The sequence below is a fragment of the Brucella anthropi ATCC 49188 genome (genome assembly GCF_000017405.1).
Lineage (GTDB): Bacteria > Pseudomonadota > Alphaproteobacteria > Rhizobiales > Rhizobiaceae > Brucella > Brucella anthropi.
In genome coordinates, this window is sequence record NC_009668.1 from 684,302 (window position 1) to 740,561 (window position 56,260).

The following is a 56,260-nucleotide window of genomic DNA, read 5'->3' on the forward strand; positions in this document are numbered from 1 at the left end:
AGGACAGCCCGATAGCCGACAAGATACTTGCGGACCAGCTCAGGGAGATTTGCGACGGCGCGCGCTTCTCGATGCCCATCAGCACGATTCTGTCCGTGCTCATTTTGCTGGTCCAGATTGCTGCCGGGCATTTCTGGATGCCCATCATCTGGTTCGCGCTGGTCAATATCATCAATGCGCTGCGCCTCATCGATGCGATAGCCTATTATAGAAGCCCGGCTGCGCCAGTTGAGAATATCGCGGTTCTGCAGCGCCAGCTCGCCCGCTTTCAACTGTTTGGCGCACTGGCCGGTTTCGTCTGGGCCGGTGTCGCCATTCTTTCCCATGGGTTCTCTGATCCGCAATCGTCGGTCTATCTGGTCATTCTGGCCGGTATCTGCGCGGGCGCCGTCACCTACGGCTCGTCCTATGCCGCGGTTGCAATCAATTTCATAACGCCGCCGCTTGTCGTGACGGTGGTGTGTCTGGTCCTGCAAGCCGACCTGCAATATGGCGTGATTGCCGTTGCTGTTGTTCTGTTCTGGCTCGGGCTTACGCGTGGCGCACTCTTGGGGCAGAACCGCTTCATCCAGACCAGCAGGTTGAAACACGAAGCCAAGCAGTTGGCTGACGAAATGGCACTCAAGTCGCAGGAGGACCCGTTGACGGGGCTCTTCAACCGGCGTGGCCTTGAAACCTCCATTCGCCTCTATCCTGTGAAAGACGGCCCGTTCATCGTCATGCTGATCGATCTCGACGGGTTCAAGTCCGTCAACGACACCTATGGTCACAAGGTGGGTGACGACCTCCTTGTCGCCATTGCGCAGCGTATCCGTCAGGTCTCGCCGGAGCGTTCCGTTCTGGCGCGTATTGGCGGTGATGAATTCGTACTCGCTTATCCCGAGCCTTCAGCCAAGATCGAGGCCGGATTGGTGGCCGCACGCATCATCGGCAGTCTGACCGCCCATTATGAGGGGATTCTGTCGGTGGAGATCGGCGCCTGTGTCGGCATTTGCCGGCTGGAGCGTCTCGATCCGGTCGAAATGTTGCTGCGCGCCGACTTCGCGCTTTATGCGGCCAAGAAACGCGGACGCAACGAATATTATTTTTTCGAGAAGCGTCTGCAGCACGAGTGGGAGCGCAAGCAAAGCATCGAGCGAGACCTGCGCATTGCAATCGAAACCGGGCAGGTGCAAACCTACTTTCAGCCGGTGGTGCAACTCTCCAGTGGGCGCATGGTTGGTTTTGAGGCATTGCTGCGCTGGGATCATCCGCAGCACGGCACAATTCCCCCGCCGGAAATCATCGATGTTGCGTGCGAAGTGGGTGTGGTGCGTCAGCTGACGAATAATGTGCTCTTCAATTGCTGCGAGATGATCGACAAGCTCACCGAAGGCGGGCGCAGCGATCTGACAGTTGCCATGAATCTTTCCCCTCGCGAACTGGCGGGGGGGCGTATTCCACACGAAATCCTGTCCCAAATGGAAAAACGCGAACTTCCGATGTCCATGCTTGAAATCGAGATAACGGAGGAAGCTCCCTTCGATCAGCGCGGGATGAGTGACAGCCTCGGAGTGCTGTCGAGCGCTGGTGTCTCTATCGCACTTGACGATTTTGGCACCGGCTTTGCTACTTTCGCCTCCTTGAAGAAGGGCCTCATCACCAAGATCAAGATCGACAAGGTTTTCGTGCGTGGCATTGCCGAATCCGAAGGCGATCAGCATATCGTGCGCGCCATGGTCGAGCTGGGCGATGCTCTTGGCATCAAGGTCACTGCCGAAGGGATCGAGACCGAGGAAGATCGCGACATGCTTTGTAAACTGGGTTGCAATGCCGGGCAGGGCTTCCTGTTTTCACCGGCTCTGCCGGCGAGCATGGCTCTTGATGCCCTTGCCAAAGCGAGTGCCAGCTCACGGTTCGATCAGGCTGTCCGGTAGTTTGGGTGGATAATCCATCTCGATTTCGTCCTGACCGTAAATGGGGCTCTTCAGGTTGGGGCCGGTCAGGATGGGGCGGATCTTGTATTTTCCTGTAGTCAGCCCTTCGGGAAAGAACGGCGAATAGGCGTCGTCGTCGCCGACCGGGTGATAGATCACAAATTGCCCGCCGCGCTTCTGTACGGGATTATCGTCGAGCGTTTCGCTCTTTCCCGGCTCTAGGGTCTTGTTGAAGAGATCATAGAGCTTATGCGTGGTCTGCTGGCCGTCGGCAGATGTGAAAATCAGGTGCAATTCACCATAGCCGAGTTCCACGGCTTCGCGGCTTTCATTGGCCAGCGTCAGCGTGAACAGGTGCTTGTAATAATCCTGATCCTTGTCGACATCGCTGTAATCCGCGAGACCGAGCTGCAAGGATTGCGGTTTTTGCCCGTTTTCCGCCTGCCAGGTCGCAAGGTCATAGGCTTCTTTCAGGGATATCCAGCCCTCCAGCGGCCCGGTTTTACCCTGATAGGCAATTTTCATCCAGCCATCGCCGGCAAAGACAAGCTTGCGTGCCTTGTCGCCCTTGGCCAGAGAGGATTTTGTGGTGCTTTGCCGGTCAGGATTGCTGTATAGGGTCAACTTTTCCAGCGGGACTTCCCAGCCTTGTTCGGTTTCATCCGGTGCCAAAGGCATTTCAAGAACGCTGTTTCCCTGTGCGTCATAGGTGACCATGCGCATGGGTTTCATCAGGTAGGGCCAGCCAGACATCTGCTCTTCCGGGCGCGATTGTTCCACAAGCCGCACCGTCTGGCCGCGATCAATCGACAGGATGTCGACGCGGTTATAATGCCCATCCAGACTACAGCTGCTTTTGATCAGCTTTCGTTCCGGGATGCGCTCGACATTCCACAGCTCGCCGCAATTCAGTTTTCCGCCAAGTTCGTCCTCAATAATCAGTGGGGAAAAGGCTTTGGCTTTTGGATCATAGAGATAAAGCGCGGCGCCAACGTCGAGACTTCCCGCTTCGCGGGCACCCAAAGAAAAATCGGTGTAGCCATCGAAGTCATAGTCGCCGGTTTCGAAGCTGACAGGCCCGTCCAGTCCGTTGAGCCAATCGGAATCCAGCAAAATGAGTTTCGATCCATCGGGCTGGGTCAGAACATAACCCTCTTTGCGTCTTTCGATATGCGCGCTCACGCCCGGTTCTGGCAGAAGGCGAGGAAGATTTTCTTCCGCGAAAGCAAGGTTCATCAGGCCTGGCGATAGAAATGCCAGAGAAATTCCGCGTGCCGCGAGGTGGAAAAATCGTCTCATTGCCATCTGCTTGTTTGATGTGGTCAGCTTTGCTTACACGAGACATGGCTGAAACGGGAGTTGTTCTTTCCCGTCATCCAAAGCTTGGTCGCAAACCGGATGAGATGTATGGTCCCAGCAACGAAGAACCGGCGGGAGACGCGATCAGTGGAGGAAACGTAATGACCGATAAAAAACCTGACGGTCCGGTACTTTTGTCGGGCGGCAATCCCCAGATTGCAAAAGGGGAAGGGGATGCGCCGGTTCAGGCTTATATCGCCGCCATGCCGGGATGGAAAAGCGAAGCAGGTCGCCGCCTGGATGCGCTCATCGTGCGTACCGTTCCCGATGTGCATAAAGCGGTCAAATGGAATTCCCCCTTCTACGGAATGAAGGGAGAGGGGTGGTTCCTCAGCTATCACTGTTTCGACAAATATATAAAGGTTGCATTCTTTCGCGGCGCAAAGCTGAAGCCGATGCCGCCGGTTGAATCCAAGAGCCAGGATACGCGCTATTTCCACATTCATGAGCACGACGATGTGGATGAAGCCCAACTGACGGACTGGATCAGACAGGCAAGCCAACTGCCGGGTGAGAAAATGTAGGTTGGAGCGCAGATCGAAAGACGCTCTGGGAGGGGTTTCATGACAGATGATAATGACGCTTCAAAGCTTATTGACGGGCGGATTGTCGAGCTCGATGACTGGCGCGGCGAGACGCTCGCCCGAATGCGGGCGCTCATAAAGAAGGCCGATCCCGACGTGATTGAGGAATGGAAATGGCGTGGCGTGCCGGTATGGTCGCATGACGGCATCATCTGCACCGGCGAGACTTACAAGAAGGTTGTGAAGCTGACTTTTGCCAATGGCTCAGCGCTGAACGATCCCGCCCGCATCTTTAATTCCAGTCTTGAAGGCAATACGCGCCGCGCGCTGGACATAAGCGAAGGTGAAGAGGTCAACGAAGATGCCTTCATCGCACTCGTTCAAGCTGCCATAGCGCATAATACAGCCAAGCGGGCGCAGCGAAAAACCAAACGCAGCTGATTGCCCCCCTAATTTGCGAGAATTTTTGTGAAATCCGTCGGTTTGCGGCGGATTTTTTTAATGCGCATTTCGATGCTCGGGTGCGTGTCTGTCGCGCAAAAGGCAGTCTCAAAGTTACGAGCACACGAAATCGCGAAGACAAAACATGTATCTATGTCTATCTTTATTTCTTATAATTGATCATCTTGTAGAGTGTTTATTTTAGTAAATACTAATGAAAGTAACAATAATATCTATTTAATAAATTGTAATATTGTATAAGTATCGTCTCGATACAAAAATAATTGCCACTTGATCTAGGGCTTTTTTGTTGTGGCGGTAAAGAGGATATTCAGATGTGTATAGCCTGTAATCCGGGTATGGTGGCGTTTCTGCGGTCCACGGCCTCAAGGCGCGATTTTCTCAAATATCTCGGCGCTGCCGCCGCGACTTCGGCCTTTGCCTGTTCTTCGCCGGGCATGGCGTTCGCGCAGCAGGCTGCAGCACCCGCGGGTGATATCGTCTTCAAGGGCGGGACAATCCTGACCATGAATGACAAGGCGCCGCGTGCCGAAGCGATTGCCATTCGCGGCAACAAGATATTGGCCGTCGGCAAGCTGGATGACGTGCAATCCGCCATCGGTTCCGGAGCGCAGGTGGTGGATCTTCAGGGCCGCACCCTGATGCCGGGCCTGATCGATCCGCATATGCATTTCGTGTTCACGGCATTCGAGGACTGGATCGATGTCAGCCCGATCACGACACCGGATTACGCGACCGTCTGGTCGAAGTTGCAGAAAGGCGTGGCGGATGCCAAGCCGGGGGAATGGGTGCGCGCACAGCAGTTCGATGCCAGCATCACCCGTGACGCCAAAATTCCGACGATTGCCGAACTGGATGCGCTTGCGCCCAACAATCCTTTCTTCATGCAGGAAAGCAACGGCCATATCGCCTATGCCAACAGTGCCGCCTTCAAGGCCGCCGGGATCACCCGCGAGACGCCTGATCCGTCCGGCGCGCGCTTTGTGAAGGATGCCAATGGCAACCTGACCGGACGTCTGGAGGAGATGGCGGCGCAACAGGAATTCCTTGGTGTCATGCCGTCTCCGACGGCGGCGGATATGATCGGTCGCGTCCAGCGTTTTCTGGATCATGCAAGCTCCGTTGGTTGCACCATGCTGCACGATTGCGGCATCGGTATCATGGCCGGTGCGCAGGATCTCAAAATCCTCGATGCGGTTCTGGGCGAAGGCAAGGCCCCAGTGCGCTATCGTGGTATGCTCGTGTCAACGATCATGGATGAATGGGAAAAGGAGGGGATCAAGCCCGGTCGCGGCAACGATCTTTTCCGCGTCGATGGCATCAAGGCGTGGGCGGATGGCTCCAATCAGGCGCAGACCGGTTATCAGCGCGAGAATTATCTGGGCACCGATGAACGTGGCGCGCTGAACTACAGCCTAGAACAGGTCACGGAAGTTATCCGCCGGGCGCATGAAGGCGGCTGGCAGGTTGGCGTTCACGCCAATGGCGACGCGGCAATCGACATGGTGCTGGATGCTTACGAGGCCGTTCTCGGAAAGTCCTCGAACAGCGATCTTCGCCATCGCATCGAACATTGCAGCGTTTTCCACCCGGAACAGATGGTACGTATGAAGGATATGGGGCTTTCGCCGTCCTTCCTGATCGGCCATGTGCGCTGGTGGGGTAAGGCGTTCCGCGACCGTCTTCTGGGGCCTGAGCGCGCCCGCTTCTATGATCCGTGTGCTTCCGCGCTGGCTGCGGGCCTCAAGATATCGCTTCATTCTGACTGGAACGTGACGCCGATCGAACCGCTGCGTTATGTCGAGGATGCCGTCACCCGCGTGATGAACGAAGGTGGCGACGTGTTCTTCCCCGAAGAACGTATTCCGGTGGATGCAGCGCTGCGCGCCGTTACCATCGATGCGGCCTGGCAGTGTCATATGGAAGACCAGATCGGTTCGCTGGAAACCGGAAAGTTCGCAGACTTCGCCATTCTGGAAGAAGACCCGACTGCGCCCGATGTGAAGATCGGCAAGATCAAGGTCAGCGAAACCTGGATGGATGGCACCAAACGTTATGCGGCCTGACCGGAAAATCCGGCGACAGTGTGAAGACTGTCGCCGGATTGGTTCGGCTTCATAGAATATCGGCGGCGCGGTGATCTTTATCGACGCCGTCGATCAGAAACACCTCTCCCTCCGATCCCTGCCGGCGCCATTCGATAATCGCCTGTTAGGCAGGCGAGGCATACCAGTTGCGTGCTGTTGCCAGATCGGGAAAAGCGATGACGATCAGATCGTCCGGTGACAAACCTTCCAGTTCGTCCTTCGGTCCGCCGTGGATGATGAAGTGTCCGTCGAACGGTGCGAGAGTTCCATCGATGGCTTTCAGATAATCGACAATTCCCTGATTGACCCGGACATTGCGAAGCTGCGCGATTGCATAAGCTGTCATTTGAGGTCTCCGTTCGATCAGAATGCGGTTTGAGGGATGCGGGCGGCACGAACTTCGAGCCAGGTAAGCACAGTCACAGCCGCGGCCTGTCCAACGAGAAAAACCCAGCCGAACAGATTGGGTGCAATCATTCCTGCAACAGGCAGGAAAAGGCTGGCAGCAACCCATGCGCCATTGCCAAGAATGACGAGGTTTACCGCCCATGCGGGAGGATTTGTGCTCCGCGACACCCAGGCCATAAAGGCCGCCACTGGCAGCAGCAGTACGCCTGCCCAGTAAAGCAACGGTGCTGGAATTCCGGTCAGTTCGCCCACCGGTGCTGAGGCAGTGACAAGCGCGGCACCCATCGCTGCGCAGGTGATGGCATCGATTGCGACGATTGGCTTGAGGGCAAATATTGGGTGTGTGGTTTTCATCCTATCGACCTTTCAATTTGGCGTCCCGTTCTTCGGGCTGGCTGCATATTTGCCCTGTTGCGTTATGGGGTCGATTACGTGAGAGGTAATTGTTGCTATGAATTTTGCGACGCATTCCAGAATGCATCTGCCAGCCATGATGGGCAGTCAAATCGTTGAAGGGATCGGACAAGCCTATGACCGAAGCACAACAGACAGTCGGCTCGCTTCTCCGGGAATGGCGGCAGCGCCGCCGCTTCAGCCAGCTATCCTTGGCGGTCGAGGCCGAGATTTCGCAGCGTCATCTGAGTTTTCTTGAATCGGGGCGCTCGGTGCCGAGCCGCGACATGGTTCTGCGTCTGGTCGAACATCTGGACGTGCCGCTGCGGGCGCGCAACCGGATACTGGTTGCCGCCGGATATGCGCCCGTTCACGGCGAGCGAGGGTTGGAAGCGCCGGAATTTGCCGCCGCGCGAAGCGTGATTGAAGCCCTGCTGCACGGACACAACCCGCATCCGGCCCTTGCAATCGACAGGCATTGGACCCTGCTTCTGGCGAACAAGGCGGTAGGTGTTCTGACCGAGGGTGTGGCGGAACATCTTCTGCAGGGGGAGGTGAATGTGCTTCGCCTCAGCCTGCACCCGGAAGGACTGGCCCCGCGCATCCAGAATTTTCGGCAGTGGCGCAGCCATATTCTTGCGCGCCTTGCCCGCGATGCGGACAATTCAGCCGATCCGCGTCTGGCAGCGCTTCTCGATGAACTGAAATCCTATCCGGTCCCCGCGCGCGCGGTGTCTTCGGGTGGGGGGACTGTCACTGATAATCCGGTGGCCATTCCGCTCAGGATCGACAGCCTTGAAGGCCCGCTGGAGTTTTTGAGCGCGACGACGGTATTCGGCACCGCCGTCGATATCACGCTGTCGGAAGTGGTCATCGAGACCTTCTTCCCCGCCAATGAAGAAACGGCAGCCGCCATGCGGCGGCTCACCGTCGAGTCGTAGTTTAAACAGCCCGCGTCAACCCGCCATCCACGCGCAGATTCTGGCCGGTGATATAAGCGGCGCCATCCGATGCGAGGAAGGCGATCGTCGCCGCGATTTCCTCGCTCTTGCCATAGCGCTGCAATGGGACGCTTGCCCGGCGCTCTTCCGTCTTCGGCAGGCTGTCGATCCAGCCCGGAAGAACATTGTTCATGCGAATATTGTCGGCAGCATAGGTGTCGGCGAAAATCTTGGTGAAAGAGGCGAGCCCTGCGCGGAACACCGCCGAGGTTGGGAACATGGCGCTCGGCTCGAATGCCCATGCGGTCGAGATATTGATGATGACACCAGACTTCTGCTTCTGCATCGTCGGCACGACGAGACGCGACGGGCGAACTGCATTCAGGAAATAAGTGTCCATTCCCTTGTGCCAGTCTTCATCGGTAATTTCGAGGATCGGCGCACGCGGGCCATGACCTGCGCTGTTTACCAGCACGTCGATACGGCCCCATTTTTCCAGAACAAGGTCTACGAGGCGCTTCAGATCATCATTCGACTGGTTTGACCCGGTGACGCCGAGGCCACCCAGCTCCTGTGCCAGCGCTTCGCCCTTGCCGGAGGATGAGAGGATTGCAACCTTGAAACCGTCCTGCGCAAGCCTGCGCGCGGCGGCTGCACCCATGCCGCTTCCGCCAGCCGTTACAATCGCTACTTTTTCTACTGTCATGATGCGTTCCTTTTTCCGAAATGTTGCACGAGGTCGCAACTGTCGATAAGTATTCTTTGACGTTATAGCGGAGAGCCGTTATCGTGACGAACGAAAACGCGTAACGTCAATCAATAGAAAATCTATCGAGTTCAACTCATGAAAAGGCTTCCCTCGCTCAATGGTCTGCGTGTGTTTGAAGTCGTCACGCGACATCTGAATTTCCGGCTGGCAGCGGAAGAACTTGGCGTGACACAGGCAGCAGTGGCCCAGCAGATACGCGGGCTTGAGGCAGAGCTTGGACTGAAACTCTTTGAACGCCAACCCCGCACGCTGGTCATGACCGAACCGGCCCGTGCATACATTGCCAATGTGCGACGGGCTTTCGACCTGCTTTCGGAGGCGACCGAAATGCTGCGACCCGAGCCGCAGCACCTGACCATCAGCGTGACGCCGACCTTCGCATCGAAGTGGCTGATCCCGCGATTGGCGGAATTTACGCACGCACATCCCGATATAGAATTGCGCATTGTCGCCAGCGACAAGGTCGCCAATTTCCAGACCGATGCCGTCGATCTGGCGGTACGCTACGGCGAGCCGCCTTTCGGTCCGGGACTGAACGCGGAGCTGCTTTTCGAGCACGTGATTGTCGCCGTGGCAAGCCCGGTGCTGGTCGAAAGGCTTGGTGATCCGGGGCTGCCGGAAAACCTGGAACGCTATCCGCTGCTGCACGACGCACATAATTTCTGGCCGCAATATCTGGAAAAGGCTTTTCCGGGCGGCGTGTCGACATCGCCGAAGAATATCCGCTTTAACCAGACGTCACTTGCCATCGATGCGGCGATTGCCGGGCAGGGGCTGGCGCTGGCAAGCCGTTTCTTCGTGGAGAAGGAAGTTGCAGCGGGCAGCCTCGTCCAGCCAATGGCCACCGAGCTGCGGGTGGGCGCGGATTTCTATGCGGTTTCCCTGCGAAAGCCGCGTCATCCGGAATCGGTCGACGCAGTCAAAGCCTGGTTAAAAAGCGCATCCCGAAAAGTGTGAAGCGGTTTTCGGACTAAGATGCGCGTTGAAACAAACTGCATCCCGAAAAGTGTGAAACGGTTTTCGGATGAGATGCGCGTTGAAACAAACTGCATCCCGAAAAGTGTGAAACGGTTTTCAGGATGAGATGCGCGTCAGGTTGATGGCTCGGGCACTTCCAGCGGGGCTTTCTGGCTGCGGGTCGGTATGGTGATGCAGACAAGGCAGATGACAACCAGAAGAACACCAAACCAGCCGAGGGCGGAAAGGCGTTCGCCGACAATCACCACTGCGAAGAACGCGGCGACAACCGGTTCAAAAAGTGTGATCGTCGTCGCTACGCTGGTTTCAACGCGGCTCAACCCGTAGCCGAAGCAGACATAGCCGAGGAACATCGGCACGAAGGCCATGTATAGGCCGACAGCTGCATTGTTCCACGAGGCTAGGAACGGTCCGCCGGTTGCGAGCAGAACCGGCATCAACAAAAGACCGCCTATACCGAAAGTCGCGCCCATGGCGGTTGTCGATGATATGCCGCCCTGCATCAGCTGGCGCGCGCATGAGGAATAAAGCGCATAGGTGAAGCCCGCCACCAATCCGACCAAGGCTCCCATGAGTGTGGAGCCTTCTGCAGACGAGGCATGGCCGCCGCTGTCCTCCGACATGCTGAGCAGGACCATGCCGACAATGCCGATGATCGCACCTGCCAGCCAGCGCAGCGAAGGGCGAAAGCCGCTTTGCCGATACTCAATCCCTGCCGAAAGAAGCGGGGCGGAACCGAGCGAAATGACCGTTCCGATGGTCACGCCAGCCATCCGCATGGAGCCATAGAAAGCGAGGGGATAGATCGCGACGCAGACGGCTCCCACCAACAGGACGCGCCATTGATCGGCCAGCGCCTTTCGTGAAGCGATCAGCCCGCGCCAGGCGATTGCCGCCTGTGCCAGTCCGCCAAGTCCCATGGCAGCGGCGCCGATCGCCGCCGCGCCAACCTCGGGCGCAAAGGTTGCTGCGGTGCCTGTCGTGCCCCAGATGGTGGAAGCGACGATGATGGCGGTCACTCCCAGAAGATAGTTTTTTGATGATTGCATTTTACACTGGTTTCAAAATTGTCGTGACCATGGCCTTGGCCTCGCCAAGACGCGCACTATTGCCTTCAAGGCCAGCCCGCATGATTGCTCCTTCGAGAATGAAGGAGAGCTGCACGGCAAGCTGGCGGACCCGAGGCGGGTCGTCGGGGATCAAGCCGGTGAGATGTGTCACAAGCAGGCCCTCGACTTCTTCCTTGTGTTTTCTCACCGCCTTGCGGCCCGGATCGCCAGCGGGCAGTTCTGCTGCCGCATTCAGCAGCCCGCAGCCGCGAAACCCGTGTTCGTAGGCAAATTCCGCATGGTCGCGATAAGCGTCGAATATGGCCAGTATCCCATCCATCGGGCTTGCTGCCTTTTCCAGGCGCTTGTCATAGAGGCCCAACCATTCGGCATGGCGATGCTCCAGATAGGTGGCCACCAGCTCCGCCTTGGACGTGAAGTTGTTGTAGAGGCTCTGCTTTGCCACGCCCGCACGCTGGATGATTGCGTCGATCCCGGTCGCCGAAATGCCCGCATCGTAAAACAATTCCGCTGCCGCTTGCAGAAGCCGCTCGCGTGCCGGTTTTGAACTAGGTGTCGCGGGATCGCTTATCATATTTCATCCGAATGATTAGGTAGACCAGTCTACCTAATTGCAAGGTGGAGTCAATCGGGGGAGAAAAACCGTTTGGAAGTCTCACTGGAGGAGAAGTTCTGCACCGGTTTTGGTTTTAACCCCTTGTCCCTTGGGAGAGATTCACGTATCCGCTCTATTAGGCAGATGGAACGGGAGGTCGTCCGGTGCCGCAGAGAATTTCCCCCCTGGCGCCTTTCCAATACAAAACATTTCGGGCGCTCTGGTCAGCTACATTGGTTTCCAACCTCGGCGGTCTGGTGCAGACGGTCGGTGCTGGCTGGATGATGGCAACCATCGCCCATTCGGACGATATGGTTGCACTGGTGCAGGCTTCGACAACTCTGCCCGTGATGATCTTTTCAGTTGCTGCAGGCGCCTTGGCCGACAATTTCGACCGCCGCCGCATCATGCTCACCGCGCAGGTTTTACTACTGATTGTTTCGGTTGCGCTGGCGGTTTTTGCCTACCTTGGCATTCTCACACCATGGATGCTGCTCAGCTTCACATTCCTGATCGGCTGCGGCGGGGCCTTGCACAACCCGTCATGGCAGGCGTCGATGGGGGACATCGTGCCCCGCACCAATCTGCCCGCAGCTGTAGCGCTCAACAGCATGAGCTTCAATCTCATGCGAAGCATTGGTCCTGCCATCGGCGGTATCATCGTTGCGGCGGCGGGTGCGGCTTTTGCCTTCATTTTCAATGCGTTCAGCTATTGTGCGCTTATTCTGGCGCTATGGCAGTGGAAGCCGGAAACGGTCAAATCCACCCTGCCGCGCGAAACGCTGGGACCGGCCATGGTGGCGGGACTGCGTTATGTCGCCATGTCGCCGAACCTGCTCAAAGTGATGTTCCGGGGGTTTCTGTTCGGCCTGTCCGCGATTGTCATTCTGGCGCTTTTGCCGCTCGTCGCGCGCGATCTCGTCCACGGAACAGCGCTCACCTACGGTATCATGCTGGGCTTTTTCGGGCTTGGCGCCATTGGCGGCGCCTTGCTCAGTGCCCGGCTTCGCGAACTTCTCGGCAATGAATGGTTGGTGCGCGGTGCTTTCGTGGCCTTTGCGATCAGTTGTGCCTTGCTGTCGATCAGCCGGAATATGTGGCTGAGCTGCATTTTCCTGCTGCCTGCCGGTGTTTCGTGGGTTCTGGCGCTGTCGCTGTTCAACGTCACCGTGCAGCTTTCCACGCCGCGCTGGGTGGTGGGGCGTGCTCTGGCGCTCTATCAGACGGCGACTTTCGGCGGGATGGCGGCAGGCAGTTGGCTCTGGGGCTCTGTCGCAGATGAATACGGCGTGCCAGGCGCGCTTCTGGCTGCTGCCGTGGTACTGATGTTCGGCGCGCTGATCGGTCTGCTCCTGCCGCAGCCTGAATTTGAAGACCTCAATCTCGATCCGCTCAACCGTTTCAGCGAGCCGCAGCTTCGGCTGGATCTGCGTTCACGCAGCGGTCCGATCATGATCATGGTCGACTACAAGATTGCGCAGGGAGATGTTCCGGCGTTCCTTTCCGCCATGGCCTTGCGCCGCCGTATGCGCATCCGCGATGGTGCCCGGCAGTGGGTGCTGCTGCGTGATCTGGAGAACCCGGAAACCTGGACGGAAAGCTATCACGTGCCAACCTGGGTCGAATATGTCCGCCATAACCAGCGTCGCACCCAGGCCGATGCCGAAGTGTCGGAACGGCTCCTTTCTTTGCACAAGGGGGACAAGCCGCCGCTCGTCCATCGCATGATCGAAAGGCAGACTGTTCCGGTTCATGACGACATGCCACTCAAGGCACATCTGGACCTGTCTTAGAGCACCGATCTGATTCAATCAGATCGGTGCTCTAAACTTTTCTTCCCAAAGCATAATCTTACCGATCCTCGTTTTGCTCCGGTCGGATTATGCTCCAAGCGCCGATTTCAAATTAAGGCAAGTTCGGGATTTGTGTCCGTTCGGCGCTGAAGCGGCATTTCTTGGAGCAAAACCTGCTTATTTCGCATCAAATTTTGTGGCGACGAACGGGTGAAAATAAGGCGAAACAAAGGCTAGAAGCCCAGGCGCTCCCGCAACGCTTTTCGATAGGATCGTGAGACCGGCCATGACTGATCGATGCCGCGCATCCTGACCAGCCATTTGTCGATGGTACTTCTGTCCAAGTCCGATACATGCAGCACGTTTATGAACGTCGTGCGGTGAATGCGAAAAAAGACGCTAGCGGGGAGAATGCCTGCCCATATGCCAAGCGGTCTGGAATCAAGAACGGAGGAACCATCGCCAAGCCATATCTCGCTGTAATTGCCAGCCGAGCGCACCCCGATGATTTCCTCCGGGGACACTCCGCGCATTACCCCGCGTTTGCTGACATAGATTACTGATGTCGGGTCGGGCTCTTCGTCTGACACCGCTTCCTCATCGGAGGTCGAATATTTCGCCTGTGCGATCAGGCACGCACATTGGAACATGGCTTTGATTTCTGCGCGCGACCAGTGTCTGGCTTCCACGGTCGTATCGAAACCGACGATCCCTCGCAGCCGACACTGATGAAAAACCGGTATGCTGAGTATGCTTTGATTGCCCTGACGCAGGAATTCAGCCTGGATGGCGCGCGCGGTGCGCGGCAGCCCCCTGACATCGTGGACGGCGACGGCCTGTCCCTCGGTCAGATAGCGGTGCAGCCAGCCAATCAGCGTGGTTGGGGTTTCCTGAAGTTCGGAAATATAGGCGGTTGTATCGCCTTTGCACCATTCATGCGTGTTACAAAACCGCAGCAGATCAGGCGAATATTCAATCATCCAGGCGCGATCAGCCCGCGATGCATTGCCCACGAAGGCGAGAAACTCCGAAATCGCGTTCTCGAAAGGCTCTCGGAGCAGGTGCAGTGCGCAAACATAGGGCCAGTCGAGTGCAGGTGCGTCCGAGCACTCCTTTTCAGAATAAATTCGGTAGGCCCCAACTGCGCTGTCCAAGCTGCCTCCCAAAATGTTGCGTTATCGAAATCGATCGTCCTTTAATAGTAAGACAGTATATTGAATATAGTTTTTCGCTATTTGCAATGGAAATCATGCCGTGGCTGCAACCATTGTACCGGTTGATTTACCTATCAGAGCGAAGAATTATCTGGAATGGGGCGGCGTAGTGGACATGAAACGGCCAAAAGCCCCGGAAAGCCTCGGTATGTGTGGTGATAGCATAATCATACCGAGGCTGCGCATTTGCCTGATTCCGCCGAAGCGGTGCGCTGGATCAGATTAGTGATCATTGCGACAGAAAGAAGTCTTACTTCATGGCCCGATGTAATGCCTGTGGATCAATTAATTTGTATGCAAATTATTTCCATATCGCGGGCATTTTATTTCAAATACTTCGCGCGGCCATGCCCTCGATTTCGACCTTCAACTCAGGCCGTGCCAGTCCGGCGACATAAACGAGCGTGGTCGGTGGAAGGCTGTCACCCAGCAACTCAGCGCGGATGTTTTTGGCGCGTTCCGGGTTGAGCCGGTCCACGAGGAAGATGTTCAGCTTCACCAGACTGGCCGGTGTGAGGCCCTGACCGTCGAGGATGCCGACAATGTTGCGCAGAGCCAGCTCGTATTGCTTTTCCGGCTCTTCGGGAATTGTACGGTTCAAGTCCAAGCCGACCTGGCCTGCAATAACCAGAAGTTCCGTGCCGGACGGAATAACTGCCAGATGTGAATAGGCCGCTATAGGCGGTGCGACATTGTCAGGGTTTAAAATCCGAACGGAATTCTTTGTTTCGTCTGGCAAGGTCGCCTCTATCTTTGGAGAGCATTCAGGCCCGAAACGGGTCCGGGCCTGACATAGAAATCAACCGATATCTTCGACCTGATCGATATACAGACCATATCCCTCCGCTTCCATCCGGTCTTTTGGAACGAAACGGAGTGAGGCCGAATTGATGCAATAGCGAAGGCCGCCGCGATCAACCGGCCCATCCGGGAAGACATGGCCCAGATGACTGTCGCCATGTGCCGAGCGCACTTCGGTCCTCACCATGCCATGCGAGATATCGTTCAGTTCGGCAACGTTAGCGGGTTCGATCGGCTTGGTGAAGCTGGGCCATCCGCAATGGGACTCATATTTGTCGGCCGAGGCGAAGAGCGGCTCGCCCGAAACGATATCGACGTAAATTCCCGGCTCCTTGTTGTAGAGATATTCACCGGTCCCGGGGCGCTCGGTGCCGCTTTCCTGCGTGACGCGATATTGCTCGGGCGTGAGCTTCGCAATCGCTTCGGGGTTCTTGCTGTAGGTCATGATATGCGCTCCCTTGATATGTGCCCTGAATCTAGGATGAAGGGAGCAACTATTCCAGCCCGTCGCAAGTGACGAACTGTTGAAGAAGGAAGGTTGCGTGCGAAGAAGATTTTCTTCGCACGCAACAAACGCGTCAATTGCAGAGTTCAGTCAACTGCGATCATCACGTCGGATGCCTTCACCACGGCATAAGCGGCGCCGCCGGCCTTCAGGCCAAGCTCGTCGACAGCCTCATTGGTGATGGACGAGGTAACGATCACACCATTGCCGATATCGATCCGGACATGGGATGTGGTTGCCCCTTTGGTGACTTCGACGATTGTTCCCTTTAGTCGATTGCGGGCGCTTATCCTCATTGTGCAGTCCTTTCGAAGGTTGATTTCGATCGCTGAATATAGAGTGACTTCACATATTTGGAACAGAAAAATCCCCGCCGGAGAGAGGGTTCTGTTTCAATAATTTCGCGAAGATGAACCTTATTTGGCAGTGACCACTTGCTCTCCGGGAGCGGCCTTGCGGGCACCTGCGAGAAGCAGAACAGCGATGCCGCAAAGGGCCGCAAGCGTGTAGAAACCAGCATCATGATTGCCCACTGCGACATCGGCCCAATTCTTGATTTGCGGCGCGAAGAATGCACCGAGATTACCGATGGAAACAATGAAAGCGATGCCGCTGGCCGCGCCGATCCCGCCCAGATAACGGGTAGGCAGGCTCCAGAATACAGGTTGCGAAGCTGTGAGGCCCGGCACGGCAATGCAGGCCGCAAGAAGCATCAGCCATGGGTTGCCGGTAAGCCCGATGACGGCAAGCGCCACTGTTCCAGCGATGACCATGCCCATGCAGACAAGCCGATGCTGGTTGGTCTGGTCGGCCAGAACCGTGAAATAACGGGTTGCGATGACCGAACACAGCCAGGGAAGGGCGAGAAGCGAGCCGATAAGAAGATTCATCTGCCCATTCGATGCTGCCTGTGCGAAGCGCGATGGGAAATAGAAGGTCAAAGGCGCGGTGCCGATCTGCAGGAAGAAGTAGATGCCAATGAAAGCCCAGACGCGGCGGTCTTTCAGTACCGACATGGCTGAATGCTGGGCCTGTGTTTGTTTTGCGGCTTCTTCCGCGGCGATAACCCGTGTGAGGGCATCGCGCTCCTCGACCGAGAGCCAGCGCGCTTTTTCGGGACGATCCGTCAGGTAGAAAAGGGCAATGATCCCGACCAGTGATGCGCCGAGCCCTTCGACCACGAACATCCATTGCCAGTTGGTGAGGCCAAAAATACCGTGATGGGTCAGTAACCAGCCGGAAAGCGGGCTTCCCAGGACGAGCGCCAGCGGAACGCCAAGATAGAAGATACCGGTGGCGCGTGCGCGCTGCTTCGCGGGGAACCAATAGGTCAGATAAAGCAGGACGCCCGGATAGAAACCGGCCTCGCAAACGCCGAGCAGAAAACGCAGCGTGTAGAAAACGCCTTCCGTATGAGCGAACATCATGGCGGCTGAGACGATACCCCACGAAATCATGATCCGGCTCAGCCAGAGGCGTGCGCCGACCTTGTGCATGATGATGTTGCTGGGAACTTCAAAAAGCGCATATCCGATAAAGAATATGCCAGCTCCGAATGCATAGGCAGCATCACTTAAGCCCGTGTCAGCCTGAAACTCGGACTTGGCGAAACCGATATTGGCGCGGTCCAGAAAGGCCAGGATCAGCATGATTGCCAGAAATGGCAGAAGTCGCTTTGTCGCCTTGCCAACGGCGGAATCGACGAGATTGTCTTGCATCGTTGAGCCTCCTCCTCAATGCTGCCCCCTCCGGGCACGATGGTGAAGCGGAAACTAGTCACAATTCTCTGATAAATATATAGAGCATATATGAATATATGGCGACGTATTTGAGGCTTTACCGATATATCTGGTGCGATGACAGCTGCTTTAATCTTTGGTTTTATGTGTAAGTTGAGGTATAATTTATATATGAATAATATTTTTAGTATGCGAGTTTTGATGACTTATCAACGATAGTTTCCTGCTGGAATAATCCGTGATTTTGTGTGTCGCTCACCGGCTGATCCGTACGCGCGGGAAAATTTCCATGGTCAGATAGTGCTCATCGAAGCTTGAAATATGGACGAGAGCTGACCGGTTCAGAAATTCGACCTCATTGTTGCGGAAGACGAGAAGATCGTCCTCACGAAGTTCACGCAGCATCCGGTTGATATGGATCGGCGTAAGCCCCAGCGCATCGGCCAGCTCGCTTTGTGTCAGCGGACAGAAAAAGCTGTTTTCATCGCCCGTTCCGTTGATCCGCGCCCTGTGCCCCAGTTCGAGCAGGAGATGCGCGATACGCACAAGTGCACTTCGGCGGCCTATGCTGATGAGATGCTCAATCAGAATGGCACGCTGACGCGCCATCAGTTCCATGAATGTCATGGCAAGACGAGGGGAGTTGAGAAGGCTTTCGGTGAGATGATCCAGGGAGATTTCGAGGACAGAAAGCTCGGTAACCGAAATCAGGGTATAATAGTTGAAGCCGAGCCCGGTTCGGAAACCCAGAAAATCACCTTTCATGGGAAAGTCCAGAATCTGGCGATCACCATCGGGAAGATCGCGATAGATGCAGCCCCAACCACTCTTTATTATGTGAACCGAATTGGCCCAGTCTCCCTGACTGCTCACCACGGTGTGCGGGGCATAGTTTTTTGAGGATATGGGCAGGGCGCTAAGAACGCTCAGGTCGCTTTCATTGAAAACCGCACTGATAGGCGCGCTTTCCAGAAAATGGCGCAGCGTTTTTGCTTCGTCGGCATTTACCACCATAGAGCCTACCTGCCGTTTCGCCCAGCATGAGTGCATATAAGTTTTAAGTCGAGCGCCCCCCACGGTTCGTTTCCCCCGGCTCTTCCAAGGAGGCCAGGTATCTAAAGAGTTTCAGCGAGGTCATTTGTTTTGGCAAGGTAGTAATTTCTACCACTAATTGGGTATATATCTGCGCTTTGTCTAAACCATATTTTGCCGAAACCCTTAATCTAGGTTAATGACACTCAAAGAATTTTCAGGCAGTCTTTTCATCAAAATAAGAACAAAAACAAGAATTGCTTCCGGGGTTTTGTCTAGATCTCAAGAAGAAAAATAAAACAGGTAACCGATGCGCTTCCGTGATTGTGATGTGCAAGCAATGGGGTCGTGCGCATAAGTCGGATTAGAGGGCGAACAGATGAACATTTCTCCACAATTCAGTAGCAGGACGAGTGAATTAAAGAATAATGGCTTTGGGGCGTCAAAAGATAGTTCTTTTAAACCTGAACAGCCTAACGACAGCATGTTGCCGCTACTGGTCATCATAGACAACCGTGCGTTGGATCGCGAATGCCTCGCACATGGACTGACAAACCACAGCATCGAAATGTCGATCGCCACATTCAGCTCGTTCGAGCAGTGGCAACATCAGCGCAAGGGCCGCACCGCAGGTGCAGTGCTCTTCAACATCGGTGGCCAGAAGGTTTCGGACCCGGCTGTCGGAAATTATCTCAATCGCATTGTTACTGACTGCGCTCCGGCACCGGTCATTCTTCTGGCCGACAAGGAAGAAATCTCGCAGGTTCTCAAAGCGCTCGACCATGGCGTGAAGGGGTATATTCCAACATCGGTGAATGTGAATGTCTGCGTTGAAGCATTGCGGCTTGCCATGGCGGGCGGAACCTTCGTTCCAGCCAGCAGTGTGCTCGCTCTGCGTCACGCCACCGATCCGAACTCTCAGCGGCTGCAACCTCTCGGCGGAATGTTTACCCAGCGTCAGGCCGAAGTGGTCAATGCGCTGCGCCGGGGCAAGGCGAACAAGATCATCGCCTATGAGCTGAAGCTGCGGGAAAGCACGGTCAAGGTTCATATCCGCAACATCATGAAGAAGCTGAAGGCGTCCAACCGTACCGAAGTGGCTTGCATCATCAACGAGCTGTTCCCGTCGGAAACATCGTTTTCCGACTTGCAGTAGGGCGCAACTGGCGGCAGCGAAGCCGCCCGGCCGACGGATAGAATTGTTCCGTGAAGGAGACTTTTGGTGATTATCTCCGACGTTTCAGCAGGAAACGGGCGGCAGCCGGTGGCTGACCTGCTCGACACTATAAAACGTAGAAGGATGATGCTGATCGTACCGGTGCTTGCAGGCATCGGTGTCGGCTTCGCAGGGTATCTTACAGCACCAGTCAGTTATGTGTCGGAGTCTGTGCTGGTGCTGGATATGCGGCGATTGCAGGCGCTTCCCAATGAAAGCGCGATCACCCCATTGCCGCAGGACAGTCCGGTTCTGCGTTCCGAACTCGATATCATCAATTCGCGTATGATGGCGCGCAAGGTCATCGACATTCTGCAAGCGGAGAACATTGTCGTGCCGACGGAATTCCGTTCGCGCACGGTGTTGTCGTCTGCTTCGAATACAGGATCGCAGGCGAAGAGCGCACGCGATGTCGATCCGGCCATGCGGGAACGCCAGCAGATCGACCTTCTTCTTTCGCGGTTGCGGGTCACAAATGATGGCCGTTCCTATACGATCTTCATTTCTTATCGCGCTTCCGATCGGGTTTATGCAGCCCAGGTCGCCAATGCCTTTGCCACGGCCTATCTCAATCATCAGATCGACGTGCAACAATCGGCCACGCGGCGTATCAGCGAATGGCTGGGCGAAAAGCTTGGTACCTTGCGCAGCGATCTTGAAAGTGCCGAAAGTGCTGCGGAAGAGTTCCGCCAGAAGTCGCGGCTTGCGGGCGATCAGGGACAGATCAGCTTTCAGGCCCAGCGCGTCGCGGCGCTGAACAATGAAATTGTCGCCGCAACGGGAGCAGTCTCGCTCGCCGAAGCACGATTGCGCACGGCATCAGAGCTGAAGAACAACAATGAAGCGCCTGCACTGGCCGAGGTGCTGGCTTCGCCTGCGATCCAGACCTTGCGCAATGAGGCAGCACGCGTCGAACGCCAGCTTGGCGAATTGCAGTCGAACGGTGCGTTGAAGAGCGCTGAAATTCCTGTGCTGAAGGCCGAACAGGAAGCGTTGAAGCAGCAGATTTCGAGCCAGGTCGGCGAAATCATCAAGAGCCTTGGCAATGAAATCCAGATTGCGCGTCAGCGGCGCAGCGGACTGGAAGGCGCATTGAAAGATGCGGAAGCCGATCTTGCCGAAGCCAATCAGGCACAAGTCAGGGCCGGGCAGCTGGACCGCGAGGCCAATGCCAGCCGCACGGTCTATGAAAGCTATCTCACGCGTTACAAGCAGCTGATCGAACAGGACGGCATTGCTGCGCCCGAAGCACAGATGATCTCGCCTGCGGAGCCGGCGATGGCCAAGGCCAGCCCGAACCTCGCCAACTGGCTGCTGCTGGGGCTGGGGTTGGGCGGACTGGTTTCACTTGCAGGCACCATGCTGAAGGAAACATTCGACAAGATCAGGCCCGCGCAGACGGCATCTCTGATGCTGCCCGGCATTCCGGCTGCGACGTTGCTGCCGGTTTCGCCGCAGCTGACTGTGCCGCTTCTCGTCAATCGCGGTCTCGATCCGGCAAGCCCGTTCGGTCGTGCAATCAAATCCGTGCACGATCGTCTGCGGGCACTGACACGCGGCCGGGATTCCTTGGCGCTGTCCGTCGTATCCCTGTCCGATGGCGAGGGAAAGACCCTGTTGATCACCGCGCTCGCGCAACAGATCGCCGCGACCGGCTTAACGGTTGCAGTCATCGATGCGACAAACAAGCGGTCGGGCCTGTCGGAGGCCTTTGGGCTTCCGCATGGCGATTACGGCGCTGTTTCTACAGGGCGTCCGCTTTCCGGTGCAACGCTCGTGCATGATCACGGTTCGGGGATTGATATCATCAAGCCGAACAGGCAGATGCGTGACGGAGACTGGCTGGCCGAGCTGATTGCCCAGTTGCGCGCGGATCACAAGATCATCCTCGTCGATCTGCCGGCGGTCATGGAAGACAAGCGCTCGGTTCTCCTGTCGCGGGCGACGGATACGGCGCTTCTTGTGGTTCCGTCTGACCGACAGGACCAGCTTGCGACCAATGCATTGATACAGACGATGGCGTCGTTCGGGCGCAAGCCCGCGCTGGCGGTCGTGAACCATAATTCTTCGTCTTATCGCAGCTGGATAGTGCTCCCCGTGGTGCTTTGCGGACTGGGCTTGCAGAAAGCACGGCGGAGCATAAGCGCGATATTCGCGCGGCGCCGGAAACCAGATGCGGATGGCGCACAGGAACAGGCGTGAGGGCAAACCATGTCATACAGGATCATCAAGAATCGCATTGGTACCCATCTTCGGGCCACTATGCTTTCGGGCCTCATTCTGGTCGGCGGGACTTTTGGAGCGCTTGCGGACGGACAAGCCTATCGGGTCGGCGCAAATGACGTGCTGCAGGTAACCGTTTATGGGCAACCGTCACTCACCGGGCTTTACCCGGTCGATGTGGACGGCAATATCGGTTATCCGGTCGTGGGCAATATTTCCGTCACCGGGCTGACTACCAATGAGATCAGCGAGAAGATCGCGGGATCGCTATCCCAGCATATTCCGGGACTGACGGTCACAGCAACGATCAATCAGTATGCACCGGTATTTGTCGTTGGTGATGTGAAGGCGCCGGGAAAATATCAGTTCCGGCCCGGAATGGTGGTGCTTGAACTTATGGCGCTGGGTGGCGGAGCCGGAAAAGCGGAATCTCCAGCCCTGACTGCCGGGATGCAGCTTATTTCCGCGCAGCAGGAATATGTCGACCTGCAGATGCAGATCACTGCCATGGCAATCCGGCGGGCCCGTTTCGAGGCGGAACTGAACGGCACGGATTTTACTTATACTCTGCCGGATCAGGCAGCTGCGAACAAGGAAACCGTGGCCCTGACGCAGAAGATGCTGGACGGTGAAAAGACAGTGTTCAACGTCCGCCGCAATAATCTTGCAGCCGAGCGTCGGGCGCTTGAAGCGCAAGCGGCGAGCTATGGCGATGAAATCCAGACCCTGCAGCAGAGTATCAAGCTGCACGACACCGAAATCGGGCTGTTGCAGGAGAATGTGGATTCCAGCAAGTCGCTGGTGGATCGCGGCCTGGCCGCAAAATCCAACCTGCGTGACATGGAGCGTGATCTGTCAGCCACACGGCGTGCTGCGCTGGAGCTTGCTTCGTTTCTTGCACGGGCGAGACAGAACCAGCTTGCCATGGAACAGCGCATCGCCAATCTGGAAGAAATTCGCAAAAGCGAAGCGGCTACCAATTTGCAGGATATTGACCTCAACATTGCCCGCATGGAGCGCCGCAGCAATACACAACTCCAGGCTATGGCCGAGATCGCCAAGTCTTCCGGTAATATTTCCGCGGCCACGCTGCGTCAGAAACTGGTGTTCTCGATCAGTCGTATCGTGAATGGCAGCTTTCAGGATATCGTCGCCAACGAAAGCACGGAAATCAAACCGGGTGACATCTTGCGCGTCGAGCTGGATATGAGCAGGGTCGGCGGCTCGCCGTCATAGGTTGAGAGTTTCACTTCAATGGAAACTTAGGAAGGCGGGGCGCCTCTTCGTGCTTCGGGACGACGCTGCGCGTCTCCCCGGCATGAGGGATGCCGAGGAGACTTGTCCAGGATCGACAATGTCGAAGAAAACGTCGCGCTTGATCGGAAAAGCGGGTCCCGCTTTTCCGGGGGCTTCAAGCGGCGACAGGATCGGCGGCTTCCTCCAACCAATCGCGATAGACTTCACGCAGGCCGTCCTCCAGACGAATTTGCGGCTTCCAGCCCAGCGCCCGCATCCGCGACGTGTCGAGGAGTTTGCGCGGTGTACCGTCCGGTTTGCTGAGGTCGTGTTCAAAGCGACCTTCGTAACCGACGACGCAGGCAACGGTCAGCGCCAGATCCTTGATTGAAATCTCTTCACCCGTCCCGATGTTCATCGGCTCAATGCCATCGTAGAAACGCAGCATGTGCAGGCAGGCATCGGCAAGATCGTCCACATGCAGGAACTCCCGCAAGGGCTTGCCGGTGCCCCAGAGTGTCACATGGTCGGTCCCTCGCACCTTGGCCTCGTGAATCCGGCGGATCAATGCCGGCAGGACATGCGAGGTGTTGGGATCAAAATTGTCGTTTGGACCGTAAAGATTGGTCGGCATCGCCGTCATGAAGTGATTGCCATATTGCCGTGCGCAAGCCCGCGCATATTCAAGCCCTGCGATCTTGGCGACGGCATAGGCTTCGTTGGTCGCTTCCAGCGGGCCTGTCATCAGGGCATCCTCGGTGAGAGGCTGCGCTGCGTCGCGGGGATAGATGCAGCTTGATCCGAGCCACAACAGACGTTCGACACCGTTCTGATGGGCGGCGCGGATGAGGTTCATGCCGATGGCGAGATTGTCATAGAGAAAATCTGCCGGATATTGCGAATTGGCAAGGATGCCCCCAACGCGGGCGGCAGCGATGATGATGACATCCGGCTTGCGACCGCTGATGAAATTCTCCGTCGGTCCCTGCCGGGTCAGATCGAGTGCGCTGTGCGCTGCAGTGATGATGTCGCAATCCGTGCCTTGCAGGCGGCGCAGAATGGCCGAACCGACCATGCCTGTATGCCCGGCAACGAACACCTTCTTGCCTTCGAGTGAATAAAACGGAGCGGGGGTGATGTCAGCCGTAGAAGTCATTGCGTCCAACCTCCCGCATGATGTTGCGCAAATCCCAGTCGACCATTTCGGTGACAAGATTGTCGAAGCCCGTTGTATGCTGCCAGCCGAGGCGATTTTTCGCCTTGGATGCATCGCCGAGCAGGAAGTCGACCTCGTTCGGACGGAAATAGCGGGGATCGATCTCTATCAGGCAATTGCCGGATTTTCGGTCACGGCCGATTTCTTCCACGCCGTTACCGTGCCACTCGATCTCCTTGTCGACGGCCTTGAAGGCGTGTTCGACAAACTCGCGCACCGTGTGCGTTTCGCCGGTCGCCAGCACGTAGTCGTCGGCGGTGTCTTCCTGCAGGATACGCCACATGCCCTCGACATAATCGCGCGCATGACCCCAGTCGCGACGGGCATCGAGATTGCCGAGCCGAAGCCTGTCTTGCAGGCCGCGTTCAATGGCCGCGACAGCACGGGTGATCTTGCGGGTAACGAAGGTTTCGCCGCGAAGCGGGCTTTCGTGATTGAACAAAATGCCGTTGGAAGCATGGAAGCCATAGGCGTCGCGGTAGTTTACCGTCGTCCAGTAGGCATAGAGCTTTGCTGTCGCATAAGGACTGCGCGGGGCGAAAGGCGTCTGTTCGTTCTGTGCCTGGGGCGAGCTGTTACCGAAGAGTTCCGACGTGGAAGCCTGATAGAAACGGCATGTCTTGCCGAGACCCAGAATACGCATGGATTCGAGTAGGCGCAGCGTGCCGAGCGCATCGGCATTGGCCGTATATTCAGGCGTTTCAAAGCTTACCTGAACATGGCTTTGCGCGCCGAGATTATAAATCTCGTCGGGCCGCACTTCCTGAATGACACGGCACAGATTGGTTGCATCGGTCAGGTCACCGAAATGCAGGCGGAAGCGAATGTCTTCCTCATGCGGGTCCTGATAGAGATGATCGATACGCGCAGTGTTGAACGAGGAAGACCGCCGCTTCAGACCATGTACGCGATAGCCTTTTTTGAGCAGAAGCTCGCTTAGATAAGCGCCGTCCTGTCCGGTCACACCGACGATGAGAGCTGTTTTCTCTTGCAAGGGCTTCCCTCCGACCAAAGCTTTCCAAAGCTGCAATGAAACCATGTTAGCGATTTCCTGCGTGGGCAGAACGGCTCCAAAACGGCAATTGCGGGCCGGAACATCCCTCTTCGGATGAGGCTTGAGGCGCGCCCGGCATGTCCGGTTTCACCCAAAGAGGTAGGCAGTTCGCCCGGTGTCGGTGCATGCCATGCCTTTGTGTTTCTTGCGGTATCTGCTGCGCAGTTGCGATGCTCGTTTCAACGGGATCGAACAACAGGACGTGAAATCATGCGTGTGGTGCTTGCCAATCGTTACTTCTACCCGGACCAGTCGGCGACGAGCCGGATGGTGACGAGCCTTGCCCATACGCTTGTGCGTGAAGGCATCGAGACGACAGTGCTGGCAAGCCGCAGCTATCACGACAAGCGGAAGGACGTGTTGCCCGCGCGTGAAACGATCGACGGCATAGATGTGCATCGCATATGGACCTCGGGCTTTGGTCGGGGCAAGCTTGTCGGGCGCGCGGTCGATTATGCAACCTTTCATCTGTCCGCGGCCGCCTGGTTTGCATCCAATGCCCGCAAGGACGATGTCTGCGTCGTCTGTACCGATCCGCCGCTTCTTTCCGTTTCGGCAGCGCTGCCTGTTCGCCTGCGACGGGCAAAGCTGGTCAACTGGGTGATGGATCTTTTTCCCGAAACGGCAATGGAACTCGGCCTCATCAAATCCGATACCGTTTCCGGTAAGCTCGCCCTGATCCTGCGCAACTGGTCGATGCGCCAGTCTGCACTGACAATCTGTCCGATAGAGCGCATGGCGCATTATCTTTCGACACGGGATATTCCGGCGGAAAGCCTGAGCGTGGTTCACCACTGGGCCGACCGCAACGAAATCGTTCCGGTGGAGCCGTCGCAGAACCCCTTGCGCCGTGGCTGGGGGCTCGGTCGAAAATTCGTCATCGGTTACTCGGGCAACTTCGGGCGCGCACACGAGTTCAAGACGGTGCTCGATGCTGCGGAGCGGCTCCGGCATATGAAAAGCATCGTCTTTTTGATGATCGGCGAGGGGCAGCAGCGTGGTTTCGTCGAAAGTGAAGTCAAGCGACGCGGCTTGACCAATGTGATGATGAAACCATTCCAGCCCGTGGAAAAGCTCTCCGAGAGCCTTGGCGCGGCCAATGTACATCTGGTTTCGCTGAAGCCGGAGCTGGAACATTGTATCGTGCCCAGCAAGTTCTACGGCGTCCTCGCAGCGGCCCGTCCGACAATCTTCATCGGTGATACGGAAGGCGAGATCGGCACGATTGTCCGCGATTTTCAGTGCGGTATGGCGCTGAGACCGGGCGATGTCGATGCGTTGGTCAATGCGATCCTTCATTTGCGCCATTCGCCTGTGGGACGCATGTCGATGGGCAACAATGCCCGCTATCTGATGGAAACGGCCTATTCGCGTGAATATGGCGCAGCCGTCTGGCAATCGGCCATTTCGCGGCTTGAGGAAAAGGTGGTGCCACAGGCCATGCCGGTTCTCGACCGGCAGTTCCAGCCGAGGGAATTATGATGGATGGGTCGGTCGTTGTCAGCCAGTTGGGCGCCCGCCGGCACTATGCAGTCCCGCGGATTTTTGCGAATAATCAGAAGCTGGCACATTTTTATACGGACATATGCGCTTTTCAGGGATGGCCACGTTTCCTCAACAGCTTGCCCTCCAATGCACTCCCATCCTCTGTTCGGAGATTGATTGGACGCAAGCCCCAGGGAATTCCCCAACAACAGATGACAACTTTTCCGGGCTTCGGACTGCATTCCGCCGTACGCAGACTGGCGAACCAGACTGGGCCGAAATCCACTGCCAATGCAATATGGGCTGGTGAAACATTCGGAAGGCTGGTCGCGGAAAGCGGATTTCACGGCGCAAGCGGGGTCTATGCCTTCAGCGGTGAAGCTGTTGAACTGTTGTCGGCTGCGCGAAAAATGGGTCTTTGGACAGCGGTAGATCAGGTGATCGCGCCGCGCGCCATCGTTGACCAGCTTGGTTATGAAGAGGAATTGTTGAACCCGGGTTGGCAATTGCCGCTCGAAAGCGATGGATATTCCGAGGCTTTCGCGGAGCGTGAACGAGTTGAATGGCAGCTGGCCGATGTGGTTGTGTGTCCATCGCCTTTTGTTGCCCGTCATGTGGTTGAAGAAGGTTGTGCTCCCGAAAAGATCGTGGTGGTTCCGACAGGTGTCGATACGCGTTTCCAGGTTGAACGGAAACCACGGGCACCAGGCAAATTGCACGTGCTGACAGTGGGCGCGGTTGGCTTGCGCAAAGGCTCGCCTTATGTCGGCGGGGTTTCCCGATTACTGGCGGGAGAGGTGGAATTCCGGATGGTCGGCCCGCTGGAACTGTTGCCGGAAGCACAGAAGAAGCTCGCCGCCTCGGTCGAATTGACAGGCCCCATTCCGCGCAGCGAGATGCGCAAGCAATTTGAGTGGGCCGATGTTTTTCTGTTGCCTTCGTTATGCGAAGGGTCGGCGATTTCCGTTTATGAAGCGCTGGCCGCTGGGCTGCCTGTAATTTGTACGGAGAATACGGGCAGTGTCGTTCGCAACGGTATCGACGGCTATATCGTGCCTATCCGGGACGTCATGGAGACAACAGAAATCCTGCGGGAACTTGCAGGCAATCCGGCGGCGCTGGAACGGATGGGCGAAAGCGCCCGCGAACGCGCGGCTGATTTTACTTTATCGCGTTATGGCGAACGGTTGACCTCAGCAATCTTTCGGGAGAAGGCGGCATGAACATTGTCCACGTCATCGGTTCCTACGACCCTGCCAAGGGCGGCCCGCAAGCCGTCGTGGTGCGGCTTGCAGCAGCGCAGGCAACGCTCGGTCATGAAGTGACAATCGTAAGCTATAGCGATGATGAAGTGAGCGGTCGCGCCGTCAGCGCCACGGCCACAATTCCCGGTTTCGACAAGGTGCGCACCCTGCTTCTGCCAATGCCTGACTTGCGGGAAACCTTGTTCGGCGGGGCTGCAGCAAAAGCAATGGAGATGCTGCTGCGCTCGGCAGATTTTGTGCATCTTCATGGCATATGGGAAACCAATCTGTTGCGGGCATCAATGCTTTGCCGCCGCTATCGTGTGCCATATTGCGTATGTTGTTGCGGTATGCTCGACGTGTGGAGCATGCAACAGAGCGCATGGAAGAAGAAGATCGCGATGATGCTCGGCTTTCGTCGTATGCTCGACGGTGCAGCCTTCATCCACGCGCTGAATGCGGATGAAATCGAGCTGATGCGGCCACTTGGCCTGAAATCACCTTCGATGATCATCCCGAACGGAATTTTCCTCAATGAAGTCGAGGGCGACAAGGATATTGCCGTGCGCGGATTGCCGGAACGGCCCTACATACTTTTTCTGTCGCGGCTGCACTACAAGAAAGGTCTTGATATACTTGCCGATGCCTTTCGTCGTGTTGCCCCCTTGTTTCCTGATGTGGATCTGGTTGTCGCGGGTCCCGATGGTGGTGCGGAAGAAGATTTTCGGCAGCGTATTCGTCAATACGGGCTTGAGACGCGGGTACACATGACAGGCGGGCTCTATGGTCCGGCGAAGATCGCTGCCCTGAAACAATCGGCCTGTTTTTGCCTGCCAAGCCGTCAGGAAGGATTCAGCGTCGCCATAACCGAGGCGCTGGCCTGCGGCGTACCGGTTGCGATTACCGATGCATGTCATTTTCCGGAAGTCGCTGAAGCCGGTGCCGGTGCGGTCTGTTCACTCGACCCGATGGCTGTGGCTTCAGCGCTTGAGCAAATTCTGGAAGACCCGGATCGCGCGAAACGCATGGGTGCGGCTGGTGCCAGACTTGTGCGGGCCAACTACACCTGGCCACGCATCGCTCTCCAGACAATTGCGGCCTATCAGAGCTTTCAGCCGCAAAAAAGCGGTGCCGTTGCAGGCCGCAAGGCGCTCCGGTCCGTTCCTGCTTCCTGATTGTCAGGGCTTCCGCCGGGGTCTCACGGGCTTGGCGGGATTGCCGACATAGACCATCCATGGTTCCATATCACGGAAGCCGACCCCGCGTGCGCCAAGAACTGCGCCTTCACCGATGGTCACGCCCGGCCCGACAAAGGCTTCAGCTGCAACCCAGCCATAAGGCCCGATGTGAATGGGTGCTGCCGTGAGGGGAAAATCCGCCTGATCGATATTGTGCCCCGCCGTGCACAGATGCGCGCGTTGTGAAACGATGGCGAATGGGGCAAGCGTTACGTGCGCTACGTTATAGCAGAGCGCACCCGGTCCCAGCGATGAATGAGCACCCATGGTCAGATTGCCCGGCCACCAGATACGCGCACTGCCGCGCACGATGGCGGTCTTGTGAACCTTCGCGCCGAAGGCGCGCAACACCGCGCCACGCCAGCGCCACAGGAAAGACGGCGTCCATGCCGCCAGTAACAGCCAGCTTGCCTGCCAGCACAGACGCTGAACACGGTGTCCGAGAGTGAAGGTTGCGCCGCCTTCCATGGGGCGCGACGCGTTCATTCTGCCTGAAATGCCATCCAGTTGGCGCGATTTACCGGTTTCTCCGGCGAACGTCCCTTTGTGGTCTGACGTCACGGTCATGATGACCATCCTTCCTGAAACCTGGCCCCCGCAATGTTGATCGCGCCACTTTGTGATGGCGGAAGCGGGAGCTGGATTGATCGATTGCGGATTACGCAGAACGACAGAACGGGAATGAGGAACAATGCCATGTGAATCCAGACAGGCACGACCCAATCCGTGTGATGAGAAATTGAGTGCATGGCCGGAACAATGGAAAGCATATACACCAATTGTCCGAGCATCTCGCCTGCCATTGCCGTTTCCCAAAGTCTGCGCATGGCCCAGGCAAGCAGCAGGAATTTCAGGGCTCCGAAATACCAGAATGACAAGAACGCATCGACCAATCCCGTTTCGGTCGAGCCTGTCAAAGGGTTGTAATCGCGGCTGGGTTCCGGGACATCGAGATAGAGCGCTTCCTTGATGCGACTACCCACAAGTTGCGCCGGAACGAATGTAAAGATGATACGGTTCCAGTGATATTTGCCGTAATCAAACTCGAGCCGCCGATCAATTTCATCAATACGTTGCACGGCATTGCGCATTTCCGGACCACCACGGTCAAGGGTAGCGCGAAAATTGGCGGCATAGTCGATCTCCAGAATCTCATCGAGAACAAAGCTCGCATCCGCACGGGTTACCTGTCGATAATCGCCCATACTGGTCATCAGAAATGTGCCAGCCAGAATGCTGATTGCCATGATTGTTCGAGGTACGACAATCCGTCGGTAGAACCAGAAGGCGAGAAGGAACATGAGGACCAGCTGGATGGTCTCTGCGCGTTTTCCTGTGACCAGAATACGGTCCAGATAGAAAACCAGATCGAACAGGATGATCGCGATGGCGAACCATGACGGCCGCCGTGCGAAACACAGGACGGCGATGGCCAGGCCATAGGGCATGAGCTGTGCAAAGAAGAGGTACACCACCGGCATACCAGTCATTTGTACGCCGATGGAGACGTCTCCTGGAAGACGGCTAAGGAGGAAATAGAAGACAGCGCCGAAAGCCGACAGTCCGGCTGCAGCCCAGAGCAGTCTGCGTTCGCTGAAACTCATGCTGAGAAACTGAATCGGCTTTTTCGTCAGGCGCCATCCAAGCATCAGCATTGCGAACGACAGAATGCCCATGATCATCGTCTTGGCGTAAGCGCCGGAAGGCAGAAACTGATCATATACGAGGGCGGGAAGCTGCGGCAGCAGGAAGCCGAAGGTCATCACCCCTGCAAGAAACGGAAACTGATACATGCGTTCCGGTCTGGAGAAGAGACCGCCAGCCAGAAGGCAGAGGACGCAACCGACGAAAATCCAGGTGAGTGAGAGGTTCATTGTGTAACCCCCGCATCAGCGCATACATCCGAAAGATCGGGTGCCGGTTCGTCCGTGGAAAGGTCGTGTGGGAAGATGCGGCCTGAAATCAGATACCAGCCAAGTTTCACATATTCCTTGACGACGAGTTCCATGTCCGTGGGTGTTGTCGGAAAACCGGGCCGACCGTCATCGCCGCCGATGGGAGACGAGATGAAACGCATCTGGGGGCATGCGGCGCGAAAGCTCGCTATGGCGCGGCGCGAGTGATACCAGTTGGTCACGATCAGCGCACTTCTGGCCTGTATTTCGCGCATGAGGGGCGCGGAAAATCGGGCATTCTGCCAGGTGCTGCCCGATTGGCATTCCACAAAAATCGCCGACGGCGTCACGCCTTTGCGCACCATGATCCGTTTGTTGGAGAGACAATCACCGTCGCCGGTAACAAGGATCACCGGTGAGCGGCCCTCCTTCCAGAGACGTGCGGCCTCCGCCGCGCGGGGCGGTCCGTCTCCGCCGGGTACGACGATCACATCAGCTCTGCCGCCATCATCCTGCAAGGTCAGAACAGGTTCCGAGAAGAACATGGCGACCAGTCCGAACAAAACGGCACAGGGCAGAATAATGGGCAGCATCATACCATACGCCGTTCTGGTGCTTCGGTTTCCAAAGGGCGTCTGACTGATGAAGATTCAGCCAGAAGCGCCGATTGACGCTGGCGTTGCTCTTCCATCTTGATCACGATCATGAACTCGTAAGCCGAAAGCAGGCGGCAATAGAGATAGCCGGGCTTGCCGTCGAGGAAGCCACCGCGCAGCACATACATGTAGAAGAAGCGCAAGGTCGGTCGACACGGCAAATTGTAGGACAGGGATTTCATGGCGCGCCGACGCCGTTCCGGATTGCCCGACAGGAGGCCACCCCAATCGACGCGCCGCTCAAGAAGCCGCGCTGCCGACAAATCCGCTTCAACGGTGGAATAGAGATTGTGTTTGTCGTACCAGGCGGCGAGCCCCTTGTTGAAGCTGTAATGGATGAAATGCGCCTGTAACTGGCCGCTCGGACCTCCGGTTGCGCGTGCATGGATTGAACGCTCGAAGCGTACGCGATCCGGCCTGACCAGCCGGGTGATCCATGTCGGATAGAGGCTTGCATGGCGTATCCAGCGCCCCATGAACATGTTCTTGTAGCGAAGCCGGAAAAACACTTCCGGTCGGTCGAGATCAGCGGTGACCGACAGTATTTCATCTCGCAGGTCCGGCGGTGTGATTTCGTCCGCGTCGGGTGTATAGACCCAAAGATGTTTGAACTCGATTTCCGTCAGCCCGTACATGCGCTGGCGGTCCTCGGTGTCATAGACGCGCTGATAGACGCGCGCGCCCGCTGCTTTGGCGATTTCCACGGTACGATCAGTGCTGAATGAATCGAGCACCACGATATCGTCGCACCAGTCGAGTGAGGCGAGGCATGCAGGTAGATTGACTTCCTCGTTAAGCGTTCTGATGAGGACGGACACAGTCATGAAGTTGCCCCTGGATAAGTGATGTTCGGTTTGGTGGTCGGGTTGGCCTCGGCCATCGAAGCGGTAACGATCGGACGTGCGCCTCTGGTCATGCGCAGCACGAAGAGCGTGTGTGCTGCGGCAGGGACCGCCAGCGCCAGAAGCATCGGCCAGACGGGTATGTCGAACCGGATGGCGATGTAGGCGATGGCTCCCGCCAGAAGATTGAGCGCCATGACCGCTACGGCTGTTTGCCCGCAGGAAAGCCCCGCATCCATCAGCAGATGATGCAGATGCTGCCGGTCCGGCGAGAACGGGCTTCTGCGTACAGACATGCGGCGCACGATCAGGCTCAGCGTATCAATGACTGGCACGATCACGATCCAGATCAGGACGGGAAAGGCGACGGCGGCGGTTCCGCTTGCAAGGATGAGGATAAATCCGGCAAGGGCTGCACCGAGAAATGTGCTGCCGCCATCGCCAAGGAAAAGGCTTGCTCGTGTGCGCCAGCGATGCCGCATGTTGAAGACCAGAAAGCCGAGGCAGGCAGCAGCAAGGGCGAGCGCCTGAAGCCCGAGGCGATGTTCGCCGATCCCGAAGCCGATGACGGCCAGCCAGAAGAATGCGGCAGCACTCGCCGACCCTGCCAGTCCGTCCACGCCGTCACTCATATTGACCGCATTGACGAGGCCGACAATGAAAGCAAGCGCGATAATCAGGAAAAGCGGTCCGGTCAGGACCTGTATAAGCATTTCCGGAGTGGACGTGGCGGCAGTTTCGATGCCATCGGAAGCAAGCCCGAGATAGGTCTGCGTCAGCCCGGTGATAGCAATTATCAGGAAGGCTGCGAGCAACTGGATTGCAAGGCGCGGCGCGACAGGCAGGTTGAAACGGTCATCGAGAACACCGGCGACGAGGATGAGCACAAGCCCTGGCAGCAAGGCCATGGCATTGGCATGTCCTGAAACGCCAAACGCCAGAAACGTGGCTGCGGAAAACGAGAGAAAAATGGCAATGCCCCCGCAAAGCGGGACATTCCCGTCATGCCTCTTGCGGGCATCAGGAATGTCGATGAGATGCCATTCGCGTGCCAGCCCCCGAAAGCCGAGGCAGAAAGCGACGGAAAGAGCGAAGGCCAGAAGCGTGATCCAGGAAAGACTCGTCATGTCTCCTCCGAGGCGCGTGCAAAAGATCAAACTCCGGAAATTTTTACGCACTGACACTGCTATCCACGACTTGGCTTTAGAGCGTGCCGCATACTCCTTTCAGGTCAGGTGCTAACACCAAGGGCGACATTTCGTGCCCGTGGCAAAGGATTATTCTGAGCGAGGATAGGAAAAATGCGCCTGCGGACGCTTTTGCCCGCGCTGTCATAAATGGGGGATGAAACGATGATGCAGAAAACGCTGGCGGTGCCAGAGAATACCTGTTGGAGCGGATCATGAATGGCAGTCGCAGGGGTTTCCTCATGGCGGCGCTCGAACAATATGCAGGGCTGCTCTTCAACTTTGTGACGGTGGCTGCGGTGTCACGTGTTCTGGGGCCAGCCGAAACCGGAATGGGTGTGATAGGCTTGAGCCTTACGGCAGTCGTGTTTTCGCTGCGCGAATTCGCCAGTCCCGAATTTTTGATAAAGATCGATAAGGTACGCGATCAGGACATCCGGACTTCGCTTACCTTTCTGATGGGTGTAACGGTTCTGCTGTCGCTGATCCTGTATTTTGCACTCGGATACTTCGCCGAATCCTATAACGATCCGAAGTTGAAGCTTTTTCTCAGCATCACGATTGTGGCCGCGCTGGTCGAAAGCCTGTCCTTACCGATTGTCGCATTGCTGAAGCGCGACATGGCCTTCGGAACATTGGCGCGCATCCGCACCGCCGGGGCCGGTCTGGGTGCATTGGTAACCATTGCCATGGCCTTCAGCGGTTTCGGGCATATGTGTTTTGCCTTCGGACTGCTGGCAAGCGCGTTGATAACAACGGGGCTGGCTGTCTCGATCCACCCTTTGAAAAATCTGTTCCGCCCGTCATTGGCCAGTTTCGACACGGCCTGGCGGTTCGGGATTTATCTTGGAGGCAATGCTGGTCTGAACAAGATTTGCATGACGCTTCCGCAACTATTGCTCGGGCGTTTCATGCCCATATCGGCAGTTGGCATTTACAACCGTGCCGACACTTTGAGTGGTTTGCCGGATCGCATCATCCTTTCAGCCGTCTTCACCGTGGCGTTCCCGATGCTTTCGGCGCAAGTTCGTGCCGGAGCGGATATCAGCCAGTCATACATCCGCGCCTTGTCCTATATTACCGTCGCCTACTGGCCGGCACAGGCATTGCTGGCGCTGCTCGCCTATCCGGCAGTGCACATCCTTCTCGGCCCCGACTGGACTGAATGCGTGCCCATAGTGGCGATCCTCAGCCTTGCCTGCCTCTTCTGGTTTCCTGCGATCCTGACCTATCCCTTGCTGATGGCATTGGGTGAAAATCGTGAAGCTTTCCTGTCCAACCTCATTTCGCGGCTGGTCGCACTCACCGTTATAGGCACGGCTGCATTTTATGGGCTGCTTGCCGTCGCGCTGGGTCAGTTCATCAGCTTGCCCATACAGATGGTCATAGCCATCGTTTTCGTGCGCAGGCACGTGGCCTTTTCCTATGCCGTACTTGGTCGGGAATTGCTGAAAAGCGGTCTTGTGACTCTGATTGCGCTGGCCATACCGCTTGCAATGGTTGCCGCTGATGGCTTCTCGCTGGAAATCCCCTGGACCAGAGGCGTCGTGATGGGCCTCATCGCGGTGGTGAGTTGGCTGGGCGCGCTATTCCTAGTGCGCCACCCCTTCGCTGCCGAGGTCGAGCCATCGCTGAGCTGGCTTTTCGGAAAGCTTCGGGCGCGGCTTGTGCCCCGATCGGCGTCGACCCCTGCAGAATAGGACGGCCTGTCATGGACAAATGCAAATTGGAACAGCCGACAATCGACGTTGTTATTCCCAACTTCAACTATGGTCGCTATCTTTCCGCCTGCGCCAACAGCGTCTTGCAACAATCAGGCGTCAATGTCCGTCTGCTGATCATCGACAATGCCTCGACAGATAATAGCGTCGAGGTTGCCAAGAGCCTTGCGGCCGGCGATAGCCGTGTCCAGCTGCTGCTCCGTCAGAAAAACCTGGGGCCGCATGCTTCGTTCAACGAGGGCATAGACTGGGCCGCATCGGAATATTTCCTGATCCTGTGTTCGGATGATCTGCTGGCGAGAGGGGCTCTGGAGAGGGCGACAAGAATGCTGTCGCAACGCGACGACGTTCATCTCGCGCATGGCGCGACGGGCCGGATAAAAGCCGACGATGGTGAAGCTCGTGTGACAGGTGCCACGTCCCCCGCTTCGAACGAGTGGCGGATATGGTCCGGGGAAGAATTCATTGAGTTTGCCTGCCGGCATGCGTTTAACCCGGTTACAGGCCCGACTGCGGTTGTGAGGACTGCGATCCAGAAACAGATGGGATATTACCGCACGTCGCTTTCCCATACTGACGATCTCGAAATGTGGCTTCGCATTGCCACACGCGGTTCCGTCGCCGCTACCGGCCAGATACAGGCTTTTGCGCGGTCGCATCCCCAGAACCGGTCGGCGACGGTGAATGGTATTCTGTCCTGGAACCGCGAGTTCGAGGCAGGATTCCGGTCCTTCTTCGATCATGAAGGTGCCAACTTGCCGCATCAACACCGTCTGTTTGCAATGGTTCAGGATTGCCTTACCAAACGGGCTTATTGGTCAGCGATCTCCAATCTGGCGCGGAGGCCGAAAGTGGCGGGTTCGCTGATGGCATTCGCGCTGAAGCGTGAGCCCTTGCTCGCGGTCATGCCACCCTTCGACTATCTGTTGAAGCGTTCCGTCTGGCGAAGCGGACGCGGCGCCTAGAACGCATCCCGAGAAATCCGAAACGATTTTCGGATCAAGGTGTGTGTAAATACAAAAAGATAGGGCATTTCCAAACACATTCTAGTTCGGTCGTAGTGACTGAATGGCTGGATCAGCTGTACTCCTGACATTGTCGAGAAATGTGGTGTGAAGAAGCTCTTCCTGTCGTGCCAGCCGGCTGCGATAGCGCTCCACACCGGCTTTCACCTGCGTGGTCAAAATCGTTTGATGCTCGAAAGCAAAGTCGACCTGGGAGAGGATTGTTTCAGGATCAAAATTGTCAATCCGGTGGCAGAATGCCGCCAGTCCGGTATCGTGCAACAAAGCGTCGTTTTTGCTCGCATAAGCCATGGAGATTGTGGGGCGTCCCATGGCCAGCGCGCAGACGATGTTATGGTAGCGGCTTGCGATAACGACGTCGGTCTTGGCGATCTGTTGCATGAGTTCGTGCAGGGAAGCGGATGGTTCAAATGCGACTTTGTTCGCTTCCGCCGGAGCGAGCTGCTCCAGTATATCGCGAGCCGCCTCTATGTCGCCCTTGTCTCCGATCAGCAGACGCACCTGACGCCCGCTGGCCAGAAGCCTGGTCACCAGTGTCGTTACTTTGGAGACATAGTCCCTGTAGATGGCATCGCCATCCTTCTCCATCTTTTTCCACCCGCGATAAGTCATCACGCCGATGCCCACACATTGTTCCGGCCTATCCCGATTTTGATCAGGAACCGTTGGCAATGCAAAGGCGATATCAGCACTGACGAAATCCTGAGCGGGTTTTACGCCCAGCTGTTTCATGAAGTCATGAGAGATTTGATCTCTATAGGAACGAAAAGACGCCAGCATTGCAGCCTGACGGATGAAGAACCGGCTCCATCGATGATCGACCGGTCCGGCGCCGATCGACACGAAGATCATGCGCGTGCCGGTCAGTCTGGCCGCCAGCGACCAACGCAGTACTGCAAAAGGCCAGCCAAAGGGGTTCTCGTTGAAGTCATCCAGTATGCCTGTACCCGGCACAATGATGAGATCGAGCTGAGAAGCAAGCAGAAGCGCGCAACTGAAACCGACTGTTCGTCGGGGAAAATGCAGCATCGCTTTGTTGACTGCCCGGAGCAGCCAGTTGGATGGATCGGGCTGGGAGACCGGATGAGCTGAAAGATCGAATGTCTGCGCAACGATATCGGGTTTGGAGCAGATGCAGACAAGCTGTGCGTCGGGACAGTTACGCTTCAAGAGTTGCAACATGGCTTCCAGCGAACCGTCATTGCCGGTATTGCCGGAACCAAACTGCCCGAAAAGTCCTATTCTCATGCGCGTGTCTCCCGCTGCGCCGACAAGCTTAGGCCAGACCGACCTGCAGGAAAACTGGCAGAAGGGTGAACACCATACTCTATTGTAGGATGGGGTGTACCCCTCATAGCCGAAATGCGTGGCAGAGCAATTTCGATACACTGGCCAGCGGTATATCCATTGCCCCCCGATATACCGGAGTAAGGCTTCGAGGGAGTTGTTCCCTCGAAGTCTTGTCTCCCCTGAGGTGTTTCTGTGGCAACAAGGTTCTGGCCATGAAATGTGCTTACTTTGTCCGTCCTCACATAGGCGGGACCTATTCGGTTTTCACGCGTCTGCGCGCCTCGCTTGCCCAGTCGGGCATAGAGCTTCGCTGGCTTGCTGCAGGCGCTGCTGGCGATACGGTCAATGTGCCGACAGGGCAGGGGCTTGATGATGCGCTTCGCAAGGGCGATGCCATCGACCGCATGGGTGTGCTGGATGAAGAAACCCGCGCAAGGCATATGATCAGCTTCCTGCGCGAAAACCATTTCGACGCCGTTTTCGTCAATGTTCTTGCGAACCGTTTCGAAACCAATCTGGCGCGCTATCTGCCCGCCGATATTCTGCGCATCATGATCGTGCACAATATCACACCCGGCACCTACGCGGCGGCGCGGGCAATCCGCGATCATGTTCACGCAACTGTCGGCGTTTCAAAACGCTGCCGCGACGATCTCGTGCGCCAGCATGGTTTTGATGCGTCGCGCACGCTTGTCATCCCGCATGGACTGAACCGGGACATTCACTTGTCGCGCAATGTTCAAAAGCCGGATGAGTCCGGCCCGCTTCGCCTGCTTTATCTGGGGCGGATGGAAGACAACTCGAAGGGCATTTTCTGGCTGCCGAATATTCTGCGCGAGCTCGATTGCTCCTATCACCTGACGGTCGCCGGTAATGGTCCCGATCTGGAACAGCTGCGGCATCGTCTTGCGCCTTTCGGCGACAAGGTGAGGTTTAGTGGCTGGGTTGCGCCTGCCGATGTTCCCTGGCTGGTGAACCAGCATGACGTCATGATCATGCCGTCACGCTTTGAAGGTTTCGGCCTGACGCTCATTGAAGCGATGAGCCAGGGATGCCCGGCGGTCGTCTCGAAGATCGCTGGTGTGACCGATACGATTGTCACCGATGGCGAGGACGGGCTCTTGTTTCCTGTCGGCGATTTCCGTCAGGCAGCGCGTCATATCAACCGGCTTGCACGCGACCGAGAGCTACTTGCCGGCATGGCAGCCGCCGCCCAGCAGAAAGTGGAAACGGTCTTCGACAACGATATTGCTGGTCGAGCCTATGCCGGTCTTCTCGAACATCTCGCGGAGGATCGCCCAGCCATTGCGCCGCCACTGCCGCTTTCGCAATGGTCGATGCCGAACGCACTTCATTCCAGTTTGCGCAGTCGCTTGCCAAAACCGGTAAAGAACTGGCTGCGTCAGGTGCGCGAGCGCCTGCATACGAGATGGTCGGCAGCATGATCTGTGAATAAGAAAGGAGAAGGGGCATGAACCTTTTCACATCGCAGTTCCGCAATTCTCAGTTGCTCGCCAGCAAGGCGCACGCGCTCATTCCGGGCGGCTGTCACACCTATGCCAAGGGTGACGACCAGTATCCGGTACTCGCGCCCGGGTTCATCCAGCGCGGGTCCGGTTCGCATGTCTTCGACGTCGATGGCCACGAATATATCGAATATGGCATGGGCAATCGTGCGGTCGGGCTTGGCCATGCCTACCCGCCCGTCGTGCGCGCCGTGCGCGACGCCTTGCAGGACGGATGTAATTTTACGCGCCCAAGTGCCATCGAAGTCGAATGCGCGGAAAGTTTTCTGGAGCTGATCGACGGCGCCGAGATGGTGAAATTCTGCAAGGACGGCTCGGATGCGACCTCCGGCGCGGTGCGATTGGCGCGTGCCTATACCGGACGTGACATGATTGCCTGTTGTGCCGATCATCCATTTTTCTCGACCGATGACTGGTTCATTGGAACGACGAAGATGAATGCAGGCATTCCAGCTTCGGTTTCGGCTTTGACGGCAACTTTCCGTTACAACGATATTGCAAGCGTTGAAGCCCTGTTCGAGGATTATCCGGGGCGTATCGCGGCCATTATCCTCGAACCTGCAAAGGCTGACGAACCGCAAAACAACTTCCTGCAGGAAGCAAAGCGCATCGCCCATGAAAACGGAGCCTTGTTCATTCTGGACGAGATGATTACCGGCTTCCGCTGGCATATGCGCGGCGCGCAGAAGCTTTATGATGTCGAGCCGGACCTGTCCTGTTTCGGCAAGGCGCTGGGCAACGGTTTTGCAATATCAGCGCTGGCAGGCAAGGCGGAATATATGCAGCTGGGTGGACTGACACAGACCGACCATCCTCGCGTTTTCCTGCTTTCGACCACCCATGGCGCTGAAACCCATGCCATGGCAGCCGCGATTGCCACGATGACCATCTATCGCGACGAACCGGTGATCGAAAGGCTCTATGAGCAAGGTTCCAAACTGGCAGAGGGCGTGAATGCGACGATTGCCAGTCACGGCCTGCAGAACCATGTTCGCCTGTTCGGGCGTCCTTGCTGCCTTGCCTATGGAACGCTCGACGAGCAAGGGCAGCCGTCGCAGGCATTTCGTACTTTGTTTCTTCAGGAAACGATCCGGCGCGGTGTGCTGATGCCATCTTTGGTCGTGAGCTATACCCACAGCGACACCGACATTGCGCGCACGGTGGATGCCATCGACGGTGCGCTCGACGTTTACGTCCGGGCGTTGAACGACGGTGTAAGCTCTTATCTGACCGGACGTCCTTCACAGGTGGTCTATCGCCGCTTCAATGAAGCGCCGACTTATCCGCCGACGATGCGATGAAGCGTTTTGTAGTCGCCATTATCGCCACGATCCTGCTGTTTATGGCAGCAGGATCGTCCGATGCAGCTGCTTCGTTCCCGATCAAGATCAGCCAGGATCGGCGCATTTTCGAGGATGCTACGGGTAAACCGTTTTTGCTGCAGGGCGATACTGCCTGGTCGTTGATCGCCGAACTGAAGCGCGAGGATGTCGAGATCTATCTGCAGGATCGCCGGAAGCGCGGTTTCAACGCCATTCTGGTCAATCTTGTCGAACACTATTTCTCCCGTCATCCACCCGCCAATGCCTATGGTGAAAAACCGTTCAAGGGCGATGCCTTTGGCGATCTCAACCCGAAATATTTTGACCACGCCGCTTGGGTGATCGGGCGGGCGGAGCAATTGGGGATAGTTGTTTTTCTGGCTCCCGCCTATCTGGGCGTGAACGGTAACAGTCAGGGCTGGTTCTCGAAGGCTGAGGTCGCCGGTCCACTGAAAATGCGCGTCTATGGCGAGGCGATAGCCCAACGATTTAAGGAATTTCATAATATAGTCTGGGTGTTGGGCGGTGATTTTAATGCGCCGGATCGGCGGCTTGTCTCTCAAATGGCTGAGGGCATAGCGCGCGTTGATCCAGACGCCCTCCAGACGGTGCACTCTGGCCGCAAGACGAATACGGCGGAACTCTGGGCCGATCAGTCCTGGCTGAGTTTCGATACGGTTTATACCTATGACGATGTGCATGCCACGGTTTCCGAGCGGCGCAAACCGAACAAAATGCCCGTTATTTTGCTGGAGGGGGGCTATGAGTTCGAGCGGGAGACGACCGCACAGATGATCCGGCGCAACGCCTATGGTGCTTTGCTTGCCGGTGCTGCCGGACAGTTCTTTGGCAATAATCCCATCTGGCATTTTACCGGGCCGGGTGTTTTCACTGCTGATCGCAGCTGGCGGGAAGCGCTCGACAGCCCCGGCGCACAGTCGATGACGGCGTTGAAGAGGCTCTTCGACAAACTGCCCTGGCCGCAACTTAAACCAGATGGCGAAGGAGCTGTTCTGGTCAGCGCGAAAAGCTATGCCGTATCGCTGCCTGATGGCACTTTGTCGGTGGTTTACGGGGACGCCAACGATTTCAAGGTACAGAAAAATGTCGTGAAAGATGGCCGGAAGGCCGTCTGGTATGACCCTGTTTCCGGCAAGTTTGCCGATGCAGGCCAGCCGACGGTGGAGGGGCTGATTGCCACCTACACGCCGAAGCGGGTGCAAAATTCCGGCGGCGGAACCGATTGGCTTCTGCTGATCGGCAGCGACGAGCGTCTGCGACCCATCCAAAAGAGGTAGGCGATACGTCCTTTCACGTTTTTTCATAAACGCTTGTCCTAATCGGGCATGCCTTCGGTCAAGTCGTCGCTCCTGTCCTCTCTGGCTAACATGCATTTATCAAAGCTTGAGGAGTCGGACATGAAAGTACTGGTTACGGGCAATCAGGGCTATATCGGATCGGTCATGGTACCGGTCCTCATGAATGCGGGGCATGAAGTGTCCGGCTATGACATTGGCCTTTACGAACATTGTCTCTTTGAAGAAGGCGGTGCCGTTATGAACGTGCCGACCATCCGAAAGGACGTGCGCGATGTGTCGCCGCGCGATCTGGAGGGGTTTGACGCGGTCATTCATCTAGCCGCACTCTCCAATGATCCGCTGGGTAATCTCAATGAGGAATTGACCTACGACATCAATCACCGGGCAAGTGTCGCCGTGGCGAAAGCGGCCAAACGGGCAGGTGTCGGGCGTTTTCTGTTTGCATCATCCTGTAGCAATTACGGCATCAGCGATGCTGATTTGATCGACGAAACTGGAGAGTTGAAACCGGTAACGGCCTATGGCCGGTCCAAGGTGCGGGCGGAACAGGAGATCCGGGAACTGGCAGATTCAAGCTTCTGCCCGGTCTATCTGCGTCCAGCAACGGCATACGGTGTTTCGCCTTTCCTGCGTTTCGACATCGTGCTCAACAATCTCGTGGCATGGGCGGTGACGAAGGGGCTGATCTACCTCAAGTCCGATGGCACGCCCTGGCGACCCATCGTGCATATCCGCGATATTTCCCGCGCCTTCATGGCGGCTATGGAAGCCCCGCGCGAAAAAGTCTGGAACGAAGCTTTCAATGTCGGTTCGACGGAGCATAACTACCGCATCCGCGACATTGCGGGCATCGTCGCCGAGAATGTTCCCGATTGCCGTATCGAATATGCGGATGACGCCGGACCGGATACACGTTCCTATCGCGTCAGTTTTGAAAAGCTGGCGCGGGTGCTGCCGGAGGCAAAACCGGAATGGGATGCCGTTGCCGGGACGCGCGAACTGCTTGCCGCTTATAGCCGCTCGACGCTGACGCTTGAGGAGTTTGAGGGCCCGCGCTTCCAGCGCATCGCGCATATTCGCAAGCTGATTGCGGAAGGGGTCTTGGATGCCGATCTGCGGCGCGCCGACGATGAACCGCAACCGCTTCGGGCAACGGCGTGATGGATACGGGGGGCGGGCACAAGGGCGTTGAAATTGCCATTCCGCCGTTGTCGAACGGGATAGCCATCTACGATCTGGCTGCCCGCCTCTATCCAGTCTGCCGCAGTCTCGCCGGTGATGGCGTGCGCGAAACGCTTGCCGTCATCGGGGAACATCTGCCGTTGACGGTTCATCAGGTTCCAACCGGCACTCCGCTTTATGATTGGAAAGCGCCGCAGGAATGGATCATTCGTGAGGCCTATATCGCGGACATGAACGGCAATCGTGTCGTTGATTTTGCCCGGCACAATCTGCATGTGGTGAATTTCAGCGTGCCTGTGCGGGCGCGAATGCCACTCAACGCGCTGAAGGAGCATATTCATACGCTGCCTGATCAGCCGGACCTCATTCCCTATCGCACCTGCTACCATGCGGAAGCGTGGGGCTTCTGCATGACGCATAACGAGTTACTGTCGATGCAGGACGGCGATTATGACGTTGTGATTGATGCGGAACGCCGCGACGGTTTTCTGACCTTTGGTGAGTTCATTCACCGGGGGGAAACCGACGAGACGTTCATCCTGTCGGCACATCTTTGCCACCCGTCGCTGGCCAACGACAATTGTTCCGGGCTGGCGCTGCTGGCGCATCTTGGCGAAGTGCTGCAATCACGGCGCACGCGCCTGACCTACCGGCTGCTTTTCGGCCCGGCGACTTTCGGCGCTCTTGCATGGCTAAAGCAGAATGAAGAGCAATTGGGGCTGGTCCGGCACGGGCTGGTCCTGTCCTGCGTTGGCGATGCTGGCGGGCCGAATTACAAGCGCAGCCGTCGCGGCGATGCGGAGATTGATCGCATCATGGGGCATGTTCTTGCCGGGTGTACCAATGCGACGATGCATGATTTCTGGCCCTACGGCTATGACGAGCGCCAGTTCTGTTCACCCGGATTCAACCTGCCGGTCGGCATGTTCCAGCGCAGTCTCTATGGCACCTTTCCAGAATATCATACATCGGCCGACAATCTCGATTTCATCAAGCCGGATTATCTGGAACAATCGTTCAACATGGTCTTGCAGGCCGTTGAAATTGCTGAGCGAAACTGGCTTCCGCTGAACACGTCGCCAAAGGGGGAGCCGCAGCTCGGGCGGCGTGGCCTTTATGGAAACATGGGCGGAGACAGTCGCGCCGCGCAAAACGCCATGGCACTGCTGTGGGTGCTCAATCTGGCGGATGGCGAGCACTCCATTCTCGATATGGCAGAACGTGCGAAACTGCCATTCGCAACCCTTGCCGATGCCGCAGACCGGCTCCGTGATGCAGGCTTGTTGGTGGAGAGCTAAAGCAGCGGCCAGGCCAGATCCTTGTCGGAAATGACGCTTGGCCTGTTCGGCCATGGTATGCCGAGCGACGGGTCGTCATAGCGTAAACCTGTCGCATAATCAGGCGCATAGGGCTTCGAGATCATGTAGCGCACGAGGACGTCAGATGTCAGGGTCTGGAAGCCGTGTGCGCAGCCTTCGGGGATGTAGAGCTGGACGCCGTTTTCGGCGGATAGTTCCACGCCGGCCCAGCGCCTGTAGGTGGGTGAATGCGGGCGCAGATCGACCAGAACATCCCAGATGACGCCCTGCAGGCAGGTGACGAGTTTGGTCTCCGAATGTGGCTCGTTTTGGTAGTGAAGGCCGCGCAATGTTCCTTCTTCGCGTGAGAAAGACAGGCTGTGCTGCGGAAAATGTGTTTCCATCTGTCGCTCCGCGAAGGCGGCTTCGCAATAGACCCGCGCGAACCAGCCGCGCTCGTCCTCAAGCCTTTCCGGCTCGATAGACCAGGCGCCATCGATGTTGAGCGAAGTGAAACGCATGTTTTGCTCCGATTTCCATACATGCGCATTCTGACAGCGGCATTATCGGGCGATAGAAGTTTCTTCGATGCATCCAAATAGCCTTCCGGGCGAGGCCAACCTGTCCGAATGAGGTAGGCGCCTACGCCCACGTCGCCATAGGGTGAAGATCGGGTACCTACTCCTCGTAGTCCGTCCGGTGAATGTTGCGCCCGATCGTATGTACGGCTCGCCCCTGATGACAGTCTCGGCAATTTTTAGGCCGCTTAGTAGTTTTGATTATCCGACGTGGATCGGAGTTCAACCCCATCAACCCGTAACGGACCAGTCCGAAGGTTCGTTGAGGCGAGGAACGACGTATGACCATCCAGACGCCGGATATTTCGCGGAGCACGAGCATGGCGCAAGAGCAGACCGGCTGTCGCCTGTGCGGTAAACTACTCAAACACACCTTTGTTGATCTTGGGATGTCGCCGCCTTGCGAAAGCTTCATTACGGCGGATCGCCTCGACCGCATGGAGCCTTACTACCCGCTCTACGCGCTTGTCTGCGATCATTGTTATCTGGTGCAGTTGAAGGAGTATTTCTCGCCTGCCGAGATTTTCACTGAATATGCCTATTTCTCGTCTTTCGCCACCAGCTGGGTCAGCCATGCGAAGACCTATTGCGACGAGATAACCGAGCGGCTGGGACTGAACGAAAACAGCTTCGTGGTCGAGATCGCCAGCAATGATGGTTATCTCCTGCAGCATTTCCTGCCGAAGGGCATTCCGATCCTCGGCATCGAACCGGCGGCCAATGTGGCCGAGACGGCCATTGCAAAGGGCGTGCCGACGCGTGTGGATTTCTTTGGCTCGACGCTCGCTGCCGAACTGGTTGGCACAGGACGCAAGGCCGACCTCCTGATCGGTAACAACGTTCTGGCGCAAGTCCCTGATCTCAATGACTTTGTGCGTGGTCTGCATCTGTTGCTGAAGCCGGAAGGCGTGATTACGCTGGAGTTTCCGCATCTCGCCAATCTTATCGAACAAAACCAGTTCGACACGATCTATCACGAGCATTTCTCGTATTTCTCGTTGCTGACGATCCGGTACATGGCGCACCGCCATCACCTGAAGGTCATCGACGTGGAGGAACTGCCAACCCATGGCGGGTCGCTCCGGGTGTATCTTGCGCATAACAGCAGCAAGCGGAAGGCAGGACCGCGTGTGGCGGCGCTTCTGAAGCGCGAAGAGAGTTTCGGCCTCAACGAGATTTCGACCTATGAGCAGTTTGCCGAAAAGACCCGGCGCACCAAGCGCGATCTTCTGTCCTTCCTGATCGCAGCCAAGAATGCCGGCAAGCGCATCTGCGGTTATGGCGCGCCGGGCAAGGGCAATACGCTTCTGAACTATTGCGGCATTGGCACGGATTTCCTGGATTTCACGGTCGATCGCAATCCGTACAAGCACGGGCGTTTCACGCCAGGCATGCACATTCCGATCTACGATGTGTCGGCGATCGACAAATACCGGCCCGATTACATCCTCATCCTGCCGTGGAACTTCAAGGACGAGATCATCCGGCAGATGCAGCACGTGGTCGAGTGGGGCGCGAAGTTCATCATTCCGATCCCACACGTCACGTTGATTGACCCGGCACTACTCACAGAGGAGCGGTAAGTCATGAAAGTCGTTCTGTTCTGCGGCGGTCTTGGAACCAGAATCCGCGAATATTCGGAGAACATCCCGAAGCCGATGATTCCGCTCGGCCATCAGCCGATCCTGCATCACGTTATGGAATATTACAGCGACTACGGGCACAATGAGTTCGTTCTGTGCCTGGGCTACAAGGCCAATGTCGTGAAGGATTTCTTCCTGACGATCCGCCCGCAGACCTTCGCGGACTGTGTGGTTTCGGATGGCGGACGCAATGTGCAATTGCTTGAGGAAGTGGATCGTGACTGGAGCGTGACGCTGCTCGATACGGGGATTTGGCGCAATATCGGCGAGAGGCTCTGGAGCGCACGGTCGCATGTGGCGAATGAGGAGATGTTCCTCGCCAATTACAGCGACGGGCTCAGTGATGTCGACCTCGACGACATGACGGAACGTTTCCGTGCCAGCGGTAAGATTGCCTGTTTCCTCGCCGTCCGCCCGCCGCTGACCTATCACCTTGCCGATATTGCCGAAGGCGGCGACGTGCGGGCTTTCCGGACGTCGAACACCTCCGATATCTGGATCAATGGCGGTTACTTCCTCTTCCGCAAGGAAATCTTCGACTATATGCGCGAAGGGGAAGAACTGGTGCTTGAACCATTCGGCCGTCTGATCGCCGAAAACCAGCTGATGGCCTATAAATATGAGGGCTTCTGGCGCTCGATGGATACGCTGCGCGACTGGCAGACGCTTGAGGACATGGTCGAAAAGGGCGACATGCCCTGGAAGAGGCACAAGGCGGAAGAGGCCGAACGACGCGCTACCAATGTCGCGATAGCGCTATGATTGATCTGCGCTCGCTCGCAAATCAGAGCCGTCCGCTGCAGTTGCTTTGTCTGGGCGCGCATTCCGACGATATCGAAATCGGTTGCGGCGGCACGCTTCTGAGCCTGATCGAGAGCGGCACGCCATTGCATGTGGAGTGGTGTGTTTTGTCGGGAAACGAAGAAAGGCGCGCGGAGGCAGAGGCTTCCGTGCGCGATTTTCTGCGCGGGATAGACAGTTTCAACATTCATCTTGCCTCGTTCGAGGATAGTTATTTCCCGGCGCAAAGCCGTGAGATCAAACAATGGCTGATCGAACAGCGCGGGCGAGGGCAGCCGGATATGGTCTTTACTCATCGCCATGGCGATGCGCATCAGGACCACCGCACGGTCAACGAGCTGACATGGAACCTGTTTCGGGATCAGATGATCCTTGAATATGAAATCCCGAAATGGGATGGCGATCTGGGCCAGCCCAACGCCTATTCGGCGCTGCCGGCTGCGATCATGGATCGCAAGATCGACCTGTTGATGAAACACTTCGGCACGCAGCGCTCGAAGGACTGGTTTGACGCGGAAACCTTTCGCGGGCTTGCCCGGCTACGCGGCATGGAATGCCGCGCGCCTGAGACCTACGCCGAGGCGTTCCATGCCCGTAAGTTGCGGTTGTTTTAGTTTGCAACTGGCTCTGCATTTGTGTCGACACGGACGACCACCGACATGCCGGGCACTAGACGTGCCGCATCCGGTTGATCTTCATCGATGGCGATACGAACGGAAAGGCGCTGGGTGATCTTGGTGAAGTTGCCGGTCGCGTTGTCGGATTTGATGACGCTGAATTCGGAACCGGCAGCAGGCGCGAAAGCTTCGATGTGCCCCTTCAATTCCGCATGACGCAGCGCATCAACGGTGAAAGTGACCGGCTGGCCAATCTTCATGCCGTATAGCTGAGTTTCCTTGAAATTCGCCATTACCCATTTGATCTTTGGTACGACGGAGACGAGCTGCGTTCCCGCTGTCACATATTGACCGAGACGCACGCCCACTTCGCCGAGCGTACCGTCACGCGGGGCAATGATATGGGTGTTCTGCAGGTCGATCCGCGCCAGTTCAACGGTTGCTTCCGCATTGGCGATATCGGCATTGAGGCTGTCGCGATTGACGATAATGGACTGCAGGTCCTGTTGTGCGACGGCCAGCGCTGCCTGAGCTTCCTCGACGGAGGCCTGCGCCTGAAGCAGGGTGCCGTGAGCCGTATCAGCAGAACTTTGCGTGGTCACACCGCGCGGCAGCAAAGCCTCGACGCGCTTTGCATTGGCTTCGGCTACCTCAAGTGCTGCCTTGGCGCCGGAAATCTGTGCCTGCCGCGACTGGATCGTCGCTTCAGCCGAACGTTGGCTCTGCTCTGAATTGGCCAGAGCTGCCTTCTTGCTGTTGAGTGCGGCCAGCGCCTGATCCAGCTTCTGCTGATAGCTGCGGCTGTCGATCTCAAACAGTAGGTCGCCCTGTTTTACTGTTTGATAGTCGTTGACATTGACCTTGGTGACATAACCGGCAACCTGCGGACTGATAACCGTCACCTGTCCACGGACATAGGCGTTATCGGTTGTCTCGACGGTGTGTTTGAAAGGCGGCAACTGCCACGCCCACAGCACCATCAGAACGCCTGCAAGGCCGATGATGAGAGCGAGGCTGCCGCGAATATACTGTTTTCCAACTGACATTTTCAAATACTCGTCGATTTAACCAGCCACCGTAGCGTTATGGTGGATGTGCATGTTTTCATAGAAGCGATAGGCGATCAGGCAAACGAGCGAGAGGCTCGCGATGACGGAGATTGCGAGAAAAGCATCGTTATAGGACAGCACCGTCGCTTCCTTGGTGACCTGTTGTCCGAGAAGCGCCAGCCCTTCGGCCTTCGTCAGTCCCTGATCAGCCAGAACCTTTGCATAGGTGCCGGAGAGCGCCTGAACGCGCTGGGCGACGACGGGGTTGGACATAACCAGTTGCTCCACCAGATAGGCGGAATGATACTTTTCGCGGATCGCGATGAATGTGCTGAACACGGCAGAGCCGATAAGACCGCCGATGTTCTGCGTGAACAGGAAGATGACGATGAAACTCGTCATGTAGGTCGGTCCTTGTTTCAGCGCCTTGGTGATGCCCGCAAGCATGGCCGGGGGCAGGAACAGAGCGCCGCCGAAGGCTATCAGGCCCTGACTGAGATAGGCGTTGTGCGGGCGGGTCAGGTTTGTGGCATGGCTGTCCAGAAAGGCACCGACCGCGATGAAGACCAGCGCCAGCCCGAAGATGAACGATACGCGTTCAAGCTTCATCCACATGCCGCAGGTAATGCCCCCCGCCAAGGATGCAGCGAGAATGACGAGATAAAGGCCGCGGCTCTGGCCGTCCTGCAGGCCGAATGCCTGAAAGAGGCCGACCGCACCGGTTGTCTGCTCGGCAAGCACGATGCGAAATATGAAGAGGATCAGCGTGAAGCGCAGGATTTCCGGTTGGAACAGCCAATGCAGGTTCATCAGCGGCTGTTCGCGGTTGAGTTCGATTGCGGCAGCGCAGGCAAGAACAGCGATTGAGATCGCCAGACATATGCCGATCCAGGGGGCTTCGAACCACCAATAGTTCTTGCCCTGAACCAGTACGACCGCGAGAAGCCCAAAGCCGATGGCGATCAGTCCGTAAGCGACGAAATCCAGCCAGTGCAACACTTTTGCACGCGGCGCTTGTGTCATCGGCAGGATATAGACGACGGCGAAGGCTGCTAGCGACAGGCCGATTTCGACCATATAGAGCTGCTGCCATTGGCCGATATCGAACAGTAGCGGTGAGATGACACGCGCCAGTGGGCCTGCCGCAGCCGAACAGGTGAGCGCAAGGCTGAGGCCCCAAGTCATTTTCTTGGCGGGCGGAAAGGCTTCGAGCATGTAAAGAAAGCCGATGGTCGAGATCGGCGCCGCAGCAGCGCCCGCAATGAAGCGGATCGGGATCGCCGACCAGATATCATAGACAAGCAGATGCAGCAGGGAAGAAATCAGAAACACGGCGATTGCGATTTCCGCAAAACGGCGCAGACCGAACTGGGTGCGTATCTTGATGAGAAGGATCGTCAGGCTGGCATAGGGAGCCATATAGGCTGCGATAAGCCACGAGGTTTCCGTCAGCGTTGCGCCGAGTGATCCCTGTATCTGCTGCGTGTTGGCCGAGATGAAATACATACTGAGACCGCGCGTCGACCACATTAGAACAGACGCGGCGATGTAGATAGCGGACATGTAAACCGGCATATGCGGAACGGCAGGCGTTGCAGCCGGTTGGCTTGCCGGGGAAGCCTGTTGTCCTTGCTGATCTTTGTCTTCTTCCGACATGGTTCTAGCGGTCTTTCCCCGCGAGTGTCGTTTCCACCGTCTGGCTGATTTCCTGAAGAACAGTAAGGGCTGCTTCCAGTGTCGGCCGGTCTATGCGCTGCAGCAGTTCGGAGCGGATGTTGCGGGTGATTTCCTGCAGCTCGCGCACCTGCGCCTGCGCTTCACCCGTCAGCTCGATACGTTTCGCGCGGCGATCGCTTTCAACCGCGGCGCGATAGATCAACCCCTGCTTTTCAAGCCCATCCAGAAGGCGCACCACGGAAGGGTGCTCGATTTCCAGAGCATCTGCCAGCTCGCGCTGGTTCCAGTCGCGCTGCTGAGCGAGAAGCAGGAGCACGCGGGCACGTGCCAGCGTCAGCCCGCGTTCCCGGACGCGGGAATCGAACAGGTTACGCATTTTGCGCGCGGCCGTGGAAAGCTCCATCGTGAAAGCCGCTTCAAGATCATGTTTTGACTGAGACATTGTATAGCTATCTATTATATGTGTAGCTATATATAATATTTAGAGCCTGCTAATCAATGGGTTTGATGGCACTCTGATGCTGGAACGGAAAAATATTTGCGGCTTCGGGAATAAATCGCGGTCGTCGATTGTCTTATCTCCATATCGCATGTCGCGATTGGAACCCCGTGAGGCAGATCATGAAAACGTTTGGTTTTATGTCCGTACTGGCAATCGCTACAGTGGCGGCGTCAGCCGCGCTGGCCGCGCCATCCGTCAAGACGATGGAAAGCTCGAAAGGGCAGGTTCTGGCAGGCGCCAAAGACATGACGCTCTACACTTTCGACAAGGATAGCAAGGGTGAATCCAGCTGCTATGATACTTGCGCCAAGAACTGGCCGCCCTTCATGGCGATGAAGGGAGCAAAGGCTTCCGGCGCATATACGCTGGTCAAGCGCAAGGATGGCAGCGAGCAATGGGCGAAAGACGGAATGCCGCTCTATTACTGGGTGAAGGACAAGAAGCCCGGCGATGTCACCGGAGACGGCGTCAATGGAGTCTGGCACGCCGCAAAGCCATGAGGCCGATGTGAGCCATCCCGCTCCCGAAAGTTTCGAGGGCCAGCTTCTGGCCCTCCTGCCGGTCATGCGGCGTTATTCGCGCAGCCTTGCCAAGTCCGATGCCGAAGGCGAGGACCTTTTGCAGGATTGCGTGGCGAAGGCGTTGTCGCGGCGCGGCCAGTGGCGTGGCCTCAATCTGCGTGGGTGGATACTCACGATGATGACCAATCTTTACCGCAATGGCTACAAAAGCCGCGCCCGGACCCGACATGAAACGCTGGATGCCACTGAAAATGTCAGTGTCGCTGCGACGGAGACGGATCCGTTCCAGCTGCAGCAGCTTGAAGAGGCGATCAACACCCTGCCGGACGATAACCGCGCGGTGCTGATGCTCATCGTCGTCGAAGGCTACAGCTATGGCGAGGCGGCAGAAATGCTGGGCATACCTGTCGGAACGGTCATGTCGCGGCTTTCACGGGCAAGACATCGCGTTGCCGAACATATGAGCGGCTCGAATATTGTAACGCTTCGGAGAAACCGATGATAGAACGCAATTCTCCCATAACCGAAGCGGAACTGCTCGGCTTTGTCGACGGGCAATTGTCCGAAGCAGAACATGCGCGCATTGCCGGGCTTCTTGAAAGCAACCCCGAGCAGGCGGCGCTGGCTGCCGAATGGCGCAGACAGAACGACGGTATCAGGCAACTCTTTTCCGGTTATGCCAAGGCAAAGAACGACGATCCCGGAATGATCCGCTCAGCGGGGATACGCCAGTCGCGCACCTATCGTAGCGCTGTTGCCGCAGCGGTTCTGGCGGCCTTGTTGATCGGCGCCGCTGGCGGCTTTGCAGGCTCGCGCCTGTTTGCGGAAGTAGAGCCGCAAATAGCGAGCGTGCAAACCCTGCCACAGCAGTCGCAGGCGGCATATCTCATCTATGCCAGCGAAGTACGGCATCCGGTCGAGGTCTTTTCCAACGAAGAGGCGCATCTTGCGACATGGCTTGGCAAACGGCTCGACATACCCGACCTTCGTGTTCCCGATCTCCGCTCGTTGGGCTTCCAGCTTGTTGGTGGACGCCTGTTGCCGGTTGACGGCAAGGCGGGCGCATTCTTCATGTATGAGGACGAGGCTGGAAAACGGCTTTCGGTGATCGTCGGTCGCAATCCGGATAACCGCGATACGAGCTTCCGTTTTGCTTCAAGCGATGGTGTCGAAACTTTCTACTGGATCGACAGCGATCTTGGTTATGCAGTAAGCGGCGAGATTTCGCGCGAACGCCTGCGGCAGGTGGCGGAAGAATGCTACCGCCAGTTTCCGGGCTGACCTGCTTATCCGTCGTCGCTGAAAGCGTGAACCATCGCATCCTTTGAGCTGCCACTCGCGATCAATGCGGCAAGCAGGATGCGCGCCTGACCCGGGCGAAGTGTATGTGCGTGAATGGCTCCAGCTTCGCCAAGATCATATCCGCCGCCGCCGCCGCCATAGCCGGGTGTCAACAGGCCTTCCGGTACGCGGCTTGAAACTGCAACGGGAATATTGCGGCGCGAGCATTCGCGGACAGCTTCGACAACGCAGGGTGTGGTATTGCCCGAACCGAGCGCTGCAAGAACGATGCCGCTGGCACCGGCTGCAATGCTCGCTTCTATGTGGAGGGCATCGCAGCCGGGATAAATGGCAATCGTGTCGATCCGGCGGTCACCGACAGGAGCGGGAAGCACCGGGCTCTGGATTTGGATCATACGTGCAGAGCGGAAGGCGTCGGCGCTGTCGCTGTTGAACTTGTATGCCCCCCAAGCCGGTACGATCCGTCCACCGAAGGCAATAAGGACGCCTTTGTCGGCATTGGCCGGATCGCAGGCAAGCCGAATGGCGGTGGCGAGATTTTCCGGCCCATCCGCCTGCGGGTGGTCGGCGGTAAACTGTGCTCCGGTGAAAATCACGGGTTTGCTGATGCGACGCTGCAGATGCACCAGCAGCGCCGTTTCTTCCATGGCATCCGTTCCGTGCAGGACGACGATGCCGTCGAAGTCGCCATCCTTGAGGCAGGAACCGACGGCATCGCTGATGCGCTGCATGTCGGAAAGGGTGAGGCTTGCAGAATCCTTCGCCATCAGGTCGACCGGGCGAAGCTCCGCTTCAAGGCCCGGTACGAATTCCAGCAGATCCTCACCGGACAGGACCGGTGTGCTTGCTCCGTCTTCCCCACGCTTGCTGGCGATGGTGCCGCCAGTGGCGATCACCGCTATGGAAGGCTTTGCAAGCGTCATATTTCCGAATCCTCTCACTTACCGGGAATGCTGGCGTCTACAGCACGTTCGGTAGCAAGTCGATGGATGCGTTCACGCATCATATACCAGCCGAGGATGAGGGCAGGGCCGATGATTGCCAGCGAAGCAATCGTCCATGTGCCGACTGGATAGTCGAGTGCCATCAGGACAAGCACGCCAAGCAGGAATGCGAGTGTGAGGATGCCGGTGTAAGGTGCACCGAACATGCGGAAATCCGGGCGCACGATTTCGCCGCGACGCGCAAGATGCCAAAGTTTCAGCTGGCAAAGGACGATGACGCCCCATGCCGTGATGATGCCGAGCGCGGAGAGATTAAGCGCGATTTCAAAGGCTGCCGCAGGCACGACAGCATTGAGAACAACACCGATGACAGTGACGACCGCGGTGACGGCGATGCCCATATAGGGAACGCCGTTCTTGTTCATCTTGGCCAGTGAGGCTGGCGCCGAGCCGGAAATGGCCATGGAGTGCAGGATGCGCCCGGTGGAATAAAGCCCGGCATTCAGCGACGACAGAACCGCGGTCAGGACGACGAGGTTCATGATGATATCCGCACCTTCGACGCCGATCTTGCCGAAGAAGGTCACAAACGGGCTCTCGCCAGCAGAATAGGCTGTGTAGGGAAGAAGCAGCGAGAGCAGCAGAACAGAACCTACATAAAAGACGAGAAGGCGGAAGACCACGGTGCGGATTGCGCGGGGCATGACCTTGCGCGGGTCTTCGGTTTCTCCCGCTGTGGTGCCCAGCAACTCGATGGATGCATAAGCGAAAACCACACCCTGTATGATGATGAATGCAGGCAATATACCGTTCGGGAAAAGGCCTCCGCTATTCGTGATGATGCTGAAGCCAGCCGAATGACCGTCAATCGGCGTGCCGGAGACAACGAAGTAAATGCCGACAACCAGAAAGGTCACGAGCGCAATGACTTTGACGAGACTGAACCAGAATTCCAGCTCGCCAAACACTTTCACCGACAGAAGGTTCATCGACAACACGATGATAAGGGCCGTCAGTGCGAACACCCATTGGTCAATGCCTTGCAGCCACGGCACATAGTGCTTGAAGAAATTCATGTAGAGCGCAACAGCCGTTACGTCCGCGACCGACGTCATGGCCCAGTTGAGCCAGTACATCCAGCCTGCCACGAACGCCAGTTTCTCACCGTAGAATTCGCGGGCATAGGAGACGAAGGAACCGGAGCTGGGGCGATGCATGATCAGCTCGCCCAGTGCACGCAGCACCAGAAAGGCAAAGAAGCCGCAGAGGGCATAGACGAAGACCAGGGCCGGACCTGCCATTGCGAGGCGTCCGCCTGCACCGAGAAAGAGCCCGGTACCGATCGCGCCGCCGATGGCGATCATCTGGATCTGCCTCGGTTTCAGGGCCTTGTGATAACCGCGGTCCTCTTCAACGAACACTTCGCGTTCGGCCGGGGTGGCTTTCATGGTTTCGATCGGCATTGCTCCTCCCTGAGAGCGCGGTTTCGACAGGCGACCGTTCGGCGTGAAAGGCCAATTAGGGCGCCCCGCCGGTCATTCAATGAGGGTATGGAATTCATCCCTATTTGATGGGCATTCTGTAAAGCTGCATGACAGATTTTGAAGCCGGTTTTAACGCATATCGCAGAACGCGCGTCAAGTATTCGGCTTCAAATGAGAAGCATCGCATGCATTTCCGAAATAGGCTGGCAGGGAAAAAATCAGCAGGAATAAAGTGTTACCGGCTTGTGCTTATCTGGCATGAAAATGCCGCGCCAAGCCGGATTGGCATGAATAATCTGCGCGAATCCGGTGTAAAGCAGTGGTCCTGCAATTGTGGTGTCAGACCTCATCCTTGCCGATGATCGTCGTTACAGCAGTCTT

Annotated in this window: 53 protein-coding genes and 1 pseudogene (2 of these 54 cut by a window edge); 26 read left to right on the top strand and 28 right to left on the bottom strand. The window is 56.9% G+C overall.

The genetic code is table 11. The annotated features are described in order from the left end of the window. A protein-coding gene (locus OANT_RS17340) for a putative bifunctional diguanylate cyclase/phosphodiesterase (protein WP_012092781.1) crosses the window boundary here: on the top strand, nucleotides 1–1,916 show its 3' portion. It extends 55 nt beyond the left edge of the window; the window shows 1,916 of its 1,971 coding nt (coding positions 56–1,971); its start codon lies off the left edge, out of view; the stop codon is at nucleotides 1,914–1,916. Here the strand turns inward: OANT_RS17340 and OANT_RS17345 are convergent. Continuing rightward, on the bottom strand, nucleotides 1,890–3,152 hold the full coding sequence (locus tag OANT_RS17345) for a hypothetical protein (RefSeq protein WP_235823025.1): 1,263 nt from the start codon (nucleotides 3,150–3,152) through the stop codon (nucleotides 1,890–1,892). The two genes, OANT_RS17340 and OANT_RS17345, sit on opposite strands and share 27 nt — an antisense overlap. A gap of 224 nt (nucleotides 3,153–3,376) precedes the next feature. Here OANT_RS17345 and OANT_RS17350 point away from each other — a divergent pair, with 224 nt between their 5' ends. The 3 genes from OANT_RS17350 to OANT_RS17360 all read left to right on the top strand — a co-directional run bounded on the left by OANT_RS17350 (nucleotide 3,377) and on the right by OANT_RS17360 (nucleotide 6,327). Next, the gene (locus tag OANT_RS17350; protein ID WP_012092783.1) at nucleotides 3,377–3,799 is read left to right on the top strand and encodes a DUF1801 domain-containing protein; all 423 of its coding nucleotides are present in this window, start codon (nucleotides 3,377–3,379) and stop codon (nucleotides 3,797–3,799) included. A 39-nt stretch (nucleotides 3,800–3,838) separates the two neighbouring features. Next, nucleotides 3,839–4,240, top strand: coding sequence for a DUF1801 domain-containing protein (locus tag OANT_RS17355; protein WP_012092784.1), 402 nt, complete (start codon nucleotides 3,839–3,841; stop codon nucleotides 4,238–4,240). 335 nt (nucleotides 4,241–4,575) lie between these two features. Continuing rightward, nucleotides 4,576–6,327, top strand: coding sequence for an amidohydrolase (locus OANT_RS17360; RefSeq protein WP_012092785.1), 1,752 nt, complete (start codon nucleotides 4,576–4,578; stop codon nucleotides 6,325–6,327). Between the two features lie 145 nt (nucleotides 6,328–6,472). Here OANT_RS17360 and OANT_RS17365 read toward each other — a convergent pair whose 3' ends face one another. Together OANT_RS17365 and OANT_RS17370 are read right to left on the bottom strand one after the other, a co-directional pair. After that, nucleotides 6,473–6,694 carry a DUF1330 domain-containing protein gene (locus OANT_RS17365; RefSeq protein WP_012092786.1) on the bottom strand — a complete coding sequence of 74 codons (222 nt, stop codon included), beginning with the start codon at nucleotides 6,692–6,694 and terminating at the stop codon, nucleotides 6,473–6,475. A 17-nt stretch (nucleotides 6,695–6,711) separates the two neighbouring features. Next, nucleotides 6,712–7,110 carry a hypothetical protein gene (locus OANT_RS17370; protein ID WP_012092787.1) on the bottom strand — a complete coding sequence of 133 codons (399 nt, stop codon included), beginning with the start codon at nucleotides 7,108–7,110 and terminating at the stop codon, nucleotides 6,712–6,714. A 176-nt stretch (nucleotides 7,111–7,286) separates the two neighbouring features. Here OANT_RS17370 and OANT_RS17375 point away from each other — a divergent pair, with 176 nt between their 5' ends. Then, entirely contained in the window at nucleotides 7,287–8,090 is an 804-nt protein-coding gene (locus OANT_RS17375) for a helix-turn-helix domain-containing protein (protein ID WP_012092788.1), read from the top strand. A 1-nt stretch (nucleotide 8,091) separates the two neighbouring features. Here the strand turns inward: OANT_RS17375 and OANT_RS17380 are convergent, their stop codons facing one another. Next, nucleotides 8,092–8,796 (bottom strand): SDR family oxidoreductase, encoded by a 705-nt coding sequence (locus OANT_RS17380; RefSeq protein WP_012092789.1) that lies wholly within the window; start codon nucleotides 8,794–8,796, stop codon nucleotides 8,092–8,094. 138 nt (nucleotides 8,797–8,934) lie between these two features. On the opposite strand from OANT_RS17380, the gene OANT_RS17385 reads away from it, so the two are divergent. After that, complete coding sequence (locus tag OANT_RS17385; protein WP_012092790.1) at nucleotides 8,935–9,816, top strand: LysR substrate-binding domain-containing protein; 882 nt, start codon at nucleotides 8,935–8,937, stop codon at nucleotides 9,814–9,816. Between the two features lie 134 nt (nucleotides 9,817–9,950). On the opposite strand, the gene OANT_RS17390 is transcribed toward OANT_RS17385, so the two are convergent. Beyond that, complete coding sequence (locus OANT_RS17390) at nucleotides 9,951–10,886, bottom strand: DMT family transporter (RefSeq protein WP_012092791.1); 936 nt, start codon at nucleotides 10,884–10,886, stop codon at nucleotides 9,951–9,953. A 1-nt stretch (nucleotide 10,887) separates the two neighbouring features. Beyond that, nucleotides 10,888–11,481: a TetR/AcrR family transcriptional regulator gene (locus OANT_RS17395; protein WP_012092792.1), complete on the bottom strand. Its 594-nt coding sequence runs from the start codon at nucleotides 11,479–11,481 to the stop codon at nucleotides 10,888–10,890. A 185-nt stretch (nucleotides 11,482–11,666) separates the two neighbouring features. Between OANT_RS17395 and OANT_RS17400 the strand changes: the two genes are divergently transcribed. After that, nucleotides 11,667–13,295 (top strand): MFS transporter, encoded by a 1,629-nt coding sequence (locus tag OANT_RS17400; protein WP_012092793.1) that lies wholly within the window; start codon nucleotides 11,667–11,669, stop codon nucleotides 13,293–13,295. Nucleotides 13,296–13,315: 20 nt separating this feature from the next. Here the strand turns inward: OANT_RS17400 and OANT_RS26935 are convergent. From OANT_RS26935 to OANT_RS17430, 7 genes and pseudogenes are all read right to left on the bottom strand, one after another. Further along, a pseudogene (locus OANT_RS26935) lies at nucleotides 13,316–13,393 on the bottom strand (invasion associated locus B family protein); the annotation flags it as partial. 135 nt (nucleotides 13,394–13,528) lie between these two features. After that, entirely contained in the window at nucleotides 13,529–14,449 is a 921-nt protein-coding gene (locus OANT_RS17405; protein WP_012092794.1) for a LytTR family transcriptional regulator DNA-binding domain-containing protein, read from the bottom strand. 388 nt (nucleotides 14,450–14,837) lie between these two features. Continuing rightward, nucleotides 14,838–15,248 (bottom strand): RidA family protein, encoded by a 411-nt coding sequence (locus OANT_RS17410; protein WP_012092795.1) that lies wholly within the window; start codon nucleotides 15,246–15,248, stop codon nucleotides 14,838–14,840. Nucleotides 15,249–15,308: 60 nt separating this feature from the next. Then, entirely contained in the window at nucleotides 15,309–15,755 is a 447-nt protein-coding gene (gene msrB / locus OANT_RS17415; RefSeq protein ID WP_012092796.1) for a peptide-methionine (R)-S-oxide reductase MsrB, read from the bottom strand. 146 nt (nucleotides 15,756–15,901) lie between these two features. Further along, nucleotides 15,902–16,111 (bottom strand): TOBE domain-containing protein, encoded by a 210-nt coding sequence (locus tag OANT_RS17420; RefSeq protein ID WP_012092797.1) that lies wholly within the window; start codon nucleotides 16,109–16,111, stop codon nucleotides 15,902–15,904. 120 nt (nucleotides 16,112–16,231) lie between these two features. After that, nucleotides 16,232–17,533: an MFS transporter gene (locus OANT_RS17425; protein WP_012092798.1), complete on the bottom strand. Its 1,302-nt coding sequence runs from the start codon at nucleotides 17,531–17,533 to the stop codon at nucleotides 16,232–16,234. 276 nt (nucleotides 17,534–17,809) lie between these two features. Beyond that, nucleotides 17,810–18,568, bottom strand: a complete 759-nt coding sequence (locus tag OANT_RS17430) for a Crp/Fnr family transcriptional regulator (protein WP_010658565.1) — start codon at nucleotides 18,566–18,568, stop codon at nucleotides 17,810–17,812. A 397-nt stretch (nucleotides 18,569–18,965) separates the two neighbouring features. On the opposite strand from OANT_RS17430, the gene OANT_RS17435 reads away from it, so the two are divergent. The 3 genes from OANT_RS17435 to OANT_RS17445 all read left to right on the top strand — a co-directional run bounded on the left by OANT_RS17435 (nucleotide 18,966) and on the right by OANT_RS17445 (nucleotide 23,261). Continuing rightward, nucleotides 18,966–19,742 (top strand): response regulator transcription factor, encoded by a 777-nt coding sequence (locus OANT_RS17435; RefSeq protein WP_012092799.1) that lies wholly within the window; start codon nucleotides 18,966–18,968, stop codon nucleotides 19,740–19,742. Nucleotides 19,743–19,808: 66 nt separating this feature from the next. After that, a complete protein-coding gene (locus OANT_RS17440; protein WP_010658567.1) occupies nucleotides 19,809–22,004 on the top strand; it encodes a GumC family protein in 2,196 nt (731 codons plus the stop codon). A 9-nt stretch (nucleotides 22,005–22,013) separates the two neighbouring features. After that, nucleotides 22,014–23,261: a polysaccharide biosynthesis/export family protein gene (locus OANT_RS17445; protein ID WP_012092800.1), complete on the top strand. Its 1,248-nt coding sequence runs from the start codon at nucleotides 22,014–22,016 to the stop codon at nucleotides 23,259–23,261. Between the two features lie 175 nt (nucleotides 23,262–23,436). Here OANT_RS17445 and OANT_RS17450 read toward each other — a convergent pair whose 3' ends face one another. Next, a complete protein-coding gene (locus tag OANT_RS17450; RefSeq protein WP_012092801.1) occupies nucleotides 23,437–24,417 on the bottom strand; it encodes a GDP-L-fucose synthase family protein in 981 nt (326 codons plus the stop codon). Beyond that, on the bottom strand, nucleotides 24,401–25,471 hold the full coding sequence (gmd, locus tag OANT_RS17455; protein ID WP_010658570.1) for a GDP-mannose 4,6-dehydratase: 1,071 nt from the start codon (nucleotides 25,469–25,471) through the stop codon (nucleotides 24,401–24,403). Before gmd ends, OANT_RS17450 begins: the two co-directional genes overlap by 17 nt. A 270-nt stretch (nucleotides 25,472–25,741) precedes the next feature. On the opposite strand from gmd, the gene OANT_RS17460 reads away from it, so the two are divergent. From OANT_RS17460 to OANT_RS17470, 3 genes are read left to right on the top strand one after another with little or no spacing between them, the layout of a single operon-like run. Next, nucleotides 25,742–27,013, top strand: a complete 1,272-nt coding sequence (locus OANT_RS17460; RefSeq protein WP_012092803.1) for a glycosyltransferase family 4 protein — start codon at nucleotides 25,742–25,744, stop codon at nucleotides 27,011–27,013. After that, nucleotides 27,013–28,239, top strand: a complete 1,227-nt coding sequence (locus tag OANT_RS17465; protein WP_012092804.1) for a glycosyltransferase family 4 protein — start codon at nucleotides 27,013–27,015, stop codon at nucleotides 28,237–28,239. The genes OANT_RS17460 and OANT_RS17465 overlap by 1 nt, the downstream gene beginning before the upstream one ends. Then, entirely contained in the window at nucleotides 28,236–29,435 is a 1,200-nt protein-coding gene (locus OANT_RS17470) for a glycosyltransferase (RefSeq protein ID WP_012092805.1), read from the top strand. Before OANT_RS17465 ends, OANT_RS17470 begins: the two co-directional genes overlap by 4 nt. Before the next feature lie 3 nt (nucleotides 29,436–29,438). Here the strand turns inward: OANT_RS17470 and OANT_RS17475 are convergent, their stop codons facing one another. From OANT_RS17475 to OANT_RS17495, 5 genes are all read right to left on the bottom strand, one after another. Beyond that, nucleotides 29,439–29,984 (bottom strand): LbetaH domain-containing protein, encoded by a 546-nt coding sequence (locus OANT_RS17475; RefSeq protein ID WP_043063089.1) that lies wholly within the window; start codon nucleotides 29,982–29,984, stop codon nucleotides 29,439–29,441. A 77-nt stretch (nucleotides 29,985–30,061) separates the two neighbouring features. After that, nucleotides 30,062–31,372, bottom strand: coding sequence for a hypothetical protein (locus tag OANT_RS17480; protein ID WP_012092807.1), 1,311 nt, complete (start codon nucleotides 31,370–31,372; stop codon nucleotides 30,062–30,064). Beyond that, complete coding sequence (locus OANT_RS17485; RefSeq protein WP_010658576.1) at nucleotides 31,369–31,989, bottom strand: YdcF family protein; 621 nt, start codon at nucleotides 31,987–31,989, stop codon at nucleotides 31,369–31,371. Before OANT_RS17485 ends, OANT_RS17480 begins: the two co-directional genes overlap by 4 nt. Beyond that, entirely contained in the window at nucleotides 31,986–32,873 is an 888-nt protein-coding gene (locus OANT_RS17490) for a glycosyltransferase family 2 protein (RefSeq protein WP_012092808.1), read from the bottom strand. Before OANT_RS17490 ends, OANT_RS17485 begins: the two co-directional genes overlap by 4 nt. Continuing rightward, nucleotides 32,870–34,018, bottom strand: a complete 1,149-nt coding sequence (locus OANT_RS17495) for an MraY family glycosyltransferase (RefSeq protein WP_012092809.1) — start codon at nucleotides 34,016–34,018, stop codon at nucleotides 32,870–32,872. Before OANT_RS17495 ends, OANT_RS17490 begins: the two co-directional genes overlap by 4 nt. A gap of 275 nt (nucleotides 34,019–34,293) precedes the next feature. On the opposite strand from OANT_RS17495, the gene OANT_RS17500 reads away from it, so the two are divergent. Further along, nucleotides 34,294–35,778: an oligosaccharide flippase family protein gene (locus OANT_RS17500; protein ID WP_012092810.1), complete on the top strand. Its 1,485-nt coding sequence runs from the start codon at nucleotides 34,294–34,296 to the stop codon at nucleotides 35,776–35,778. An 11-nt stretch (nucleotides 35,779–35,789) separates the two neighbouring features. Continuing rightward, a complete protein-coding gene (locus tag OANT_RS17505; RefSeq protein ID WP_012092811.1) occupies nucleotides 35,790–36,764 on the top strand; it encodes a glycosyltransferase family 2 protein in 975 nt (324 codons plus the stop codon). Between the two features lie 81 nt (nucleotides 36,765–36,845). On the opposite strand, the gene OANT_RS17510 is transcribed toward OANT_RS17505, so the two are convergent. After that, a complete protein-coding gene (locus OANT_RS17510) occupies nucleotides 36,846–38,072 on the bottom strand; it encodes a polysaccharide pyruvyl transferase family protein (protein ID WP_012092812.1) in 1,227 nt (408 codons plus the stop codon). 254 nt (nucleotides 38,073–38,326) lie between these two features. On the opposite strand from OANT_RS17510, the gene OANT_RS17515 reads away from it, so the two are divergent. The 5 genes from OANT_RS17515 (at nucleotide 38,327) to OANT_RS17535 (ending at nucleotide 44,761) form a co-directional block, all read left to right on the top strand. Next, nucleotides 38,327–39,559, top strand: coding sequence for a glycosyltransferase family 4 protein (locus OANT_RS17515; protein ID WP_012092813.1), 1,233 nt, complete (start codon nucleotides 38,327–38,329; stop codon nucleotides 39,557–39,559). 26 nt (nucleotides 39,560–39,585) lie between these two features. Then, complete coding sequence (locus OANT_RS17520; protein ID WP_012092814.1) at nucleotides 39,586–40,941, top strand: glutamate-1-semialdehyde 2,1-aminomutase; 1,356 nt, start codon at nucleotides 39,586–39,588, stop codon at nucleotides 40,939–40,941. Beyond that, complete coding sequence (locus OANT_RS17525) at nucleotides 40,938–42,260, top strand: glycoside hydrolase family 140 protein (RefSeq protein WP_012092815.1); 1,323 nt, start codon at nucleotides 40,938–40,940, stop codon at nucleotides 42,258–42,260. The genes OANT_RS17520 and OANT_RS17525 overlap by 4 nt, the downstream gene beginning before the upstream one ends. Before the next feature lie 120 nt (nucleotides 42,261–42,380). Continuing rightward, a complete protein-coding gene (locus OANT_RS17530; protein ID WP_012092816.1) occupies nucleotides 42,381–43,442 on the top strand; it encodes an NAD-dependent epimerase/dehydratase family protein in 1,062 nt (353 codons plus the stop codon). After that, nucleotides 43,442–44,761, top strand: a complete 1,320-nt coding sequence (locus OANT_RS17535; RefSeq protein ID WP_012092817.1) for a DUF4910 domain-containing protein — start codon at nucleotides 43,442–43,444, stop codon at nucleotides 44,759–44,761. The genes OANT_RS17530 and OANT_RS17535 overlap by 1 nt, the downstream gene beginning before the upstream one ends. Here the strand turns inward: OANT_RS17535 and rfbC are convergent. Beyond that, on the bottom strand, nucleotides 44,758–45,282 hold the full coding sequence (gene rfbC / locus OANT_RS17540) for a dTDP-4-dehydrorhamnose 3,5-epimerase (RefSeq protein WP_010658587.1): 525 nt from the start codon (nucleotides 45,280–45,282) through the stop codon (nucleotides 44,758–44,760). The two genes, OANT_RS17535 and rfbC, sit on opposite strands and share 4 nt — an antisense overlap. Before the next feature lie 338 nt (nucleotides 45,283–45,620). Between rfbC and OANT_RS17545 the strand changes: the two genes are divergently transcribed. From OANT_RS17545 to OANT_RS17555, 3 genes are read left to right on the top strand one after another with little or no spacing between them, the layout of a single operon-like run. Continuing rightward, complete coding sequence (locus OANT_RS17545; protein WP_040128362.1) at nucleotides 45,621–46,922, top strand: class I SAM-dependent methyltransferase; 1,302 nt, start codon at nucleotides 45,621–45,623, stop codon at nucleotides 46,920–46,922. Between the two features lie 3 nt (nucleotides 46,923–46,925). Then, nucleotides 46,926–47,744, top strand: coding sequence for a sugar phosphate nucleotidyltransferase (locus tag OANT_RS17550; protein ID WP_012092819.1), 819 nt, complete (start codon nucleotides 46,926–46,928; stop codon nucleotides 47,742–47,744). Beyond that, on the top strand, nucleotides 47,741–48,397 hold the full coding sequence (locus tag OANT_RS17555; protein WP_012092820.1) for a PIG-L deacetylase family protein: 657 nt from the start codon (nucleotides 47,741–47,743) through the stop codon (nucleotides 48,395–48,397). The genes OANT_RS17550 and OANT_RS17555 overlap by 4 nt, the downstream gene beginning before the upstream one ends. Here OANT_RS17555 and OANT_RS17560 read toward each other — a convergent pair. From OANT_RS17560 to OANT_RS17570, 3 genes are read right to left on the bottom strand one after another with little or no spacing between them, the layout of a single operon-like run. Next, complete coding sequence (locus OANT_RS17560; RefSeq protein WP_012092821.1) at nucleotides 48,394–49,446, bottom strand: HlyD family secretion protein; 1,053 nt, start codon at nucleotides 49,444–49,446, stop codon at nucleotides 48,394–48,396. The two genes, OANT_RS17555 and OANT_RS17560, sit on opposite strands and share 4 nt — an antisense overlap. A gap of 18 nt (nucleotides 49,447–49,464) precedes the next feature. Beyond that, entirely contained in the window at nucleotides 49,465–51,105 is a 1,641-nt protein-coding gene (locus OANT_RS17565) for an MFS transporter (RefSeq protein WP_012092822.1), read from the bottom strand. Between the two features lie 4 nt (nucleotides 51,106–51,109). Continuing rightward, entirely contained in the window at nucleotides 51,110–51,568 is a 459-nt protein-coding gene (locus OANT_RS17570; RefSeq protein ID WP_012092823.1) for a MarR family winged helix-turn-helix transcriptional regulator, read from the bottom strand. Nucleotides 51,569–51,747: 179 nt separating this feature from the next. On the opposite strand from OANT_RS17570, the gene OANT_RS17575 reads away from it, so the two are divergent. The 3 genes from OANT_RS17575 to OANT_RS17585 are packed head-to-tail and all read left to right on the top strand — an operon-like array spanning nucleotide 51,748 to nucleotide 53,430. After that, nucleotides 51,748–52,128, top strand: a complete 381-nt coding sequence (locus tag OANT_RS17575) for a COG4315 family predicted lipoprotein (RefSeq protein WP_012092824.1) — start codon at nucleotides 51,748–51,750, stop codon at nucleotides 52,126–52,128. After that, complete coding sequence (locus tag OANT_RS17580) at nucleotides 52,100–52,651, top strand: RNA polymerase sigma factor (RefSeq protein ID WP_012092825.1); 552 nt, start codon at nucleotides 52,100–52,102, stop codon at nucleotides 52,649–52,651. The genes OANT_RS17575 and OANT_RS17580 overlap by 29 nt, the downstream gene beginning before the upstream one ends. Then, nucleotides 52,648–53,430 carry an anti-sigma factor family protein gene (locus OANT_RS17585; protein WP_012092826.1) on the top strand — a complete coding sequence of 261 codons (783 nt, stop codon included), beginning with the start codon at nucleotides 52,648–52,650 and terminating at the stop codon, nucleotides 53,428–53,430. The genes OANT_RS17580 and OANT_RS17585 overlap by 4 nt, the downstream gene beginning before the upstream one ends. 5 nt (nucleotides 53,431–53,435) lie before the next feature. On the opposite strand, the gene OANT_RS17590 is transcribed toward OANT_RS17585, so the two are convergent. From OANT_RS17590 to OANT_RS17600, 3 genes are all read right to left on the bottom strand, one after another. Then, nucleotides 53,436–54,374 carry an asparaginase gene (locus tag OANT_RS17590; RefSeq protein ID WP_012092827.1) on the bottom strand — a complete coding sequence of 313 codons (939 nt, stop codon included), beginning with the start codon at nucleotides 54,372–54,374 and terminating at the stop codon, nucleotides 53,436–53,438. A gap of 14 nt (nucleotides 54,375–54,388) precedes the next feature. Further along, a complete protein-coding gene (locus OANT_RS17595) occupies nucleotides 54,389–55,858 on the bottom strand; it encodes an amino acid permease (protein ID WP_012092828.1) in 1,470 nt (489 codons plus the stop codon). 360 nt (nucleotides 55,859–56,218) lie between these two features. Then, nucleotides 56,219–56,260, bottom strand: partial view of a FadR/GntR family transcriptional regulator gene (locus OANT_RS17600; RefSeq protein ID WP_012092829.1) — the 3' end only. Its footprint extends 666 nt past the window's final position; only the last 42 of its 708 coding nucleotides appear in the window; the start codon falls outside the window, past its right edge — the gene reads right to left on this strand; its stop codon occupies nucleotides 56,219–56,221.

Excerpts from the sequence above, each read along its gene's own strand:
- OANT_RS17480 (WP_012092807.1), bottom strand. The coding sequence starts at position 31,372 with ATGAACCTCTCACTCACCTGGATTTTCGTCGGTTGCGTCCTCTGCCTT.
- OANT_RS17475 (WP_043063089.1), bottom strand. The coding sequence starts at position 29,984 with ATGAACGCGTCGCGCCCCATGGAAGGCGGCGCAACCTTCACTCTCGGA.
- OANT_RS17515 (WP_012092813.1), top strand. The coding sequence starts at position 38,327 with ATGAAATGTGCTTACTTTGTCCGTCCTCACATAGGCGGGACCTATTCG.
- OANT_RS17450 (WP_012092801.1), bottom strand. The coding sequence starts at position 24,417 with ATGACTTCTACGGCTGACATCACCCCCGCTCCGTTTTATTCACTCGAA.
- OANT_RS17565 (WP_012092822.1), bottom strand. The coding sequence starts at position 51,105 with ATGTCGGAAGAAGACAAAGATCAGCAAGGACAACAGGCTTCCCCGGCA.
- OANT_RS17425 (WP_012092798.1), bottom strand. The coding sequence starts at position 17,533 with ATGCAAGACAATCTCGTCGATTCCGCCGTTGGCAAGGCGACAAAGCGA.
- OANT_RS17525 (WP_012092815.1), top strand. The coding sequence starts at position 40,938 with ATGAAGCGTTTTGTAGTCGCCATTATCGCCACGATCCTGCTGTTTATG.
- OANT_RS17350 (WP_012092783.1), top strand. The coding sequence starts at position 3,377 with ATGACCGATAAAAAACCTGACGGTCCGGTACTTTTGTCGGGCGGCAAT.
- OANT_RS17460 (WP_012092803.1), top strand. The coding sequence starts at position 25,742 with ATGCGTGTGGTGCTTGCCAATCGTTACTTCTACCCGGACCAGTCGGCG.
- OANT_RS17470 (WP_012092805.1), top strand. The coding sequence starts at position 28,236 with ATGAACATTGTCCACGTCATCGGTTCCTACGACCCTGCCAAGGGCGGC.
- OANT_RS17560 (WP_012092821.1), bottom strand. The coding sequence starts at position 49,446 with ATGTCAGTTGGAAAACAGTATATTCGCGGCAGCCTCGCTCTCATCATC.
- OANT_RS17395 (WP_012092792.1), bottom strand. The coding sequence starts at position 11,481 with ATGATAAGCGATCCCGCGACACCTAGTTCAAAACCGGCACGCGAGCGG.
- OANT_RS17570 (WP_012092823.1), bottom strand. The coding sequence starts at position 51,568 with ATGTCTCAGTCAAAACATGATCTTGAAGCGGCTTTCACGATGGAGCTT.
- OANT_RS17590 (WP_012092827.1), bottom strand. The coding sequence starts at position 54,374 with ATGACGCTTGCAAAGCCTTCCATAGCGGTGATCGCCACTGGCGGCACC.
- OANT_RS17555 (WP_012092820.1), top strand. The coding sequence starts at position 47,741 with ATGATTGATCTGCGCTCGCTCGCAAATCAGAGCCGTCCGCTGCAGTTG.
- OANT_RS17530 (WP_012092816.1), top strand. The coding sequence starts at position 42,381 with ATGAAAGTACTGGTTACGGGCAATCAGGGCTATATCGGATCGGTCATG.
- rfbC (WP_010658587.1), bottom strand. The coding sequence starts at position 45,282 with ATGCGTTTCACTTCGCTCAACATCGATGGCGCCTGGTCTATCGAGCCG.
- OANT_RS17595 (WP_012092828.1), bottom strand. The coding sequence starts at position 55,858 with ATGCCGATCGAAACCATGAAAGCCACCCCGGCCGAACGCGAAGTGTTC.
- OANT_RS17550 (WP_012092819.1), top strand. The coding sequence starts at position 46,926 with ATGAAAGTCGTTCTGTTCTGCGGCGGTCTTGGAACCAGAATCCGCGAA.
- OANT_RS17575 (WP_012092824.1), top strand. The coding sequence starts at position 51,748 with ATGAAAACGTTTGGTTTTATGTCCGTACTGGCAATCGCTACAGTGGCG.
- OANT_RS17365 (WP_012092786.1), bottom strand. The coding sequence starts at position 6,694 with ATGACAGCTTATGCAATCGCGCAGCTTCGCAATGTCCGGGTCAATCAG.
- OANT_RS17495 (WP_012092809.1), bottom strand. The coding sequence starts at position 34,018 with ATGACGAGTCTTTCCTGGATCACGCTTCTGGCCTTCGCTCTTTCCGTC.
- OANT_RS17520 (WP_012092814.1), top strand. The coding sequence starts at position 39,586 with ATGAACCTTTTCACATCGCAGTTCCGCAATTCTCAGTTGCTCGCCAGC.
- OANT_RS17345 (WP_235823025.1), bottom strand. The coding sequence starts at position 3,152 with ATGAACCTTGCTTTCGCGGAAGAAAATCTTCCTCGCCTTCTGCCAGAA.
- OANT_RS17360 (WP_012092785.1), top strand. The coding sequence starts at position 4,576 with ATGTGTATAGCCTGTAATCCGGGTATGGTGGCGTTTCTGCGGTCCACG.
- OANT_RS17485 (WP_010658576.1), bottom strand. The coding sequence starts at position 31,989 with ATGATGCTGCCCATTATTCTGCCCTGTGCCGTTTTGTTCGGACTGGTC.
- msrB (WP_012092796.1), bottom strand. The coding sequence starts at position 15,755 with ATGACCTACAGCAAGAACCCCGAAGCGATTGCGAAGCTCACGCCCGAG.
- OANT_RS17445 (WP_012092800.1), top strand. The coding sequence starts at position 22,014 with ATGTCATACAGGATCATCAAGAATCGCATTGGTACCCATCTTCGGGCC.
- OANT_RS17505 (WP_012092811.1), top strand. The coding sequence starts at position 35,790 with ATGGACAAATGCAAATTGGAACAGCCGACAATCGACGTTGTTATTCCC.
- OANT_RS17435 (WP_012092799.1), top strand. The coding sequence starts at position 18,966 with ATGAACATTTCTCCACAATTCAGTAGCAGGACGAGTGAATTAAAGAAT.
- OANT_RS17580 (WP_012092825.1), top strand. The coding sequence starts at position 52,100 with ATGGAGTCTGGCACGCCGCAAAGCCATGAGGCCGATGTGAGCCATCCC.
- OANT_RS17465 (WP_012092804.1), top strand. The coding sequence starts at position 27,013 with ATGGATGGGTCGGTCGTTGTCAGCCAGTTGGGCGCCCGCCGGCACTAT.
- OANT_RS17375 (WP_012092788.1), top strand. The coding sequence starts at position 7,287 with ATGACCGAAGCACAACAGACAGTCGGCTCGCTTCTCCGGGAATGGCGG.
- OANT_RS17370 (WP_012092787.1), bottom strand. The coding sequence starts at position 7,110 with ATGAAAACCACACACCCAATATTTGCCCTCAAGCCAATCGTCGCAATC.
- OANT_RS17380 (WP_012092789.1), bottom strand. The coding sequence starts at position 8,796 with ATGACAGTAGAAAAAGTAGCGATTGTAACGGCTGGCGGAAGCGGCATG.
- OANT_RS17585 (WP_012092826.1), top strand. The coding sequence starts at position 52,648 with ATGATAGAACGCAATTCTCCCATAACCGAAGCGGAACTGCTCGGCTTT.
- OANT_RS17500 (WP_012092810.1), top strand. The coding sequence starts at position 34,294 with ATGAATGGCAGTCGCAGGGGTTTCCTCATGGCGGCGCTCGAACAATAT.
- OANT_RS17545 (WP_040128362.1), top strand. The coding sequence starts at position 45,621 with ATGACCATCCAGACGCCGGATATTTCGCGGAGCACGAGCATGGCGCAA.
- OANT_RS17420 (WP_012092797.1), bottom strand. The coding sequence starts at position 16,111 with ATGAGGATAAGCGCCCGCAATCGACTAAAGGGAACAATCGTCGAAGTC.
- OANT_RS17510 (WP_012092812.1), bottom strand. The coding sequence starts at position 38,072 with ATGAGAATAGGACTTTTCGGGCAGTTTGGTTCCGGCAATACCGGCAAT.
- OANT_RS17430 (WP_010658565.1), bottom strand. The coding sequence starts at position 18,568 with ATGGTGGTAAATGCCGACGAAGCAAAAACGCTGCGCCATTTTCTGGAA.
- OANT_RS17385 (WP_012092790.1), top strand. The coding sequence starts at position 8,935 with ATGAAAAGGCTTCCCTCGCTCAATGGTCTGCGTGTGTTTGAAGTCGTC.
- OANT_RS17355 (WP_012092784.1), top strand. The coding sequence starts at position 3,839 with ATGACAGATGATAATGACGCTTCAAAGCTTATTGACGGGCGGATTGTC.
- OANT_RS17390 (WP_012092791.1), bottom strand. The coding sequence starts at position 10,886 with ATGCAATCATCAAAAAACTATCTTCTGGGAGTGACCGCCATCATCGTC.
- OANT_RS17535 (WP_012092817.1), top strand. The coding sequence starts at position 43,442 with ATGGATACGGGGGGCGGGCACAAGGGCGTTGAAATTGCCATTCCGCCG.
- OANT_RS17490 (WP_012092808.1), bottom strand. The coding sequence starts at position 32,873 with ATGACTGTGTCCGTCCTCATCAGAACGCTTAACGAGGAAGTCAATCTA.